This is a genomic window from Ruegeria sp. AM7, assembly GCF_056535965.1.
The window spans coordinates 732756-789017 of record NZ_JBQFJE010000003.1 but is presented as its reverse complement, the minus strand read 5'-3'; the positions used below and the strand labels follow the sequence as shown (position 1 = coordinate 789017).

General features: G+C 59.4%; 54 protein-coding genes, 1 tRNA gene and 2 riboswitches (2 of these 57 running past the window's edge). Of the genes, 35 read left to right on the top strand and 20 right to left on the bottom strand.

The window, feature by feature from the left end; genetic code table 11:
• From ACR3EG_RS07635 to ACR3EG_RS07610, 6 genes are all read right to left on the bottom strand, one after another.
• Positions 1–302 carry the beginning of a glutamine synthetase family protein gene (locus ACR3EG_RS07635; RefSeq protein WP_480494638.1) on the bottom strand. 1060 nt of this gene lie to the left of the window's left edge, so only the first 302 of its 1362 coding nucleotides appear in the window; the start codon lies at positions 300–302; its stop codon lies beyond the left edge, outside the window.
• A 56-nt stretch (positions 303–358) separates the two neighbouring features.
• On the bottom strand, positions 359–2044 hold the full coding sequence (locus tag ACR3EG_RS07630) for a Na/Pi cotransporter family protein (RefSeq protein ID WP_353390419.1): 1686 nt from the start codon (positions 2042–2044) through the stop codon (positions 359–361).
• 148 nt (positions 2045–2192) lie between these two features.
• Positions 2193–3227, bottom strand: coding sequence for a TRAP transporter substrate-binding protein (locus ACR3EG_RS07625; protein WP_170752398.1), 1035 nt, complete (start codon positions 3225–3227; stop codon positions 2193–2195).
• A gap of 51 nt (positions 3228–3278) precedes the next feature.
• Positions 3279–4598: a TRAP transporter large permease gene (locus ACR3EG_RS07620; RefSeq protein ID WP_480494636.1), complete on the bottom strand. Its 1320-nt coding sequence runs from the start codon at positions 4596–4598 to the stop codon at positions 3279–3281.
• Complete coding sequence (locus tag ACR3EG_RS07615; protein WP_480494634.1) at positions 4595–5179, bottom strand: TRAP transporter small permease subunit; 585 nt, start codon at positions 5177–5179, stop codon at positions 4595–4597. Before ACR3EG_RS07615 ends, ACR3EG_RS07620 begins: the two co-directional genes overlap by 4 nt.
• Entirely contained in the window at positions 5176–5931 is a 756-nt protein-coding gene (locus tag ACR3EG_RS07610; RefSeq protein ID WP_480501702.1) for an N-formylglutamate amidohydrolase, read from the bottom strand. The genes ACR3EG_RS07615 and ACR3EG_RS07610 overlap by 4 nt, the downstream gene beginning before the upstream one ends.
• A 155-nt stretch (positions 5932–6086) precedes the next feature.
• Here ACR3EG_RS07610 and ACR3EG_RS07605 point away from each other — a divergent pair, with 155 nt between their 5' ends.
• Positions 6087–6956: a MurR/RpiR family transcriptional regulator gene (locus ACR3EG_RS07605; protein ID WP_170752392.1), complete on the top strand. Its 870-nt coding sequence runs from the start codon at positions 6087–6089 to the stop codon at positions 6954–6956.
• 839 nt (positions 6957–7795) lie between these two features.
• On the opposite strand, the gene ACR3EG_RS07600 is transcribed toward ACR3EG_RS07605, so the two are convergent.
• The gene (locus tag ACR3EG_RS07600) at positions 7796–8470 is read right to left on the bottom strand and encodes a TIGR04283 family arsenosugar biosynthesis glycosyltransferase (protein WP_480494631.1); all 675 of its coding nucleotides are present in this window, start codon (positions 8468–8470) and stop codon (positions 7796–7798) included.
• Between the two features lie 73 nt (positions 8471–8543).
• Here ACR3EG_RS07600 and ygfZ point away from each other — a divergent pair, with 73 nt between their 5' ends.
• Together ygfZ and ACR3EG_RS07590 are read left to right on the top strand one after the other, a co-directional pair.
• Positions 8544–9281: a CAF17-like 4Fe-4S cluster assembly/insertion protein YgfZ gene (gene ygfZ, locus ACR3EG_RS07595; RefSeq protein WP_480494629.1), complete on the top strand. Its 738-nt coding sequence runs from the start codon at positions 8544–8546 to the stop codon at positions 9279–9281.
• 105 nt (positions 9282–9386) lie between these two features.
• Positions 9387–10331: an ABC transporter transmembrane domain-containing protein gene (locus tag ACR3EG_RS07590; RefSeq protein ID WP_480494627.1), complete on the top strand. Its 945-nt coding sequence runs from the start codon at positions 9387–9389 to the stop codon at positions 10329–10331.
• Between the two features lie 51 nt (positions 10332–10382).
• Here ACR3EG_RS07590 and efp read toward each other — a convergent pair whose 3' ends face one another.
• On the bottom strand, positions 10383–10946 hold the full coding sequence (gene efp / locus ACR3EG_RS07585; RefSeq protein ID WP_170354655.1) for an elongation factor P: 564 nt from the start codon (positions 10944–10946) through the stop codon (positions 10383–10385).
• A gap of 218 nt (positions 10947–11164) precedes the next feature.
• Here efp and ACR3EG_RS07580 point away from each other — a divergent pair, with 218 nt between their 5' ends.
• Positions 11165–11485, top strand: coding sequence for a DUF6280 family protein (locus ACR3EG_RS07580; protein WP_108785849.1), 321 nt, complete (start codon positions 11165–11167; stop codon positions 11483–11485).
• A 74-nt stretch (positions 11486–11559) separates the two neighbouring features.
• On the opposite strand, the gene ACR3EG_RS07575 is transcribed toward ACR3EG_RS07580, so the two are convergent.
• Entirely contained in the window at positions 11560–12129 is a 570-nt protein-coding gene (locus ACR3EG_RS07575) for a cobalamin biosynthesis protein CobQ (RefSeq protein ID WP_480494624.1), read from the bottom strand.
• 61 nt (positions 12130–12190) lie between these two features.
• On the opposite strand from ACR3EG_RS07575, the gene ACR3EG_RS07570 reads away from it, so the two are divergent.
• The gene (locus ACR3EG_RS07570) at positions 12191–13648 is read left to right on the top strand and encodes a cobyric acid synthase (protein ID WP_480494623.1); all 1458 of its coding nucleotides are present in this window, start codon (positions 12191–12193) and stop codon (positions 13646–13648) included.
• A 3-nt stretch (positions 13649–13651) separates the two neighbouring features.
• Here ACR3EG_RS07570 and ACR3EG_RS07565 read toward each other — a convergent pair whose 3' ends face one another.
• The 3 genes from ACR3EG_RS07565 to ACR3EG_RS07555 form a co-directional block, all read right to left on the bottom strand.
• A complete protein-coding gene (locus ACR3EG_RS07565; RefSeq protein ID WP_480494621.1) occupies positions 13652–14362 on the bottom strand; it encodes a hypothetical protein in 711 nt (236 codons plus the stop codon).
• Positions 14363–14436: 74 nt separating this feature from the next.
• Positions 14437–15855: a TolC family outer membrane protein gene (locus ACR3EG_RS07560; protein ID WP_480494619.1), complete on the bottom strand. Its 1419-nt coding sequence runs from the start codon at positions 15853–15855 to the stop codon at positions 14437–14439.
• A 96-nt stretch (positions 15856–15951) separates the two neighbouring features.
• Positions 15952–16605 (bottom strand): protein-L-isoaspartate O-methyltransferase family protein, encoded by a 654-nt coding sequence (locus ACR3EG_RS07555; protein WP_480494617.1) that lies wholly within the window; start codon positions 16603–16605, stop codon positions 15952–15954.
• 227 nt (positions 16606–16832) lie between these two features.
• On the opposite strand from ACR3EG_RS07555, the gene ACR3EG_RS07550 reads away from it, so the two are divergent.
• A tRNA-Cys gene (locus ACR3EG_RS07550) sits at positions 16833–16906 on the top strand.
• A 134-nt stretch (positions 16907–17040) separates the two neighbouring features.
• A complete protein-coding gene (locus ACR3EG_RS07545) occupies positions 17041–18723 on the top strand; it encodes a DUF6538 domain-containing protein (RefSeq protein ID WP_480494616.1) in 1683 nt (560 codons plus the stop codon).
• Positions 18724–18725: 2 nt separating this feature from the next.
• Here the strand turns inward: ACR3EG_RS07545 and ACR3EG_RS07540 are convergent, their stop codons facing one another.
• The 3 genes from ACR3EG_RS07540 to ACR3EG_RS07530 are packed head-to-tail and all read right to left on the bottom strand — an operon-like array spanning position 18726 to position 20372.
• Positions 18726–19241, bottom strand: a complete 516-nt coding sequence (locus ACR3EG_RS07540; protein ID WP_480501700.1) for a GIY-YIG nuclease family protein — start codon at positions 19239–19241, stop codon at positions 18726–18728.
• Complete coding sequence (locus ACR3EG_RS07535) at positions 19210–19932, bottom strand: type IIL restriction-modification enzyme MmeI (protein ID WP_480494612.1); 723 nt, start codon at positions 19930–19932, stop codon at positions 19210–19212. Before ACR3EG_RS07535 ends, ACR3EG_RS07540 begins: the two co-directional genes overlap by 32 nt.
• Positions 19929–20372: a helix-turn-helix domain-containing protein gene (locus ACR3EG_RS07530; RefSeq protein ID WP_480494610.1), complete on the bottom strand. Its 444-nt coding sequence runs from the start codon at positions 20370–20372 to the stop codon at positions 19929–19931. Before ACR3EG_RS07530 ends, ACR3EG_RS07535 begins: the two co-directional genes overlap by 4 nt.
• 1092 nt (positions 20373–21464) lie before the next feature.
• On the opposite strand from ACR3EG_RS07530, the gene ACR3EG_RS07525 reads away from it, so the two are divergent.
• Entirely contained in the window at positions 21465–22262 is a 798-nt protein-coding gene (locus ACR3EG_RS07525; protein WP_480494608.1) for a class I SAM-dependent methyltransferase, read from the top strand.
• A 685-nt stretch (positions 22263–22947) separates the two neighbouring features.
• Here the strand turns inward: ACR3EG_RS07525 and ACR3EG_RS07520 are convergent.
• The gene (locus ACR3EG_RS07520) at positions 22948–23940 is read right to left on the bottom strand and encodes an NAD(P)-dependent oxidoreductase (RefSeq protein WP_480494606.1); all 993 of its coding nucleotides are present in this window, start codon (positions 23938–23940) and stop codon (positions 22948–22950) included.
• Between the two features lie 111 nt (positions 23941–24051).
• Positions 24052–24260, top strand: a riboswitch (cobalamin riboswitch).
• Between the two features lie 85 nt (positions 24261–24345).
• On the opposite strand from ACR3EG_RS07520, the gene ACR3EG_RS07515 reads away from it, so the two are divergent.
• The 7 genes from ACR3EG_RS07515 to cobJ are packed head-to-tail and all read left to right on the top strand — an operon-like array spanning position 24346 to position 32304.
• Complete coding sequence (locus tag ACR3EG_RS07515; protein WP_480494605.1) at positions 24346–24720, top strand: DUF1636 family protein; 375 nt, start codon at positions 24346–24348, stop codon at positions 24718–24720.
• 1 nt (position 24721) lies between these two features.
• Complete coding sequence (gene cobW, locus ACR3EG_RS07510; protein WP_480494603.1) at positions 24722–25777, top strand: cobalamin biosynthesis protein CobW; 1056 nt, start codon at positions 24722–24724, stop codon at positions 25775–25777.
• A 3-nt stretch (positions 25778–25780) separates the two neighbouring features.
• Positions 25781–29074 (top strand): cobaltochelatase subunit CobN, encoded by a 3294-nt coding sequence (cobN, locus tag ACR3EG_RS07505; protein WP_480494601.1) that lies wholly within the window; start codon positions 25781–25783, stop codon positions 29072–29074.
• Positions 29071–30192, top strand: a complete 1122-nt coding sequence (locus ACR3EG_RS07500) for a cobalamin biosynthesis protein CobG (RefSeq protein WP_480494600.1) — start codon at positions 29071–29073, stop codon at positions 30190–30192. The genes cobN and ACR3EG_RS07500 overlap by 4 nt, the downstream gene beginning before the upstream one ends.
• Positions 30192–30821, top strand: a complete 630-nt coding sequence (locus ACR3EG_RS07495) for a precorrin-8X methylmutase (protein WP_480494598.1) — start codon at positions 30192–30194, stop codon at positions 30819–30821. Before ACR3EG_RS07500 ends, ACR3EG_RS07495 begins: the two co-directional genes overlap by 1 nt.
• A complete protein-coding gene (locus ACR3EG_RS07490; RefSeq protein WP_480494596.1) occupies positions 30818–31543 on the top strand; it encodes a precorrin-2 C(20)-methyltransferase in 726 nt (241 codons plus the stop codon). Before ACR3EG_RS07495 ends, ACR3EG_RS07490 begins: the two co-directional genes overlap by 4 nt.
• Positions 31540–32304 carry a precorrin-3B C(17)-methyltransferase gene (gene cobJ / locus ACR3EG_RS07485; protein ID WP_480494594.1) on the top strand — a complete coding sequence of 255 codons (765 nt, stop codon included), beginning with the start codon at positions 31540–31542 and terminating at the stop codon, positions 32302–32304. The genes ACR3EG_RS07490 and cobJ overlap by 4 nt, the downstream gene beginning before the upstream one ends.
• On the opposite strand, the gene ACR3EG_RS07480 is transcribed toward cobJ, so the two are convergent.
• Positions 32295–33026, bottom strand: a complete 732-nt coding sequence (locus tag ACR3EG_RS07480) for a cobalt-precorrin-6A reductase (RefSeq protein ID WP_480494593.1) — start codon at positions 33024–33026, stop codon at positions 32295–32297. The two genes, cobJ and ACR3EG_RS07480, sit on opposite strands and share 10 nt — an antisense overlap.
• Between ACR3EG_RS07480 and cbiE the strand changes: the two genes are divergently transcribed.
• The 9 genes from cbiE to ACR3EG_RS07435 all read left to right on the top strand — a co-directional run bounded on the left by cbiE (position 33025) and on the right by ACR3EG_RS07435 (position 39880).
• A complete protein-coding gene (cbiE, locus tag ACR3EG_RS07475; protein WP_480494592.1) occupies positions 33025–34224 on the top strand; it encodes a precorrin-6y C5,15-methyltransferase (decarboxylating) subunit CbiE in 1200 nt (399 codons plus the stop codon). The two genes, ACR3EG_RS07480 and cbiE, sit on opposite strands and share 2 nt — an antisense overlap.
• Entirely contained in the window at positions 34221–34589 is a 369-nt protein-coding gene (locus tag ACR3EG_RS07470) for a cobalamin biosynthesis protein (RefSeq protein ID WP_480494591.1), read from the top strand. The genes cbiE and ACR3EG_RS07470 overlap by 4 nt, the downstream gene beginning before the upstream one ends.
• On the top strand, positions 34586–35380 hold the full coding sequence (gene cobM, locus ACR3EG_RS07465) for a precorrin-4 C(11)-methyltransferase (RefSeq protein ID WP_480494589.1): 795 nt from the start codon (positions 34586–34588) through the stop codon (positions 35378–35380). The genes ACR3EG_RS07470 and cobM overlap by 4 nt, the downstream gene beginning before the upstream one ends.
• Complete coding sequence (locus ACR3EG_RS07460) at positions 35373–36701, top strand: cobyrinic acid a,c-diamide synthase CobB (protein ID WP_480494587.1); 1329 nt, start codon at positions 35373–35375, stop codon at positions 36699–36701. The genes cobM and ACR3EG_RS07460 overlap by 8 nt, the downstream gene beginning before the upstream one ends.
• Positions 36698–37426, top strand: coding sequence for a uroporphyrinogen-III C-methyltransferase (cobA, locus tag ACR3EG_RS07455; protein ID WP_480494585.1), 729 nt, complete (start codon positions 36698–36700; stop codon positions 37424–37426). The genes ACR3EG_RS07460 and cobA overlap by 4 nt, the downstream gene beginning before the upstream one ends.
• Positions 37419–38162 (top strand): precorrin-6A synthase (deacetylating), encoded by a 744-nt coding sequence (gene cobF / locus ACR3EG_RS07450; RefSeq protein ID WP_480494583.1) that lies wholly within the window; start codon positions 37419–37421, stop codon positions 38160–38162. Before cobA ends, cobF begins: the two co-directional genes overlap by 8 nt.
• 43 nt (positions 38163–38205) lie before the next feature.
• Positions 38206–38410: riboswitch (cobalamin riboswitch) on the top strand.
• 36 nt (positions 38411–38446) lie between these two features.
• Positions 38447–38617, top strand: a complete 171-nt coding sequence (locus ACR3EG_RS07445; RefSeq protein ID WP_480494581.1) for a CbtB domain-containing protein — start codon at positions 38447–38449, stop codon at positions 38615–38617.
• 4 nt (positions 38618–38621) lie between these two features.
• A complete protein-coding gene (locus ACR3EG_RS07440) occupies positions 38622–39320 on the top strand; it encodes a CbtA family protein (protein WP_353390461.1) in 699 nt (232 codons plus the stop codon).
• 65 nt (positions 39321–39385) lie between these two features.
• On the top strand, positions 39386–39880 hold the full coding sequence (locus ACR3EG_RS07435) for a hypothetical protein (protein WP_480494579.1): 495 nt from the start codon (positions 39386–39388) through the stop codon (positions 39878–39880).
• Here ACR3EG_RS07435 and ACR3EG_RS07430 read toward each other — a convergent pair.
• The gene (locus ACR3EG_RS07430) at positions 39877–40233 is read right to left on the bottom strand and encodes a DUF1636 family protein (protein ID WP_480494577.1); all 357 of its coding nucleotides are present in this window, start codon (positions 40231–40233) and stop codon (positions 39877–39879) included. The two genes, ACR3EG_RS07435 and ACR3EG_RS07430, sit on opposite strands and share 4 nt — an antisense overlap.
• A gap of 127 nt (positions 40234–40360) precedes the next feature.
• Between ACR3EG_RS07430 and ACR3EG_RS07425 the strand changes: the two genes are divergently transcribed.
• The 7 genes from ACR3EG_RS07425 (at position 40361) to mdoH (ending at position 49853) form a co-directional block, all read left to right on the top strand.
• The gene (locus ACR3EG_RS07425) at positions 40361–40819 is read left to right on the top strand and encodes a DUF302 domain-containing protein (RefSeq protein ID WP_480494576.1); all 459 of its coding nucleotides are present in this window, start codon (positions 40361–40363) and stop codon (positions 40817–40819) included.
• A 78-nt stretch (positions 40820–40897) separates the two neighbouring features.
• Positions 40898–42517 (top strand): thiamine pyrophosphate-binding protein, encoded by a 1620-nt coding sequence (locus tag ACR3EG_RS07420; RefSeq protein ID WP_480494574.1) that lies wholly within the window; start codon positions 40898–40900, stop codon positions 42515–42517.
• Positions 42504–43688 carry a CaiB/BaiF CoA transferase family protein gene (locus ACR3EG_RS07415; protein ID WP_480494572.1) on the top strand — a complete coding sequence of 395 codons (1185 nt, stop codon included), beginning with the start codon at positions 42504–42506 and terminating at the stop codon, positions 43686–43688. The genes ACR3EG_RS07420 and ACR3EG_RS07415 overlap by 14 nt, the downstream gene beginning before the upstream one ends.
• A 180-nt stretch (positions 43689–43868) precedes the next feature.
• Positions 43869–45239, top strand: a complete 1371-nt coding sequence (locus tag ACR3EG_RS07410; RefSeq protein ID WP_480494570.1) for a tetratricopeptide repeat protein — start codon at positions 43869–43871, stop codon at positions 45237–45239.
• A gap of 35 nt (positions 45240–45274) precedes the next feature.
• Entirely contained in the window at positions 45275–46492 is a 1218-nt protein-coding gene (locus tag ACR3EG_RS07405) for an OpgC family protein (protein ID WP_480494568.1), read from the top strand.
• Positions 46489–47988: an OpgD/OpgG family glucan biosynthesis protein gene (locus ACR3EG_RS07400; RefSeq protein ID WP_480494566.1), complete on the top strand. Its 1500-nt coding sequence runs from the start codon at positions 46489–46491 to the stop codon at positions 47986–47988. Before ACR3EG_RS07405 ends, ACR3EG_RS07400 begins: the two co-directional genes overlap by 4 nt.
• Positions 47985–49853, top strand: a complete 1869-nt coding sequence (mdoH, locus tag ACR3EG_RS07395; protein ID WP_480494564.1) for a glucans biosynthesis glucosyltransferase MdoH — start codon at positions 47985–47987, stop codon at positions 49851–49853. Before ACR3EG_RS07400 ends, mdoH begins: the two co-directional genes overlap by 4 nt.
• Here the strand turns inward: mdoH and ACR3EG_RS07390 are convergent, their stop codons facing one another.
• Positions 49854–50678 (bottom strand): CE1 family esterase, encoded by an 825-nt coding sequence (locus ACR3EG_RS07390; protein WP_480494562.1) that lies wholly within the window; start codon positions 50676–50678, stop codon positions 49854–49856.
• Complete coding sequence (locus tag ACR3EG_RS07385; RefSeq protein ID WP_209194188.1) at positions 50675–51148, bottom strand: rhodanese-like domain-containing protein; 474 nt, start codon at positions 51146–51148, stop codon at positions 50675–50677. Before ACR3EG_RS07385 ends, ACR3EG_RS07390 begins: the two co-directional genes overlap by 4 nt.
• Before the next feature lie 221 nt (positions 51149–51369).
• Between ACR3EG_RS07385 and ACR3EG_RS07380 the strand changes: the two genes are divergently transcribed.
• The 4 genes in view from ACR3EG_RS07380 to ACR3EG_RS07365 are tightly spaced (each overlapping or abutting the next) and all read left to right on the top strand, a layout consistent with a single transcriptional unit that may run on beyond the window.
• Positions 51370–54240, top strand: coding sequence for a monovalent cation/H+ antiporter subunit A (locus ACR3EG_RS07380; protein WP_480494559.1), 2871 nt, complete (start codon positions 51370–51372; stop codon positions 54238–54240).
• Positions 54240–54599, top strand: a complete 360-nt coding sequence (locus ACR3EG_RS07375) for a Na+/H+ antiporter subunit C (RefSeq protein WP_170354688.1) — start codon at positions 54240–54242, stop codon at positions 54597–54599. Before ACR3EG_RS07380 ends, ACR3EG_RS07375 begins: the two co-directional genes overlap by 1 nt.
• Positions 54596–56131: a monovalent cation/H+ antiporter subunit D gene (locus ACR3EG_RS07370; RefSeq protein WP_480494557.1), complete on the top strand. Its 1536-nt coding sequence runs from the start codon at positions 54596–54598 to the stop codon at positions 56129–56131. Before ACR3EG_RS07375 ends, ACR3EG_RS07370 begins: the two co-directional genes overlap by 4 nt.
• Positions 56128–56262: the beginning of a Na+/H+ antiporter subunit E gene (locus tag ACR3EG_RS07365; RefSeq protein WP_480494555.1), read on the top strand. It continues 366 nt past the right edge of the window; the window shows 135 of its 501 coding nt (coding positions 1–135); the start codon lies at positions 56128–56130; the stop codon falls past the right edge of the window. Before ACR3EG_RS07370 ends, ACR3EG_RS07365 begins: the two co-directional genes overlap by 4 nt.

The window sequence follows — 56262 nt, the reverse complement described above, 5'->3', positions numbered from 1 at the left end:
GCCGTTCCTTCAAGCCACGGAACCGGGCGCAGAGTGCTCAGGTCGGGCTTCATCACATAATCGCCGTAGCCGCGCTCCCAACTGGTTGCGGCATAGCCATCGGGCGTCGCCATCTCAAGATCGGTTGCCAGCAGGTAGTTGCAGCAATGGGTTTCTTCCCACGCACCGGCCACGAAATGCCCCGCGTGGAACCGCTTGCCCATCAGACGCCCCTGCATGTCGACCATGCAGACCAGCACGGTATCGACCTCACCGGCTTCGACCTTGGTTTTCAGGTCGTTCAAACGTGCTTCATTGCCCATCCCGTTCATCCTTTGTCACTTTCCGGGACTGTTGTCCCAAGCTCTTGCCCTCGGCCTTAGTCCTCGACCGTTTCGTTATCCATTTCCATCACCAGACGTGTCTCCAGCACCTGCCCGCTTTGGTAGAGGATCGGATAGGCGATGGCGGCGATATGCCCGTGCAGGTCGCGCATGGCGCGCAACGTCTCAAGATGCAGATCGCTTGAGGCAAAGCTTTCGGTCTGCCCCCTCTCAAGCCGCTTCAAATGCGCCTTTCGGCTGTTCCGCGACAGGCGCTTAACCTCGGCCTTGTCCAGCACCAGACGGCGGGCGCAATCCATGTCATCCACCAGCAGCACATGACGAGCCAGTGAGAAACTGGCCAGCACCGCCGCGTGCAAATCCTTGAGTTCCTTCCAGCCCTGTGCCGAAAAATCGGTGCGTTCGGTGTGTTTGATCTGCGCGGTTCGGGTCATGCGGTTCGACACCACGTCTCCCGCCGCCTCAAGCCGGATCGCGTATTCGACCAGGCCGCGCGCGGCCTTGATCTGCGCTTTGTTCATGTTCTGGCGCGGCAGTCGGGCAACAAAGCGTCGGATTTCGGTCAGCTGCGCGTTCACCCTCTCATCCTGCTGCCACAGGGCCGAGATCGCATCGCTGTCATCCTGCTCATAGATATCCAGAACCGGGCGGAACATGCGCTCAACCTGTGTGACCATCTGCAACAGCTCATGCCGGACCGAGGACATCGCAACATTCGCCCCCGAAACGCTGGGATCGTTCAGTGGGCTAAGCGCGTCCGAGAAGTGGTCCATCGCGTGCGCCTTAACCTCGGGCTCGGGCAGCAGCAGCGCCATCGGTCGCTCCATCCAGTTCACGAACCCTGTGGCCAGCACAAAAACGGCGAGGTTGAATCCGATATGAGCCAGGATCAACGACTGCCCTGCCCCCGCGACCATCAACGTCTGATGCGTGCCGGTCACGTTGACCACGATCAGCATCACCAGCGCCGCGCTGCCGCGTAGCAGAAGGTTGGCCAGTGGAATACGACGCGCGGAAACGGTCAGGTCACGGGTCAGCCAGATCGGAATAAAGGCCGAGCCCAGATTGGCCCCAAGAACCAGCGACAGCCCGGCAGCAAAAGGGATGGCTCCGATCTGAACCAGTGTCACGCACATCAGGATCGTCGCAACCGAACTGTGCATGACAAAGGCCAGTACCGCGCCCACGATAAAGGCGCTGAAATAGTCGCTTTCCAGATAGCCCGCGATGGCGGGCAAAAAGGCGCTCTCGCGGATCGGGTCAACCGCATCGCGCAAGAACTGCAATGAAACCAGAATGAACGCGATGCCCAGAACAATGCGCCCGATCAGCCGCACATTGGCGCGGTCGGACTTGAGGTACAGCCACCCGCCCAGCGCCAGCAGCACGGGCTGCAGCCAGCCCAGATCATAAGACAAAACCTGAATGACAAGCGCTGCGCCCAGATCCGCGCCCAGCACCCCTGCCAATGCAAGGCCAAAGCTGACCATGCCTGCCGCGGCAAAACCGGTCAGCAAAACTGTAACCGCAGCCGAGCTTTGCAGGATCGTTGCCAGAACCATTCCGGCCCCACCGGCAACAAAAGTGTTCGAGTGACGCGTCAGCAGCGACTGGAACAATGCGCCAAAACGTCTTTCGATGCCCGTACGGACCAGCCGCACCGCAAATAGCAGCAACATGGTCGCCGCAAAAATCTCGATCAGGAACCCAGCTATCGCCATTGGCCTATACCCTCCTCGCCCGGTTCACGCCAAAGCGCGACCAGCGTGTTCTTGTCTGTATCAGAGGCAAGCCTAGCATCGGAGGTCGGGGGTCCAGAGGTCCAATACCGGCACGCGACCGAGGCCGCGCGCCGAAATTGTATGGAATTTAGCCGTAGCGATAAGGCCGTCCGGCCTTGAGCATGTCGGCGTTATACTGCTTGAATATCTCGACAACCTTGGCCTTGGTTTCGGATTCAGCCGCGATCTCATCCCAGAAGGCAACGGCGGCCTCTTCGACCTGCGCCCATTCTTCATCGGGGATCGTGGTCAGCTGCATCTTGTCGCCATTGACACGCAGGCTGGCCTCGCCGCCCCAATACCACCACTGACGATAGTAGTGCGACTGATCACAGCAAACGCGGAACAAGGTCTGCAGGTCTTCGGGCAGTTCGTTCCAGCGGTCCATATTGGCAAAGAACGACCCGGCCCATGCGCCCGAGATATTGTTAGTCAGGAAATAGTTGGTCACATCGGCCCAACCCACGGTGTAGTCCTCGGTGATGCCCGACCACGCGATGCCGTCCAACTCGCCGGTTTGCACCGCGACCTCGATATCTTCCCACGGCAGAGTAACTGGCACAACACCGAACTGCGACAGGAAGCGGCCCGCTGTCGGGAAGGTGAAGACGCGCTTGCCCTGCAGGTCGGCCAGGCTGTTGATCGGATCTTTGGTGGCAAAGTGGCACGGATCCCAAGCACCCGCGCTGATGTGCTTGACGCCGACCTTTGAGTATTCCTCATCCCAGATCTCGTTCAGACCGTACTGGTTGAACAGCACTGGAACGTCCAGCGAGTAGCGCGAGGCAAATGGGAAATAGCCGCCGAACACGGTCACATCGGTGGGTGATGCCATCGAGTCGTCATCCGACTGAACCGCATCAATCGTGCCCTTCTGCATGGCGCGGAACAGTTCTCCGGTGGGAACCAGCTGATCAGCATAGAACAGCTCGATCTGCATCCGGTCACCAGCGATCTTGTTGAACATCTCGATCGCGGGGTCGATCACGTGAGCAGCCAGCGCAGGACCGGCATAGGTCTGCATCCGCCATGTGATCGTGCTTTGCGCCAATGCCGGCGCGGCCAGAGGTGCAGCGGCAACGCCGACCCCGGCTGTTTTCAGAAACTTACGTCTTGTTGTCATGTCATTTCCTCTCTGTTGCAGGTTTGCGTGCCTCTTGAGCGGGCATTCTTGTTAATTTCCGTAGACATATCCGGGCAGCCACAGGGCCAGTTCCGGGAAGATCATGATGATTGTCAGCGCCAGCACCATCACCGCCACGAACGGGAAGATCGAGCGATAGATGTCGCGCAGCGTGATCTCGGGCGGGGCCATCGCGCGCATCAGGAACAGGTTATAGCCGAAGGGCGGCGTCATATAGGCGATCTGGGTGGTGATCGTATAAAGCACCCCGTACCAGATCAGGTCAAATCCGAGCACGCCCACCAAAGGCACATAAAGCGGCGCCACGATGACCAGCATTGCTGTGTCGTCCAGAAACGTACCCATCACGATAAAGCTGAGCTGCATCAGGATCAGGATCACCCAGGGCGACAAGCCCAGTTGATCGGTGAACAGGTTGTCGATGGCTTTCACCGCACCCAGCCCGTCGAACACCGCGCCAAAGCCAAGAGCCGCAAGGATGATCCACATAAACATGCACGAAATCGCCAGCGTCTGCTTGGTGCAATCCTCGAAAATCTTCCACGTCATGCGCCGTTTCAGCACCGACACGACCAGCGCCGTCAGCGCCCCGATGGCCGAGCTTTCCACCAGCGAGGTCCAGCCATTCACGAAGGGCACCATCATGGCCGCAAAGATAATCAGTGGCAGCGCACCCGCGCCCAGCAGCCGAAGCTTTTCCGCGCGCGGCACCTCATGGGCGTCTTTCATCGCGGGGCCAAGCTCGGGCTGAATGCGGCAACGAATCCAGATATAGAGGATGAACATACCCGCCATAAGCAGGCCCGGCACGATCCCCGCCAGCCAAAGCTGCCCCACCGGCTGTCGTGCGATCATCGCATAGAGCACCAGCACGACCGAGGGCGGCACTAGAATGCCCAGACTGGACCCGGCCTGAATGACCCCCGTGACCATCGTCTTGTCATAACCCCGCCGCAGCAGTTCGGGCAGCGCAATGGTCGCGCCAATGGCCATGCCCGCGACGCTCAGCCCGTTCATGGCCGATACCAGCACCATCAGGCCAATCGTGCCAATGGCAAGCCCGCCATTCACAGGCCCCATCCAGACATGGAACATCCGGTACAGGTCATCGGCCAGACGGCTTTCCGACAACACATACCCCATGAAAATAAACATTGGCAGCGTCAGCAGCGGATACCATTTCATCAACTTCATCGCGGCCGAAAAGGTGATGTCCTGCCCGCCTGTGCCCCACAGGGTCAGCGCCGCGATCGTGGCGACCGCTCCGATCGCGCCAAACACGCGCTGACCTGTGAACAGCATCAGCATCATCGACGCGAACATGAAAATGGCGATATATTCCTGGCTCATGCCCGAGCGACCCCGATTTCCTGCCCGTTGATCCGGGCTATGTCTTTGAAGAATTCCGAAATTGCCTGCAGCAGCATCAGGAAGAAGCCCAGCACCATGATCGCCTTGATCGGCCAGATGTAAGGCCGCCATGCGGTGGACGAGCGTTCCAGCCGCCCGATCTCTTCACTGCCGGTCAACAGACCAGTGAAGTACGAGATCGGAGAATCCCCCCAATATCCAAGGCTGTAAGCAGTGGACCCCAGCCCGCCGTAAAACAGCACGCCCAGATACAGGATCAAGAGCAGAACGGTGAAAGCGTCGAACCACGCTTTTTTCGTGTGACTCCAGTTGTGATAGAACAGGTCCATCCGCACATTCGAGCCCAGCTGGATCGAATACGGCCCACCCATGATGTAATAGGTCACCATGGCAAACTGCGCCATTTCCAAGGTCCATAGCGATGGCAGGAAGAAGGTTTTCGAGATCGACGACCACAGCAGGATGCCCATCATAACGAACAGACCCCACATCATCACCCGTCCGACCCTGTAATTGATCGCGTCAACAACACGGACATATACGCGCATGGCCCGGATCATTCTGCCGCCCTTTCTTCAAACCCCGAAAGGGTTCGCGATATCCAAGGAACAAGGCAGCCCGCCATCGCATTTTGTTGCTCGGGCGTGCGGATCAGATCGTTTCGAACCTCGATCATCACGTTCAGCAAACCATTCGGCAAAGCCTGCGCATCCAGAGTGTGTGCAACACCATCGGCGGCCGAGTATGGCTCGTTCAACATGGTAACATAGGGGTTTTCAACCGCTTTATGCGCCATCATCGCTGCTGCAAACCGGTCATCGGCGCCGTGCAGGATGCCCAGTTCGACCTGTCGGCGCTTGCCCAAATAGACCGGAGTGAAACTGTGGACCGTCACCATCAGCTCAAGCGTTCCCCGGTGCTGCAGGATCAGCTTGGAGAGGGCTTGGCGAAACGGTTCGTAGACGCCCTCAATCCGCGCCTGCCGTTGATCCTGCGTCATCCGAGTATTTGCGGGTATGTCGATATCTTCACTGCGCGACGGCATAGCGCCTTTTGCCTCGGGCGGCCGGTTGCAGTCATAAACCAACCGCGACACACCACCATGTACCAGCGGTGCCGCCATTTGCACCGACATCCGCTTGGCCACCGCCAAAGCTCCGGGATCCCATGCGATGTGGCTTTCACGTGCCTCAGCACTTAGCCCCATATCCCCCAGAAACGCCGGGATCCGGTTCGACGCGTGCTCGCAGACAAGAACGACCTTTGGCGCACCGTCTGCCATATCCGTGTGAACGACTGTTCCGAAATCCAACCTACTGCCCTGCGATTCCCAAAATCCTCATTGCGGAAAAATTTCCACACAGTCCGATCACCTGTCAATAATTTTCCTGTATAATTTTCTCCACACTTGATCTTGATGAAAAATTATTCACATTATGCCTTTGTCGCATACAGGAGGATCGTTCAGTGCGGGTGACGGACAGGCTGCTGGCCCATCGGGACAAGATGACGCCTTCGGAACGGCAACTGGTCAGTGTTCTGCTGGATGACTATCCAATGGCCGGGCTGGGCAGCATCACCGAATTGGCCAGCACCGCCTCGGTTTCGACCACCACAGTTGCGCGGATGTTGCAAAAGACCGGGTTTGACGGCTATCCGCAATTTCAGGCCGCCCTGCGGGGCGAAGTGAAAGAGATGATCTCGGGCCCCATAGCAAAGCGCGACGTCTGGCAAAACGACTTGCCCGAGGAACACATCCTAAACCGCTACTCCCAGCAATCCCTCGCCAATCAAAAGCGCACGATTGATGAGGTTGACCCGGAAGAATTCGACAGTTTTTGCAACCTGTTATCTGATCCCGATCGGCGCATTTTCATCACTGGGGGGCGCATCACGGGTACAATGGCGCAGTACCTTTACCTGCATTTGCAAATGATCCGCCCCGACGTCCGAATGCTACCGGTGGCTGCGTCGTGGACCCATGATCTGCTGGATGTACGCAAAGATGATGTCCTGATCGCGCTGGACGTGCGACGGTACGAAAACTCGACCATGCTTATCGGGCAGCTCTGTCAGGAACGCGGGGCCGAGATTGTGCTGTTCACAGACCAGTGGCGTTCTCCCATTCACCGGCTGGCCAAACATACCTTTGCCGCACGGATCGCGGTGCCGTCCGCTTGGGATTCGATGGCGTCGATCCTGACACTGATGGAATGCGCCATCGCCGAGGTTCAGGAACGCCTTTGGGACTCAGTCAAGAACCGCACCGACGAGCTTGAGGCCGCCTTTGACCGCACCAAGCTGTTCCGTAAATTCGGCCAAAGCTCGGGTTCTTAACATCTGAAATTGCTATAATTTACAACTGCCCGTGATCAGTGTTGCCACTTCGGGGCCGCGCGTTCACTTTATGGGCATGAGCTTTGTCGCCGATAACCAACTGCCGCTGCTGATCCTGTTCTTTCTGGTCGGACTCGTGGGCACCGGGTTTCTGTTCCGCAAACCTGCGGGGCATCGGGCGTGGAAACTGGCCGATCTGGTCTGGGTCGTGTTGGGCGGTATCGGTGCATTGGTTGCCGTTTTGGCCGGTCTTTACACCGCCGACAGTTCTCGGCTGGACCGGCAGATCGACGTAGCCTATGCCGCTACACTGGCCTTTGACCGGGACGCTGCCCGCTTTCGCCTGCGGTTTTGCGACCCGGCCTATGATGATGACATTGGCGTTCTGTGCGAAAAGGTGGAGTTCCTATCGGCCTCAACCGCCAGCAACGCTGACCTGCCCCTGTTTATCGCCGTGACCAACGAAGTCGCGCCGCTGCAAGGGTTGCACTTCCTATTCGGAGGTCAGGCAAAAGACGATATGGACGACGCACGCGCGATGGCCGCAAAGGCCAACGCTTTCGACATTGACCAGTTTCTTGTCTTTACGACCGTTGACGACAAGACCCAGATTGCCATCGACAATATGCGCCGCAAGGTGCCTGCGATTGCCGGTGACTATCTGATCCTTGCCCGAAGCTATGAGGATCTGATTGCGCAAGTCGGGAAGTTGAAAGACGAATGGGAATACCTGCAGGCCAACGCACATATCCTGGTGCTGCAGATTATCGCTTTGTGCCTTGTCAGCTTCGCCGCCCCGTTCCGATTGGGCAAGTCGATCGTAGAATTGCGCACTGCCTTCAGCGCCGATACGCCCGCGCCAGTTTTGCAGGATCTGCCCCAAGAAAATACCGCAACAGAGTCCACAGATTCCGCGCACCTCGGCGCATCCACCCCGCCTTCTGGTATCGATCCGCGCTCGTAAACGCACGAGAAGGCAACAACGCGACGCCCCGCACCTTGCGCATGAGTGCAACGTCTTCCATGAGGGGTTGATCCGGGAACCCTCCGGCCTGTTCATAAGTCCGTCGCGGGATCAGCAACCCCTGATCCCCATAGGGTAACCCCAACACCCGGCTACGCAGATTGGCCCACCCAGCAACCCAACCGGGCGCAAATCCAGCAGCGCGAAACGCCAGTCGGAAAACCGCTGGCTTGCCTGATCGAAAGTGGTCGCCGACAGCTTTGGTCCAACCATCCTCGAGAACCGTGTCGGCATGCAAAACCAACAGCCACTCGCCTCTCGCCTGTTTGCACCCGCGACGCAACTGCCCGCCACGCGACGGGGCGCCGGTGACGATCTCGGCCCCGGCCTCATCTGCAATCTCCAGAGTTTGGTCGGTGGATCCGCCGTCCGTAACGATCAATTCGCGGATCAGCCCGGTGTGCAGTCCTTCCATCAATGCCTGAAGGGTCGCAGGCAAGGTCTCGGCCGCGTTCAAAGTCGGAATGACAATCGAGATCGGTGCTGGCACGTGGATTACCCTCTGGTCTTGTCGGCGCGAACTCCTATATCACGGGACCGAGGGAAAGCACGAGGATACCCCCATGCCCAATCGCCGCATCCTGCGCCTAAGCGGCGCAGACACTGACAGTTTTCTGCAAGGGCTGGTGACAAATGACATCGGCGGGCTTCAGGATGGTCTGGTCTATGCTGCGCTTTTGACTCCGCAAGGCAAGTATCTTGCCGATTTCTTCCTCAAACGCGAGGACGATGCTGTTCTGCTGGATGTGGCCGAGATTTTGGCCGAAGGGCTGGTCAAACGTTTTGGGATGTACAAGCTGCGTGCAGACGTCACCATCGAGGAAAGTGGGCTGAACCTGCAGCGAGGCACCGGCCTGGCACCACAAGGTGCCTTACCTGACCCGCGTCACGTTGACATGGGCTGGCGGGACTACACCGCAGCTCCCGAAAGTGATGACGGCTCCGATTGGGATAACATCCGCGTTCGCCATTGCATCCCGGAAACAGGCATCGAACTGACCCCAGAAAGCTATATTCTTGAATCCGGGTTCGAACCGCTGAACGGTGTCGATTTCAAGAAAGGCTGCTATGTCGGGCAAGAGGTTACAGCTCGGATGAAGCACAAAACCGAGCTGCGCAAAGGACTGCGCCGCGTGACGGTAGATGGAAGCGCCCCGGTCGGGACTGAGATCTTTGCAAACGGCAAGCCAGTGGGAACCTTGTTCACCCAATCTAGCGGCGCGGGTATTGCCTATCTGCGACTGGATCGCGCCACAGGGGATATGCAGGCCGATCTGGCCAACGTTCGTCTAAGCGATTGAATTGTTGCGCAAGCGGCACGGCTGAACTGCGGCACAGCGCGTATAGATTGCACCCCCTACCCTGGCCCTGTCACAATACAACCGGGTCAAAAGACGGGTGCGGGCATGTTCAAACTATATAGGGCAATCTGGCGTGCCAGTGCCGGGCGGCAGATCATCCTTATCATTCTTTCGATCGCCGTGGCCGCTTTGGCGGCTGCGCCGCTTGAATTTCAGCGCGACATTATCAATCACCTTACAACCGACGATGTGAAGGCCGACCGCCTGTTGTGGCTAGGGGCCGGTATGATGGCGGTCATTCTTCTAAGCCTCGGCCTGAAATGGGTTCTGGGTTATCGCGCCGGAACACTGGGCGAAGACATGATCCGCCTGATCCGCCAACGGCTGTTGTTGCGTTCGGCCGATCTGAATGAAACCGGCGAAGATGTGCGCAAGGGCACCATGACCACCGCCATTTCCGCCGAGGCCGAAGAGCTTGGCAAATTCGCAGGTGGTGCCTTTTCTGACCCCGTCGTGCAGATCGGGACGTTGATCAGCGTGATCGGCTATATCTCATCGACTCAACCGGGACTGGGGCTGATCGCGTTCTCGATGATCGTTCCGCAGATCGTCATCGTGCTGGTTTCACAGCGCAAAGTGAACGTCTTTGTCGCCGAACGCGTCCGCATCCTGCGCAATGCAACCGACCGACTGACCACTGAGCAGATCGAGGAAACCTCGCGCGAGATCGAGACTGAATTCGATTCAATCTATGAAACTCGGCGCAAAATGTTCATCTGGAAACTATCCGCCAAATTCCTGCTGAGCGTCATCAATGGCGCAGGTACTGTTGGCATATTGATGCTGGGTGGCTGGCTGGTCCTAGAAGGCCGCACAGATGTTGGCACTGTGGTCGCTGCGACAAGCGGGTTGGCCCGGATACAGGGACCGACCGCGTTTCTGATCGCCTTCTACCGACAGGTCAGCGCCAACCGCATCAAGTATGAGCTGATGTTGGAACTGTTCGGCCCCAACCCCGAGCAATACCGCCGCATCAAGCGCCGCACATAAAAAAGGCCGCGTATCGCTTCTGACGCGGCCTCTTGGTGATTTCAACGCGGATCAGGCGCGTTCGGAATATTCCATGGTCTCAGTGTTCACCACGATCATCTCATCCTGACCAACAAATGGGGGAACCATGACCTTGATGCCATTGTCCAGAATGGCCGGCTTGAACGAGTTCGCCGCGGTCTGACCTTTTACGACCGGTTCGGTTTCAACGATCTTGCAGGTCACCTTTTGGGGCAACGAGGCGTTCAGCGCCTCGGATTCGTAGAACTCGACAACAATTGTCATGCCGTCCTGCAGAAAAGGGCGACGCTCACCCAACAGGTCCGATGGCAGTTCGATCTGCTCATAGGTCTCGGAGTCCATGAACACCAGCATCCCGTCGGATTCGTAGAGAAACTGCTGATCCTTCTGTTCCAGCCGCACCCGTTCCACCTTGTCCGCCGAGCGGAACCGTTCGTTCAGTTTCGACCCGTTGCGCAGGTTGCGCAGTTCGACCTGAGCAAAAGCGCCGCCTTTTCCGGGCTTTACGTGATCAACTTTGACAGCGGCCCAAAGACCGTCATTATGCTCAAGCACATTGCCGGGGCGAATTTCGTTCCCATTTATCTTGGGCATGACATAAATCCTTCACAAACGGTTGATGCGTCAGTTGCGCTCCCTATATCTGGCGGGACAACACGTGGCAAGACAACGAAACCTTGTGTTGCAGGGGCAGCGAGCTATGCAGATGACGCAACGCAACTATGCATTTTAGCTGTATCCGAATCACACTTTATCGGTCATAAGGACCGTCACGCCGAAAATGCAAGAGCAAGAACAACAAGGAAGACGAGATGAGAGATTTCGTTGACGGCACCGCCTTTAACAACGAACAAGGCAACCGTGCGCGCAAACTTTTTGCAGCCGTTGTGTTGGCTGCGCTGGATGATGCTATTGCCGATGACAAGAAATATGGCAATGGCCCCGAACAAATTGCCCGCTGGGCACGTTCGCGCGACGGTCGCGAAGTGCTGTCCTGCGCCGGTATCGACCCGAACGAACGGGTTGTGAGCGGACTGATGGATTTCGTTGGTCGCGGTGTGCGTACTTCGGTTGCACTGTCGCGTGAAGAAAGCGAACGCCGTAACGCTGCTCAGCAGGCCGAAGCCGCCTGACCTAAGCCGCTGTTTCCAAGAAAAAGCGCGCTCGTGCATTGCAGAGCGCGCTTTTCTTTTGGACAGTGGCTATCTCAGAAAAACATCAGCCATTGCCGCGCGACCCATATTTCCGCCCCAAGCAGCACCCCAAAGAACATCTTGGTCGAAGCGTCTAACCCGCGCCGCCAGAGTATCACGTAGGAAGCCGCACACGCCGTGATCGAGACGGGAACAACCCATTGCGCATGATGGGCACTGTCCCAATAGCTGACCGGGCTGTGAAAGACCCAGTTGCTTATCGGCCAAAACTGCGGCCGCCCATCCCCGGCATGCAATACGAAGTCGGTTATCAAATGCAGTAACCCGGCCGAGGCCCCAAGGACCACAGGCCGCGCGCCCACCCACAGCGCCACGACTAGAGCCAAACCCCAAACCAGAAACGAATTGTCGATGGCGAACACTGTTTGCCATGCATCGGAATAGTACAGTTGCCCGAAGACCACCTGCTCGGGGATACCCAAAATGAACAGCGACACACCAGCCATCAGGTAAAGGGACAGATCCGGCAAAACTGATCCGATCAACACTGCGCGCAGAATGCGCCCTTGCGGCGGGCGGGCAAAGACTGCGGCTCCGATCAAAAGATGGGCGGGTGTGTTCATCCGGTCTTTTCCTCTGCCGTCAAATCGGGTCATGTGCCCGACAGGTTATAGGAGATCAATCATGGTTCGCGCCATCATGATTCAAGGCACTGGCAGCAATGTGGGCAAATCGGTTCTCGTGGCCGGCCTGGCACGCGCTTATTCACGGCGTGGACTTAGGGTGGCTCCGTTCAAGCCGCAGAACATGTCGAACAACGCAGCCGTAACCGAAAACGGAGGTGAGATCGGGCGTGCGCAGGCGCTGCAGGCGTGGGCTGCGAACAGGCCAACTCACACCGACATGAACCCGATCCTGCTGAAGCCCGAGACCGATACAGGTGCTCAAATCATCGTTCAGGGTCAAAGGGCGGGCACGATGAAGGCGGGTGACTACCGCAAGGACAAATCCAAGCTGTTGAGCGCCGCGCTGGAAAGCTTTGACCGTCTGTGCGGTGATGCCGATCTGGTTCTTGTCGAAGGCGCAGGCAGTCCGGCCGAAACCAACCTGCGCAAGGGTGATATTGCCAATATGGGATTTGCTTGCGCCGCAGGCGTACCTGTAGTGCTGGTCGGCGACATTCACCGCGGCGGCGTGATCGCGCAGATTGTGGGTACACAGGCTGTGCTGGATGCCGGTGACCTTACGATGATCAAGGGCTTTGCAGTGAACCGATTCAAGGGCGATGTGTCCCTGTTCGACGAGGGGCGCGATGACATCGCCGCACGCACCGGTTGGCCATGCCTGGGCGTCGTGCCGTGGTTCCAAGACGCTTGGAAGCTGCCCGCCGAAGACATGATGGACATCCGCTCTCACACCGGTGGGGCATGCAAAGTTGTCGTCCCGCAACTAGAACGCATGGCAAACTTCGACGATCTGGACCCGCTGTCTGCCGAGCCCGGCGTCACGGTAGAGGTCATTCCATCCGGACGCCCCCTACCCGGTGACGCAAACCTCGTGCTTTTGCCCGGCAGCAAATCCACCATCGGTGATCTAACCTATTTCCGCGCACAGGGTTGGGACGTTGACCTTTATGCCCATGTACGGCGCGGAGGGCATGTGCTGGGTCTGTGCGGCGGCTACCAGATGCTTGGCAAGACCATCTCTGACCCCGAGGGCGTGGATGGGCGGCCCGGTACTGTCGAAGGTTTGGGTCTTTTGAATGTTGAGACCGTCATGGTCGGCCAGAAAAAAGTGACACTCCGAACGGCGCGCGCCCTACCGGGACACGAGCCGGTAACTGGATACGAAATCCACATGGGTCGCACGGATGGCCCCGATTGCGCGCGCGCCTGGCTCGAGGTTGCAGGCCGCGCCGAAGGTGCCACTGATACAACCGGGCGCATCCGCGGTAGCTACTTGCACGGCATATTCTCATCGGATGCGTTCCGCGCGCGGTATTTGTCGGAACTAGGCGTAACTTCTGATCTGTCCTATGAGGACGGAGTCGACAAGACATTGGACGCAATGGCCAATCATTTGGAACAGAACATGGACCTGGACCGACTGCTTTCGCTGGCCGAAACACCACGCAGGGCGTAAGCGTTAGTCGGGCTTGTGTTCCGCCAGCGCGCGGTAGATTTCGCGCCGCACCAGTTTGCGAACGTTGCGCGTGATCCGCTCACCCAATACGCCCTGCAGTTCTTCGCGAACCACCTGTGCGATCAAGTCCCGTAATGCGTCTTCATCCAGCGGTGTACGCTCCGATTTAACGTCTTGTGCCGGGTCAGCCTGCGCCGTCACCTTCGGATCGCGGATGAAAGTGGCTTTGGTTTCCGAGACGAGCGGTGCGTCTGCTTCGTCTTCGTCAGCCTCGGCCTGCCAACTCAACGACTGGGTCAAGGTCCCAGCATAGGCATCTTGACCTTCACCGTCGGGTTCCCACTGATCCTCTGTCTTGGCGATCGCCGCCTCCAGCGCTTCGATCTTCGAGCTCAGGCTTTCAACAGGATCGTTTACGCGTTCTATTGGCTCTTCAATGCGTGGCTCGTTTTCTTTCACTGCGTCGGACGCCCGCAGAACCATGGGCTTCACAGAGACCTCTGCCGCATAGCCTGATACGTTCGCATCAGACGGAGTTTCCTTATCGCCTTGGGATTCGCTTACGCGTAAGGAATCGGTCAGAACCAACCGGCCAGGCTTACGCGCACGAGTGGATTGCATGATATCCGGGATTTTGCGGCCTTCTTCGCTTACCAACCGCTTAATAGAGGACAGGACGTCCTCTACATTCCCGTTTGCGACATTGTCCGACATTCTTGAATACCACTCTTTCCTCAGGATTGAGTGTAGCCAAACACTTTCAACCTCACAACAGATAGTCGCGGCGTTTAATCACGCCGCAATGCTTTGAGGACGCGATCCAGATCCTTGCTCTGCCTGCTAACCTGAGCTGGGGCTTTCTTCACCAGATTGTAGTAAAGCGTCGGATCATAAATCTGCACCGCAAGACCCAGGCGTTCAGCGGTAAGCAAGCCTTGCGCTTGCAGCAGCTGGTATGCCGCCCGCGACCGTTCAGTGCGCGAAGCAACTTCGTTCAACTGCGCATCCAGCAGATCCTGCTGCGCATTGAGCACGTCCAGCGTGGTCCGTGCACCCAATGTTGCTTCTTCGCGGATGCCATCAAAGGCAACTTGCGAGGCCCGAACCTGTTCTGTCGAGGCCCGGAGACTAGCCGCTGCGGCCTGAAAGTTGGCATAAGATGCCGAAACACCCTGAGTGATGTCCTTTTGGACGTTTAGCAAGTTGGCGCGGGATGCATCACGTGTCGCCATAGCGCGACGAACCTGAGCGGCCAACGCACCGCCGGCGTAAATAGGTTGGTTGAAGTTCAACGCGATCGTTGCATCTTCGAGGTCATCATCATTGTCAAAGCTCTCGGTAATACCTGCATCGGCGTTCAGCGACACGTTCGGACCCAAATTGGCCCTTTGCTGCTGAACCAGCAGATCAAAAGCGCGCACTTCGTGCTGCGATGACAGGATCGCCGGGTGGTTGCGTTGCGCAAAAGCAATGGCCTCAGATTCTGAATTGGGAAGGCTCGGCAAACTGGGCTGACCCGCCGTAGCGCCGGGGGCTTTACCAACAGCGTTTACATATTCGGCCTGCGCGGTGCTGAGGTTACCGCGCGCGACCGCCAGTTCTGCTTGTGCACTGGCAAGCTGTGCTTCGGACAGCGCCACGTCAGTACGAGTTACTTCACCAACGTCAAATCGGTCCTGCGACGCACGCAGCTCTTCGGCCGAGACTTCGACATCGTTTAACTGAATTTGAACGGTCTCTTCTTGAAGAACCACATCCAGATAAGCGTTCACAGCCCGGAACAAAACGGCTTGTTCGATATCAATCAGGTTTTGACGCGTGGACAGAACGATTTCCTGCGCAGACTGTTTGCCCAGCACCGAAAACCCACCATCATAGATCAATTGGCTCAACGTCAGGCCGGTAAAGAAGTTAGTCGGTTCCTGACGGTTCACAACGTCATCAACAGTCGAGCGAGTGTAGTCTTGACTGATTTGCACGGTCCAGTTGATGATCGGCCGCAAAGCTGCCAGCGCAATCGCAACGTCTTCGTCAGCAGCACGCAGTAAAGCCCGGTTCTGCTCGAGCAAGCCGCTCGTATTATATGCCCCGATGAATGCATCCGTCAGATTATCCGCCCAAGCGAACCGCCCGGGGAAAACACTAAGCGCAATTCCGGCCGTCAGCGCCATCGCCTTGACCAGTTTACCTCCCGCCTTGGAACTCATCACGAAATCCTCTCAAATCAAAAATTACGCTGCCCTGTCGACAGTTTGCGCGTTTGTATTCAACTAATCAAGGCGACAGAAAAAACTATCACGGATTTATAGCGAAAATACACTTTCTGTGGAAAATGCTGCCAAAACCGGTGCATTGGCGTTGAACGCATGACGCCAGGTCACACGGCCATTCGACTTATGGCCGATCCGAACGGTGCCCAGTGCACCTTCCATGAACACGCACGCAATTCGACCGTGGTCTTTCAACTGATCAATCAGCCTGTCCGGAATCTGCTCGACCCCTCCTTGCACCATGATCACGTCGTATGGCCCATGCTCGGTCGCGCCTTGCTCGAGCGGCCCGACATGGACGATGGCATTGTCGGCGTCTGCATCCATAAGAATGGTCTGAGCCTCTGCTGCCAGATCTTCGTCGTCTTCCACGGCCACGACCAATTCGGCCATCCGCGCTGCAATTGCTGTCGAATACCCCATGGCCGGAGCAATATCCAACACGGCTTCATCATTAGAAATATTCAACACGTCCAGAATCTTAGCCAGAGTTCTGGGTTCAAGCATACAGCGACCGTTCCCCAGGTCGATCAGCTCCTCGACATACGCCGCCTCGCGCTGCGAATCCGGGACAAAATTCTCGCGCCGGACGGTAAGCATCGCGTCGATGATAGGAAATTTCGTGACATCAGAGGGTCGGATTTGCGTGTCAACCATTGTACGGCGACGGGCTGCGAAATCTGTCATTGGATCGCTCGTTCTGTTCCCTAGTGTGCGTGGCTTGTGCCATATCCAGAAGAAACCGGCAACGCCTCAGTGCCTTCAAACTTACGATATCAGACAATAATTCAGAACAAGAGCACTGCTGTGACAAATAAGCAGACTGAAATTTGCGTCCACCCCTCTGGACGCCCCAGACGAAAGCTGCTAAAACGCCTGTCACACCACGACAAGTATTTGATTTTACTTGAAAAGGCGAGTTGGCGGAGTGGTGACGCAGCGGATTGCAAATCCGTGTACACCGGTTCGATTCCGGTACTCGCCTCCATTATTTTTTCTTGACCCAAAATCCCCAATGATTTCAATTAACACCATGTTTTACAGGGTGTTGCGTTTTGGGATGTGCGAAGGTTTGTGCGAAACCGTGTGCGAAATTGTGTGCGAAGGCGGTCAGGACAGGACATGAAATATCTCAAGCCTAGAGGCGGCTGGTACCACTTTGAAAGAGTGGTACCTCCTGATGTTCGACCTCTTATCGACCAAAAAGAGTGGCGGCACACCCTTGATACAGACAGCAGGGTCGAGGCTGAGGCACGTTGTAGACGCAGAACGGTCGAAACAGACGAACAGCTAAAGCAAGCCAGAAGCGGCACCTACCGCCGTGTTAGCCAAATGGAGGTCGAAGACCTTGCCACCCAATGGGGCATCGATTTTCAACTGATCAATCGTGAGAACATTGCACGTGAAGCCTACCCAGATGTCTGGGGCGAACTGGAACCCATTGGAGATGAGGCACCCCGCCCCATCATTCGGAAGAAAGCCGATCTGACACAGTACGTGACGAGTTGGATGAACAGGACTGATAGTCTTGCCATTGAAGCAGGAACGCCCGATTTCGAAGCTCTGCTTGACGCTTGTTTGGACGAGTACCTCGTGTCGAACCCTGAGATATCCAACCAGTGGAAGGATGTGATAGCTGAACTTGGTGGCCCTACCCCCTCGACCTTCGGAACACTGAAGAGAGTCAAGAAAGTTGATCCAAACCGCAGACTATCTAAGGTCTTCAAACGTTATCTACAAATCAACACCAAAATTGGGGATAGCGCCCGTTCAGACTTTGGCACATCGGTACGTCGCTTCATTGAGTTCCATGGTGACATGGATGTCTCGGAGATCGACCGCAGCCATGTAGAGCAGTTCAGGGACGCCCTGATCCAACTCCCTGTTCGTCCTCCAAACGCCATCCGCTCACAGTCCGTAAAGCAACAGATTTCATGGGCAGGCAAAACTGGTGCAAAGACCATCAAGCAGGGTGCAATCAACAAGAACTTAATGGGTGTTAAACGCACACTGGACTTTGCGTTTAAAGAGACCAGCCTGTTTCAGGATCGCAACTGGAGAAACCCGTTCGATGGCTTCTCAAAGCCTGTTGGACAACCAGAGAACCCAGTGGAACCGTTCACGACCGAACAGTTGCAATTGGTTTTTTCCGATCAGATTTTTGTCACGAAAACTGCGGAACGTTTTTGGATACCGCTCCTGCTCTTTTACACGGGGGCGCGACTGGATGAAATCAGTCAGCTACACGTCACTGATGTAGTCATCGAACCTGTTCCACACATCCTTGCAGAGAACCTCGAAGATGAGGACCCCGCGCTAGCTAAGAAGCTAAAGACCCTCTCATCTCATCGCACGATCCCGATACATAATGGACTGATAGAGCTTGGCTTCCTTCAATATGTTGATGCCGTTAGGGATCGCGGTCATCGTCATCTCTTCCCAAACCTGCCACACGCAAAAGGAAAGGACCGTGGGGGCTATACATCGCGGACTTTCATGAATGCGTTCCGAAAACATGGTGAGCAAAATCCGACCAGTGGTCTGAATACTCTTTCCTTGCGAACACACAGCCTACGTCACAGCTACCGCCTTGCGGGCTGCGAGGTTCCAGACCAAGAGTTTGTTCAGATTGTGATGGGTCACTACGTTGGCGGCGACTCAGTGCAGACATATGGGCCACAAATATATCGAATGCCTCATATCCTGCATCAACGAGTAACTTCTATAATCCCTCTGGCGAAGCTAGATATGGAGTATCTCAAGGCTGAAGCGATGAGGCATTTGAGCAAAATACAACCCGCGTAGAACTATCGCAGGGTTGCCGTCTCAGGGTCGTACGCCATTCCCTTGATAGACCCATCCCTGATCCGTTCTACGGCCTCATCAATTGCGAAGAGCGGCACTAGGAACCATTCTCGTGGGGTAACGGGATGTCCAAAGCGATCTTTGATCCCCACATCTAGCCGAGCAGCTTCAAAGATGCGGTGCAGCAGGTTTTCCAGCTTCACACGGTTAATGTTGAACAATTCGTAGGTGGTCACGACTTCCACGTCGGCCATCAGGAATGTGGGATCAAGTCTGGCATTGGCAATCCGCTTCTCAACGGTACCACCAGTGACACCAATCTTGTGCAGTAGGTCACGGTTCTGCGTCACGACAGGTAAATCAGACTTTGAACGCAAGACGTAGATCAGCCCGCTGGCCTCGTCACCATCGACGGTAGCATCGGCAAATAGAGGGCCAGCACTTGGGTCACTGATCGTTCTGCTCGTCGGGTCTTTGTCAGGACTCTTAGCCCGATGCAGCGAACGCATCAGTCCCATCGCGATCAGGGTAGTCCGTGTTCATGGCACGGAAGAGTTCGCTGATCACCTCATGGGTGTTGGACCCGTCCGCATTGGCCATGCGTTCGATGGTGTCGGTGAATAGCTCTTCGCCGTTCAGGATGTCGGTGTCTTCGGCAAAGAAGAGAAAGATCAGCCGTGCCATGAAGTGGTTCATGTCGTGGCTGCGGCCTTCCCAGTCAGGGTTGTCGGCCCTGAGGGTGGTGTAGAGCTTATTCAGGCGCAGGGTGGCCCGAACATCAAACTCGGATTCACTGAGTTGTTTGGTCTTGCTAAGGCCAGCAAGGGGCCAGAAGAACACGAAGTGGTTCGGGAAGTCGTCATAGGTGCAGGAGACGGTATCCCCTGTCAGCAGGTCTTCTGCTTCGAAGGTCTGACCGTCGGTGGCCAGCAAGAACCGCACCTTGTTGCGTTTGGTTTGGGTGGCCTTGCTATCTTTGAGGTCCGTCAGCGTTTGCGGCACGTGGCCCACATCACAGGTCTTCAGGTGGATATGGCCCGATTGCAGGACCCCATCGATGTCGGACTTGTTTGAGGCCCCGCTGCGGAGCTTCTTAATCGCGGTGGCCTTGTTGCCAAAGGCTTCTAGGAAGGCGAAGGGGAACTCGGCCCCGTCAAAGGTGAGTTCTGCAAGTTCCGTGATGGCCTGTTCGATCTCAACTGCGTTCATGACGGCTTGCCCAGAATGCCTTCCACGAGGCCGTTGTACCGCGATGGGTCAAACTCGCTGTCGGTGGTCTCAAAAACACGTGTGGTTTCCAGCCGCAGCACCTCAACGACAGCCGTACGTACCGCTTTGGGTTCAGGGCGGTTGCCCAACTGTTGAATGATCCGTTCAATATGTTCGACAACGATGCCGAGGCGTTCGAAGTCTGTGTGCGTTGGTGCTGTCACGGTTTCACCCTCAAAAAGGGCCGAGACAGACAGGCTGTACGCAGCGGCAATGTCCACCAACCTGTGGGCGTGGACTTTGGTCTCACCGCTCTCCCAACGCCACAGCGTGGTCTTAGGGACGCCGAGCAGTTCGGCCCCCTGATCAAGGGATAGGCCCTTCGATGAACGGGCCTTCTGTAGGATTTTGCCAAACGACGCTGTGGATGCATTCTTCATACCCCCTCTATTCCACGTTGCGGAACGTGAGGAAAGTTTAACGAACTAAAGGGTTCAAAAAGACTTGCGAATCGTTCCGTATAACGGAATACGGAACATATGAAGCTTGCTCAATACCTCACTGAGAATGGTTTGACCCTGAATGAGTTCGCAAAGACCTGCGGCACACCTACAATGATGCAGTCATCCTACCTAAGCCTTTCTAGACACGGTGTTTATTACTTCCGGTGGCCTATCCCTCCGTCTTCTGAGCAAAAGAGAACATCTGTAAGAATATCGCTGCGCACTCGCTGCCCGCATATGGACGCAACCTTGGACGCTGGTGCAACGAGAGTTTCTTGAAAAAACTGCTCATATAAGAGACCGGCTTGGTTTTCCACAGCTTCCGACACACTGTCGTGACGCGACTGGCCGTGGTGGATGGACGCGACGTTCCCGACTGCTGTTATTCTTGCAGTAGATAAAGAAAATGCAATTTGGGGTGCAGATACTGGGGAACTAGTCTTTGTAGCTCCAGAAGGGGGAAACATCGCAGACGTAGCTAAAGCGGCACTAATAATCCCAGTGTGGCACTGAACGGGATTTGGGACGAAGCGGAACTGCCCGGCTGGAACGTAAAATCAATGCGCCCCACTCTGCTCGACAAAGGTGTGAAAAGCGAAAACAGAGGCAGTTTCACGGATATGGAGTACAGGAAAAGTCATTTAGTGCTACACACGTGGCACAAAAAGACGAACGCAAAAACCAGCCGTCACGAAATATTTCTTCGTTCAATCGCAGACGTGCGCTCGTTTAGAGATTTTTGGCTGTGATGTAGTTCTTGCTGGCGCGCGGGATGTCGAATCCAGCATAGGTGGCATCAATCGTCGTACCCAATTTCAGACGATTGGAACTACGGTGCTTGGCGGGAAGAATAGACTATATCCTCAACTTGAAAAAATCTGTGTGAGCTACCTTCCGGGCGACATGGTAGCGAGTTCAAATCCTCGGAGGTGCCCAATTTTTTTAACGTCAGCTTGGATCGCTTCGGCAGTTTTTGGCTTTTACTTCGGGCAGTAGGAAGAGCGTCGAAATTACTTCTTGGCAACAGGGATGGCACCTTTTAAGCAAGATTGCGAAGACCCCAATTCAAGGATTATTATAGTGTTTTTTCGCCGCAAACGAGACAAGCAAAAGCAGAATGATCAAGCGCCTCAAGTACAAGAGGCAAACGAAGTACAAGAAGAAAACGAAGTCCACGAGGCACAGAAACAAGACCCGTTTCCGCATGTCGATGAGTTTCCCCATGAACAAATCGCAGAACAAAGGCATTGGATATTGCGGTACGCGAAAAAAGGCGGAGTTGGCGCCGAATTTGGCGTATTTCGCGGTCATTTCTCGACAGTTATCTGCCGTTATCTTCAACCCGAGAAACTGTATCTGGTCGATCCATGGGAGAAGCTCGGCGAGCGGTTTGACTGGGGCATTGGACCCTACACGAACGACAACAAACTGACAACTCAGCAGGCCAAGGAGGACATGCTGCGCCGGACCGAAGGTTATGATATGGTCGAGGTTGTCGAGGATTTTGAAGACAACTTCATCGCTGGGCTGACCGAAAAGCTTGACTTCGTTTATCTGGACAGTGGTCACCATTACGATGAAGTGATGAAGACACTGCGGCTTATTGACTCGATTCTTGCTCCCGGCGGAGTGATCATCGGTGACGACTGGTATTCGAATCCCAAGCATTATTCGGGTGTGTGCCGTGCCGTCAACGAGTTCGCTAAAGAGGCTGACTATGAGATCATCGCCGCGGGATACGACGCACAGTTCTGTATCCGCCGGGTTCGGGATGTAGAGTACACCCACCAATTCGGCAGTGAAGCCCTAATCCATGAGAACTACTGAGCACAGGCCGGCCAATGGCCCCGATGCACGTCATCGGGGATTCTCCTGTTCTGAGGGGATCGTGCAAAACTGAACCAAGACCGGGTAACCCATTGACCGAATGTTACTGGGTTGCCCCAGGCGACGCCCTCCGGGATGGGCTAAAAACCATAAGTGACAGTCTGGATAGCCGAGTGCGCCGTTCAACTCAGGGCAACGCTGCGCGGCGTTGGCGTGCGCCGATTGATGTTAGGCTTACCGCTTTCAAGCTAAAGTCACAAATACGGTCCTTGATCTGACAAAGGACGCTGATGTTCACCAAGACACAGGCGTTTTTGGATTTGCGACTGGAAAAAAGCAACTTGGCATACATGCTTGCACGACCTTGTCGTCGCGAAGTAAGCAGGCGAAATCCTACTTAACGCACAGGCATGAACGAAACGGGCAGTACCGGGTTTACGGAAAATGGGCGGCCCCCGGGAATGCAAGCTCGTAACTTGCGACACGATTGGCACTTGGTATTTGAAGTCTTCGAACAGGTTTTTCTGGCGTTTGTCTATTGACGATACTTAGGTTTATCCGCGCACAAATTGACTCTTGCCCCGGTGGTTCGGGTAGTTCAGTGGTCTAAAAAAGTGGCAGCGAGCCCAAAACTCGCCGCCACTTTTCCAAGCCGGTCAAAGCGTTTTCGCGCAGTGTAATTGCGTCATTCGGCCCGACGTCCCTGAGGAATAACCTCGTATCCGGACGCTTCCGGCTCGTAGTCTTCCATTTCGGACGGGAAGCCGGGGGCCGTGATATCCAGCCCGGTGGCCTCTTCCAACCGCTTGATAATATTAGGGGATAACTCTCGGTCGCCATAACGGGCGATGCCGTCGTCAAAGATACGCATCATCACCGGGTTGATCTCGAGCGGCACCCCCGCCCGGTCCGCCACATCCTGAAACAGGCCAATGTCCTTTTTCACCAAATCCATCGTGAACGAAATGTCCCGCGAGCCGTTCAGAATGACTTGGCTTTCGGTTTCATGCACGAAGGATGTCCCGGATGAGATCTTGATTGCCTCGTATGTGGTGTTCAGATCCATCCCGGCGGCTTTGGCGGTCACAAGTGCTTCTGCGCAGGTGATCAGGTTGGCGGTGGCGAGGTAATTGGTCAGCACTTTCAACACCGAAGCGGTCCCTAGGTCACCGGTATGCAGAACCCGTCGGCCCATGGTGGTCAGAAAGGGCAGTATGCGCTCGAATGTGGCCCGGTCGCAGCCCGCGAAGATCGAGATATTGCCCGTCGCGGCGCGATGACAGCCACCCGATACAGGACAGTCTACCGCTGCGCCGCCGCGCTCGATCACCTGGGCGCCAAGTCGCTTGACTTCGGCTTCATCAGTAGTGGACATCTCCATCCAGATTTTGCCGGGGCTGACCTCAGGCAGCATCTCCTGCATCACCGCGTCCGAAGCGGCAGGCGATGGCAGGCAGGTAATAACCGCGTCGCAATCGCGCATCAGCTGGGCCGGGCTTTCGGCGGCCTTGGCCCCCTGTGCCACGAAGCCGTCGACGAGGTCAGAGTTCAAATCATGTACCGTCAGTTCGATCCCGTTGCGCAGCAAAGACCCTGACAGTTTGCCGCCCACATTGCCCAAGCCGATAAAGCCCACCTTCATGCGATACACCTCCTTTTTTGGCGTCGTTTTGTTCATGGCACCATGCCGCCCCACCCAAAGTCATGCCGCCCAGCGACGCTGTCAGGTCGCTTTTAACCCGAGGTGCGAAAGATGTTTGCGACTCGCTTGACAAGGGCCTGCCCGGTGCCGCATGTCCGATCCGTTGGTGTCCATCTGCAGATGGATGAAAAGGGAATGCGTCAGCGGGTCATCCGTCAAACGCAGCCGCCCCCGCGACCGTGACCGGAGAGGGTGCCCAAGCCACTGGCCAGCAAGGCCGGGAAGGCGGGTCATCCGACAGGGCAACCGCCCTGAAATCCGCAAGCCGGGAGACCTGCCAGCACCCGCGATTGAAACCGGACGGGGTGTTCCGGTGCCGGGTCACGCACGACCCGCATGAAACCCCGTCCCCCACGATGAGGATTTAGGGGGATGAGAGACATGACCGAAACCGCTCCGGTCGAGCTGCTGGTTTGCACCACCTGCCGCCGCGGCCTGCCTGTTGAAGATGACGCCCAGCGCCCCGGCACGTTGCTGCACAAGGCGTTGGAACAGGCCGAACTGCCCGAGGGCGTGGCGCTGAAGGCCGTCGAATGCCTGTCGAATTGCGATCAGGGCTGCTCCATCGTGCTGCGCGGCGGGCCCGAGCGCTGGACCTTTGTTTATGAGAACCTGAACGAGGTCGATCATGTCGACGTCATCGTCGACGGCGCGACCAAATATCTGGCCACCGAAGACGGTCTGGTCAAATGGCGCGAGCGCCCCGAACATTTCCGCAAAAACTGCGCCTCGCGCATTCCCCCGATTGGAGCCTGACATGTCCACTTTGGAAAAACTTCCCGTTACTGTGATTACCGGCTTTCTTGGTTCGGGCAAGACCACGCTGGTGCGACACCTGATGCAGAACCCGCAGGGCAAGCGTCTGGCCGTGGTGGTCAACGAGTTCGGCGATGTCGGCGTGGACGGCGATATCCTGAAATCCTGTGCCATCCCCGATTGTCCGGCGGAGAACATCATGGAACTGGCCAATGGCTGTATCTGCTGCACCGTGGCCGATGATTTCATCCCCACGATCGAGGCGCTGATGGCGCTGGAGCCGCGCCCCGAGCATATCCTGATCGAAACATCCGGTTTGGCCCTGCCCAAACCGCTGCTCAAGGCGTTCGACTGGCCCGATATCCGGTCGAAAATCACCGTGGACGGCGTGATCGCGCTGGCCGATGCCGAGGCCGTGGCCGCCGGTCGCTTTGCCCCTAATGTCGAAGCGGTGGATGCCCAGCGCATGGCCGACGATTCCATCGACCACGAGACTCCACTGTCCGAGGTGTTCGAGGATCAGATATCCTGCGCCGACATCATCCTGCTGACCAAGCCCGATCTGGCCGGCCCCGAAGGTGTCGCCAAAGCCAAAGAGATCATCGCCGCCGAGGCCCCGCGCCCTCTGCCCGTGGTTGAAGTGGCCGAAGGTGTGGTCGACGTGCGCGTCGTGCTGGGCCTTGAGGCCGCCGCCGAGGATGACATGGATGCCCGTCCCAGCCATCATGACGGCCACCACGATCACGAGCATGACGATTTCGAAAGCATCATCGTTGAGTTGCCCGAACAATCGGACCCGGCCGATCTGGTCGCAAACATCGAACGTCTGGCCAAGGAACTGAACATCCTGCGCGTCAAAGGCTATGCCGCCGTTCAAGGCAAACCGATGCGCCTGCTGGTGCAGGCCGTCGGCGCGCGCGTGCGTCATCAGTATGACCGCCCGTGGGAACCCGGCGAAGAGCGCCGCTCGCGTCTGGTGGTGATTGCCGAGCATGACGACATCAAAGAGGCTGAAATCCGCGAAATCCTCGCGGGCGCCACCGAAGCTGCCGAGTAAACCATGCACGTCGTCTTCCGCGAAAGCCACGGGCTCGAGGAAACCGAGACCCCGACCGATCTGGGCCAGAGCCCGGCGGATCTGGTGGTGCTGTCCTTCTCGGACAGCGACCTTGGTGCTTTCGCGGCAGGCTGGCACCGCGGTGGCGGGCCCGAAGGTCGGATGCCGACCCTACGGTTGGCCAATCTGACGGCGCTGAAACACCCTCTGTCCGTTGACACCTATGTGGAACAGACGCTGGAGGGCGCAAAGGGCATCCTGATCCGTCTGATCGGCGGGGTGCCCTATTGGGCTTATGGGTTGCAGCAGGTTCTGGCGCTGGCACAGACCAAAGGCATTGCTTTGGCCGTCCTGCCCGCCGACGGGCGCGAGGATACGCGGCTGGATGAGTATTCCACCCTGCCCGTCTCGACCCTGCGCCGCTTGGCGCATCTCTGTGACACCGGTGGCGAGGTTGCCGCGCAGGCCGCTTTGGCGCAGATGGCATTGGCAGCCGGTCTTTACGCGGGTCCGGTGATGGGAGCCAAAACGATCCCCGACTGCGGCGCATGGTGCCCGGATCGCGGTGTGATCGCGGCAGAGCATGCGTTCTCCGGCGATGCAAAACGCGTCGTGGTCAGTTTCTACCGCGCCTATCTGACATCCGCCGACACGGCCCCTGTGGCCGCCCTGATCCGCAACCTGCGTGCGCGCGGGTTTCAGGCCGTGGGCCTGTTCGCCCCGTCGCTGAAAGCCCCCGCAGCCGCCGACTGGCTGCGCGACACCATCGTATCGCTGGCCCCGTCCGCGATCATCAACGCCACCTCCTTCTCGGGTAAAGGCGCGTCGGGCACCTCGCCCCTGGACGCCGCCGATGTACCCGTCTTCCAAGTCGCACTGGCCACCTCGCGCCGCAAGGCGTGGGCCGAGGCGGAACGCGGTCTCTCGCCCGCCGACCTCGCCATGCATGTGGTGCTGCCCGAGGTGGACGGGCGGATTTCAGCAGGCATCGCGTCGTTCAAGGAACCCGGCAAGCGCGACCCGCATCTGGAATATTCCCGCTTTGCCCACCGGGTCGAGGAGGAACGGATCGAGGCGATCCTTGACCGTGTGACCGGCTGGCTGAACTTGCAAGACAAACCCAAGGTCGATCAGGTGCCCGCGCTGGTGCTGTCCACCTATCCCGGCAAGGACTGGCAGATGGCCCATGCGGTCGGTCTGGACGCGCTGGCTTCGGCTGAGGCGATGCTGTCCGATCTTCAAACCGAGGGCTATGACACCGCCCCCGCCGAACCGATTTCTGAAACTCTGTTGGACGCGCGGATCGCATGGCCTCTTGCCGACTATCAGGCCGCGCTGGCCGACCTGCCCGAACAGCTGCGCGCCGACCTGAACGCGGTCTGGGGCGCACCCGAGGACGACCCGACTTACACCGACGATGCCATTCACTTCACCGCCCTGCGCCGGGGCAAGGCTCTGGTCGCGCTGCAACCTGAACGCGGCACGCCCGAGCTGCGCGATGACGATTACCACGACCTGTCGCGCACCCCACGCCACAGCTATGTCGCCTTTTACCTGTGGCTGCGCAAAGGATTGGGCGCGGATGCGCTGATCCATATCGGCGCCCATGGCACGCTCGAATGGCTGCCCGGCAAATCCGTTGCCCTGTCCGACACTTGCTGGCCCGAAGCGCTGATCCGCGACCTGCCGGTGATCTACCCGTTCATCGTCAATGACCCCGGCGAGGCCGCGCAGGCCAAACGCCGGATCGGAGCCGTCACACTGGGCCACATACCGCCCGCGCTGAAGGAAAGCGGCACACCCGATCGGATGGTGCGGCTGGAATCGCTGCTGGATGAGTTCTCGAACGCCGATGGTCTGGACCCCAAGCGCCGCGACCGCCTGCAGGAAGACATTCGGGATGAGGCCCAGGCCATCGGGCTGGAAAACGACCTCGGGTTGGATCAGGCCACCTGCACCGCCGAAGCGATCACCCGCATCGACCGCTTTGTCTGTGACATCAAGGAAAGCCAGTTCGGAGACGGTCTGCACATCTTTGGCCGGGTGCCCGACGTGACCGGCAATTTCGACCCCGCGCCCTCGGCCCAGTCTGAGCGCCGCGCGCTGATGGACGCGCTGGCCGGAAAGCGGATTGAGGCCGGACCGTCCGGGTCCCCCTATCGTGGCCGTTCGGACGTGCTGCCGACGGGGCGGAACCTTTATACCACCGATCCACGTTCGGTTCCGACCCGCGCGGCCTATACCCAGGGCGTGAAACTGGCCGAGGAACTGGTGCGGCGGCATCTGCAAGAGGAAGGCGATTATCCCAAAGGGCTAATCGTCGACCTCTGGGGCTCGGCCACCATGCGCACGGCGGGTGAGGAATTTGCCATGGCGCTGCACCTGCTGGGCGTCAAACCTGTCTGGGACAAAGGGTCCGAGCGGGTTTCGGGCATTGAGGTTCTGCCGATCACCGACCTCAGCCGCCCGCGTCTGGACGTGACGCTGCGGGTCTCGGGCCTGTTCCGCGACGTGTTCCCGACGCTTTCGGCGCTGTACGGTCAGGCGATCCGGGCGCTGTCGGCGCGCGATGAGGCCGCCGATTGGAACCCCTATGCCGGTCAGGAACCCGCCGCCCGCGTCTATGGCCCCGCCCCCGGCAGCTATGGCGTGAACATGACGCAACTGTCCGAAATCTATACCGACGACGCACGCGCGCAGGCGGGTGAGGCATGGCTGGACGCCAGCTCCTACGCTCTGGAAGGCGAGCACATCGCACAGGACAAGGACGGCATCACCCAGCGCGTCGCCAATGCCGACAGTTTTGTCCACCTGCAGGATTTGACTGAAACTGACCTGTTGCTGGCCAATGATTACGCCACGCATGAGGCCGGGTTCGCCGCCGCCAAAAAGATCACAGGCGGCACGGCGCAGCTTTATCATCTGGACAATACCAACCCCGACACCCCGCGCGCGCGGACTCTGCCCGAAGAAATCAGCCGCGTGGTCCACGCCCGCGCCGCCAATCCGGGTTGGATCGCCGGGATGCAACGCCACGGGTTCCGGGGCGCAGCCGAGATTGCCGCAACGCTGGATCACATGGCATCCTTCGCGCATCTGTCGGGCACAGTCGCGCCACATCTGTTCGACCTCTACCACGATGCCACGCTGGGCAACGAAGACGTCGACGCCTTTCTGGCCGAGGCCAACCCCAAGGCGCATCAGGCCATGCAGGACCGGTTCCGCGCCTTGCTGGAGGCGGGACTGTGGAACACACGCCGCAACTCGATCCGTGCGGATCTGGAAGGGCTGCGATGAGCGTCCCCATCGTCCAGGGCTGGTGCCCCGGCGCGCACCGACCAATGATGTCGGGTGATGGGCTAGTGGTTCGGGTGCGCCCCCGGCTGGCGCGCTTGGATGCCATGCAAGCCATGGGTCTGTGTGATCTGGCCGAGCGCTTCGGCAATGGCACCATCGACCTGACCAATCGCGCCAACCTGCAGCTGCGGGGCGTGGCCGAGCCGGATCATCAATCCCTGCTGGCCGAGCTTGCCGCGCTGAACCTGCTGGATGCCGAACCGGGGATCGAGGTGCGCCGCAACATACTGGTTTCGCCCCTCTACCAAGCCGGAGACCTGACCGCCCGGCTGGCAAAAGAACTGATCGATCGGTTGGACGAACTGCCCGCCCTGCCCGCCAAGTTTGGCTTTGCCATCGACACCGGGCCTGAGCGCCTGCTGGCGGGTGATTCAGCTGACATTCGGCTGGAAACCGCCCCGGACGGCCTGATCCTGCGCGCCGATGGGGCCGAGACCGGGCGTCTGGTCCAAGAAGCCGAGGCCATCGACCAACTGATCGCCCTGGCCGCTTGGTTCGCCGAAACCTACACGCCCGAGAGCCGTCGCATGGCCCGCGTGGTCTCGGCTTTGCCTCCGGAGTGGCAGGGCACAGCTCCGGGACCGTTGGGCGCGCCGCTGCAACCTGGCCCTTGCGATCACGGAACGCTCTATGGTGCGGCCTTCGGACAATTGCCTGCACGCGCTCTGAAAGACCTGATCGCGCAATGCGGTGCCGAGGCGCTGCGGGTCACCCCGTGGCGGCTGATCCTGTTGGAAGGCGGGGCGGCGATACCCGCCCCAGCCTTTGTCACAGATGGCACCGACCCGCTGATGATCACCGACGCCTGCCCCGGCGCGCCATATTGCCCGCAGGCACAGGTGGAAACCCGCGACATCGCGCGCGCTTTGGCGGCACGCGTACCGGGAAGCCTGCATGTCTCGGGCTGCGCCAAAGGATGCGCGCGCATGGGCCTGGCCGAAGTGACCCTGATCGGCAATGCCGGACGATTTGATCTTGTCAAACAAGGCCGCGCGGGGGATGAGCCCAGCCAGACCGGCCTGACCGAAGAAACACTGATGAATATGGACTTCACCTGATGCCCTATACTTATGAAACCGATGGCGCTGAGATCTATAAAGAGAGCTTTGCTACCATCCGGTCCGAGGCTGATCTGGCCCGGTTCGACGCCGACGAGGAACAGGTCGCTGTCCGCATGATCCACGCCGCTGGTATGGTGGGGCTGGAGGAGTTCGTTCATTTCTCGCCCGGATTTGTGACCGCGGCCCGTACAGCGATGGAAAGTGGCGCACCGATCCTGTGCGATGCGCGCATGGTCAGCGAGGGCGTGACCCGGTTCCGTCTGCCCGCCGACAACGAAGTGATCTGCACTCTACATGACGAACGCGTACGCCCGCTGGCCGCCGAGATGAGCAACACACGCTCGGCGGCCGCGCTGGAGCTTTGGCGCCCGCATCTGGACGGTGCAGTTATCGCCATCGGCAACGCACCCACCGCGCTGTTCCATCTGCTGAACATGCTGGAAGACCACGACTGCCCACGCCCCGCCGCAATCATCGGCTGCCCCGTGGGCTTTGTCGGCGCGGTCGAATCCAAAGACGCCCTGTGGGAGGCACAGCCAGTGCCATCCTGCATCGTCAAGGGCCGTCTGGGCGGCAGCGCCATCACCGTCGCCGCCGTCAACGCCATCGCGAGCCGCGCGGAATGAGCGGCACCATCTATGGCGTGGGCCTTGGCCCCGGTGATCCCGACCTGATGAGTGTGCGGGCCGACCGCCTGCTGCGTAATGCCCGCCACGTGGCGTTTTTCCGCAAGCCCGGCCGCAGCGGACAGGCGCGCAAAATCGTCAATGGGATGATCCCCGAAAATGCCGTTGAATTCCCGATGGAGTACCCGGTCACGACCGAAATCCCTTTGACCGATCCGCGCTACAACGAACTGCTTGCAGCGTTCTACGAAGTCTGTGCCGCGCATCTAAAGGCGCTGTCTGATAAAGGCGAGGATGTGGTGGTTCTGTGCGAGGGAGATCCGTTCTTCTACGGTTCTTTCATGCATCTTTACAACCGCTTGCGCGACGTCTGTGATGTAGAAGTTATACCCGCCATCACTGGCATGTCCGGCGCGTGGACAGCGACAGGCGACCCGATCACATGGGGCGATGACATCCTGACTGTTCTGGCAGGCACGCTGTCCGAAGACGTTCTGGCCCAGCAGATGGCGCAGACCGACGCGCTGGTCGTGATGAAGATCGGACGCAATATCGACAAGGTAAAGCGCGCGCTGAAAACGGCTGGCCTATTTGACCGGGCGTGGATCGTGGAATATGCCCAGATGCCCAATCAGCGCGTCTGCAAGCTGTCTGAAAACTGCGACGGCATCACTCCCTATTTCTCGATCATCATCGTGCATGGACAGGGGCGCAGACCATGAACGGCTGGGTCAAGATCGCCGGTCTTGGACCGGGGGATGAGGCGCTGGTGACGCCCGAGGTGACCGCTGCTTTGGCCGAGGCCACGGACGTGGTCGGCTATATTCCGTACGTGGCACGCGTGGCCGAACGCGAAGGGCTGACGCTGCACGCCAGTGATAACCGGGTTGAGATCGACCGCTCGCAGCACGCGCTGCAGATGGCGGCTGAGGGCAAGCGCGTGGTCGTTGTGTCCTCGGGCGATCCCGGTGTGTTTGCAATGGCGTCGGCAGTGTTTGAGGCGCTGGAGAATGGCCCGTCCGAGTGGCGTAATATCCAGATTGACGTGCTGCCGGGGATTACGGCGATGCTGGCGGCCTCGGCCCGTGCGGGCGCGCCGATGGGGCATGATTTCTGCGCCATCAACCTGAGTGACAACCTCAAGCCGTGGTCCTTGATCGAAAAGCGGCTGCGGCTGGCCGCGCAGGCAGATTTCTCGATGGCGTTTTACAATCCGCGCTCGAAATCCCGCCCTGAAGGCTTTGTAAAGACACTGGAAATCCTGCGTGAGGAATGCGAGCCCGAACGGCTGATCCTGTTCGCCCGCGCCGTATCGCGCGCGGATGAGGCCATTCGAATTTCGACACTGGCCGACGCCACACCCGAGATGGCGGATATGCAGACAGTGGTCATTGTCGGCTCGTCCCGCACCCGCGTGATCGAGCGTGACGGAGCGCCGATCGTCTACACCCCAAGGTTCACTCCGGCCAAGGATCAGGTATGAGCCAGCCAGTCCAGAACCTGAGCGACGCCCGACATCTCGACCCGCTGCGGCAGGGCCGGACGGTCGATCATCAGCACCGGCAGGCCCAGCGCCCGCGCCGCGTCCAGCTTGGCGCGCGCGCCAAGGCCGCCCGCGTTCTTGGACACCACCAACTGGATCTCATGGCGCTGCATCAGCGCCTGATCATCGGCCAAGGTGAACGGCCCGCGCGAGACAACAACCTCGCAGTGCGGCAACGGCAGAGTACCCGGTTCATCGACCAGTCGCAGCAGGTAGCGGTGCTGGGGCTGGGCAGCAAAGTCGTCAAGATGCATCCGGCCCACGGCCAGAAACACCCGCTGCGTCGCACCGGACAGAGCGGCCACCGCGCCGTCGATATCCGGAACATGGTGCCAGCGGTCTCCGTCCTGTTCCGTCCATGCCGGACGGGTCAGCGCAGCCAGAGGCACCCCGGCTTCAAGGCACGCGGCCACCGCATTGGCGCTCATCTGCGCGGCGAAGGGGTGCGTGGCGTCGATCACATGGGTTACACTATGGTCGCGGAGATAGGTGGTCAGGCCATCCACGCCTCCGAACCCGCCCACGCGCACCGGCAGGGGTTGCGGACGCGGGGTGTCGACTCGACCGGCATAGGAATAGATCGTTGGGATGCCCAGCTCGGCCACGGTTTTGGCCAGGGCGTTGGCCTCGGTGGTGCCGCCAAGGATCAGGAGATGTGTCATGCATGAAGCTCCGTGGCTGACCGTTCTGGGCCTGGGTGAGGATGGGCTTGATGGCCTGTCGCCTGCAAGCCGTCAAGTGCTGGAGCGCGCCGAAATCATCATGGGCCCGCCGCGCCATCTGTCGCTGATCCCCGAGAGCCCCGCCCAGCGGGTCGAATGGCCGGTGCCCTTTGCCGATGGCTTACCTCTGCTGACCGGGTTCCGGGGGCGGCAAACCGTGGTGCTGGCTTCGGGCGATCCGTTCTGGTTCGGTGCGGGGTCTGTCATCGCGCGCAATTTCGAGGCCGGGGAATGGACCGCCCTGCCCGGACAGTCGACCTTTTCGCTGGCCGCCGCGCGGCTGGGCTGGCCGCTGGAGGCGACGCTGACTTTCGGCTTGCACGCAGCCCCCCTGACCCGGCTGCGACCGCATCTGTCGCCGGGCCTGCGCGCCATTCTGTTGCTGCGCAACGGGGCTGCGGTGACGGAACTGGCTACCTACCTGGCCGAAACCGGCTTTGCCGACACCCGCCTGCACGTGATGGAGGCGCTCGGCGGCCCCCGTGAACGTTCCCGCAGTGTGTCACTGACCGAAGCACTGCTGGGTGGGTTCGATCACCCGGTCTGTGTTGCGCTAGAGGTCGCGGGTGATGGGCGCGCACTGCCGAAATCCTCTGGCAAGCCGGATGAGATTTTCGAGACCGACGGGCAGATCACCAAACGCCCTATCCGCGCCCTGACCCTGTCTGCGCTGGCTCCGCAACGTGGCGAGCATCTGTGGGATATCGGCGGCGGCACTGGCTCGATCAGTATAGAATGGCTGATGTGTGATCCGACGCTGACGGCCACCACAATTGAACCCCGCGCAGATCGCGCTGAACGTATCCGCCGCAATGCGGACGCACTGGGGCAGGATCGGTTGAGCGTTGTCCACGGCACTGCGCCCGATGCGCTGGACGGATTGGCCCTGCCGGATGTGGTGTTCATAGGCGGTGGCCTAAGCGCCGCGCTGTTGGACTGGCTGCACGCGACCCTGCCCGCAGGCACTCGGCTGGTGGCCAACGCGGTGACGCTGGAAAGCGAAGCGCTGCTGGCGCAGTGGCATGAGAAACGCGGCGGCGATCTGCTGCGGATCGAACTGGCTCAGGCTGCGCCATTGGGACCACGCCGGGGTTGGAAATCCGCATATCCGGTGGTGCAGTGGAGCGTCACGCTATGATCGTCGCGGGCCTTGGCTTTTCGTCCGCCGCGACCGTGGACAGCCTGCGCGCGGCGTATGACGCCGCAGTGGGAGGCCATGAGGTCGACGCATTGGCCACTGTCGCCGAAAAGCGTGGCCACGCTGCCCTGACCGCATTCGCCGCAACCACGGCCCTGCCTCTGCATTTCATCGCGCCCGCTGATCTGGCCGGGCAGCGCACGCTCACCTGCTCGCCCCGCAGCCGCGCCAGTTACGGCACCGGCAGCGTGGCCGAAGCATCCGCCCTTGCCGCCGCCGGTTCTGGCGCGCGGCTGCTTTCACCCCGACAAATATCAGACGACCGGCTGGCCACCTGCGCCATCGCCATCGGAGGACAGACATGACCGTTCATTTCATCGGCGCCGGACCGGGCGCTGCCGACCTGCTGACCCTGCGCGGGCGCGATATCATCGCGTCCTGCCCCGTTTGTTTGTACGCGGGTTCACTGGTGCCCGAGGAAATCCTAGGCCATTGCCCCGAGGGGGCCAGGATCATCAACACCGCGCCGATGGATCTGGATCAGATCATGGCCGAGATTGAGGCCGCGCATAAGGCCGGTCAGGATGTGGCCCGCCTGCATTCGGGCGATCTGTCGGTCTGGTCCGCCATGGGCGAGCAAATCCGCCGCCTAAAAGAGATGGGTATCCCGGTCAGCGTGACCCCCGGCGTGCCGTCCTTTGCCGCGGCAGCCGCGGCCTTGGGCACAGAACTCACACTACCCGGCCTCGCGCAATCGGTGGTACTGACCCGCACGCCGGGCCGCGCATCGTCGATGCCCGAGGGTGAGACGCTTGAGAACTTCGCCCGCACCGGCGCTACACTGGCCATTCACCTGTCGATCGGCAATCTGGACAAGGTTATTGCCGACCTGACCCCGACATATGGTGCCGATTGCCCGGTGGCGGTGGTCTATCGCGCCAGTTGGCCCGATGAGCGCATCATTCGCGCCACATTGGAGACCCTGAAAGACGCGTTGGACGACAGCATCGCCCGCACCGCTCTGATCATGGTCGGCCCCGCGCTGGCGGGCGAAGGGTTCGACGAAAGCTGTCTGTATTCCAAGGATTACGACCGCCGCTATCGCCCGCAAAGCGCCGACAGCCCTTGGTCCAGCTGGAGCCCCGAGGATGAATGAAACGATGACGACCCCTCCGGGCCTTTTGATTTCTGCACCGTCCTCGGGGACGGGCAAAACCACCGTCATGCTGGGCCTGTTGCGGGCGCTGGCAGAGGATGGCCTGACCGTTCAGCCGTTCAAGAGCGGACCGGACTATATCGACCCGGCTTTTCACCGGGCAGCTGCAGGGCGGGCCTCATTCAATTTGGACAGCTGGGCTATGGGTGAGCCGTTGCTGAGCGCCATTTCGGCACAGGCCAAAGGCGCGGATATCGTGGTCGCCGAGGGCTCGATGGGGTTGTTCGACGGCGTCGCCAAACCCGGTGAGCTGGGACATGGCTCCAGCGCCGAGACTGCGCTGCGCATGGGCTGGCCGGTGGTGTTGGTTCTGGATGTGGGCGGTCAGGCGCAATCGGCGGCGGCGACGGCTTTGGGGTTCAGGATGTATAACCCCGACCTACCTTTTGCCGGCGTGATCCTGAACCGCTGCGCCAGCCCTCGGCATGAGCGGTTGACCCTGCTGGGCATGGAGCGCGCGGGCCTACCGGTTCTGGGCGTATTGCCCCGGCGCGGCGACCTGACCCTGCCCGAGCGGCATCTGGGCCTGATCCAGGCCGTCGAGCATCCCGATCTAGAAAGCGCGATTGTAGGCTATGCCGCGTTCCTGCGCGAGCATGTCGATCTTGAGGCGATCAAGCGGGCGGCGTCCTCAGGCCCGAATGGGCCATCGTCCGCCGCGCTGCCGCGGCCCCCGGCGCAACGGATCGCGCTGGCCCGCGATGCCGCGTTTTCGTTTACCTATCCGCATTTGCTGGAAGGCTGGCGCGCGGCAGGGGCCGAGGTGTTACCGTTCTCGCCATTGGCGAATGAAGCCCCTGCGGCGGATGCAGATCTGGTCTGGTTGCCGGGCGGATATCCAGAGCTGCATGCGGGAACTCTGGCCGCTGCATCCGTCTTTCAAGAAGGCCTGCGGAAACATGCGCAGACCAAACCCGTGCATGGGGAATGCGGGGGCTATATGGCGCTGGGACAGGCTCTGATCGACAAAGAGGGTGTCTCGCATCAGATGGCCGGGTTGTTGGGACTGGTGACGTCCTATGAAAAGCGCAAGTTCAATCTGGGCTATCGCCGCGCCGAGTTGTTGGCCCCGATGCCCGGTTTTGCCGTAGGCACGGGCCTGCGGGGGCATGAGTTCCACTATTCTTCGATCATTGAACAACCCGACGCGCCCTTGGCCCGCGTGTTTGACGCCGAAGGGGCCGAAGGGCCGCAGACCGGCTCGGTACGCGGCAACGTCACGGGCACGTTCTTTCACCTGATCGCAGAGGCCTCAGTATGAGTGGGTTTGTCTCGTTCATCGGATCGGGTCCGGGCGATCCGGAATTGCTGACGCTGAAGGCCGTGGACCGGATGCAAAAGGCGGATGCGGTGCTGTTTGATGACCTCAGCAGCGGGCCGATCCTGACCCATGCGCGCGACGATGCCGATCTGGTAGGCGTGGGCAAACGGGCGGGCCGCCCCTCGCCCAAGCAGGACCATGTCAGCCGGTTGCTGGTGGATTACGCCCTGACCGGGCAGCGGGTCGTGCGGTTGAAATCCGGCGATGGCGGTATGTTCGGGCGTCTGGAAGAAGAACTAGTGGCCCTGCGCGCGGCCGGGATCGCGTATGAGATCATCCCCGGCATCCCCTCGGCCGTGGCGGCAGCGGCGGCGGCGGGCATCCCGCTGACCCGCAGGCTGACCGCGCGGCGGGTCCAGTTTGTCACTGGTCATGATGTCAGCGGCAAACTGCCCGAGGACCTGAACCTGCCCGCTTTGGCCGACCCGGATGCGACCACCGTCGTCTTCATGGGCAAGCGGACTTTTCCTCTGCTGGTCGAAACGCTGAACGCCCACGGTCTGCCGCTGGAGACACCAGCACTAATGGCCGAATCCGTCTCGACCCCCGAACAAAAGCTGCATCGCAGTACTGTAGGCGCGCTGTCCGAAAAACTGGCGGACGAGATAGGCACCGCCCCGGCGCTGATCCTTTATGGCCCGCTGGCAGAGTTTGACGATGTTTGACCTGACCTTGATCGGCATCGGCACCGGAAACCCTGACCACGTGACTTTTCAGGGCGCGCAGGCGATCCGCGCGGCGGATCTGATCCTGATCCCCCGCAAGGGCGAGAATAAGGCCGATCTGGCCGGGCTGCGCGAAAAGATCATTGCGCAGGTGACCGACACGCCGCCGCAGATCGCCTATTTCGACATCCCCAAGCGCCGCTCGGAAGACGGGTATCTGCGCGGGGTGGACGAATGGCACGACACAATTGCGCTGCGCTGGCGCGAGGCGATTGCCGCCCATCCCGGTGCACAGCACGTGGCGCTGCTGATCTGGGGCGATCCGTCGCTATACGACAGCTCACTGCGAATCGCGGCGCGGTTGGACCCTCAACCGACGACGCGGGTGATCCCTGGCATCACAGCGCTGCAGGCGTTGACAGCGGCCCACGCGATTCCGATCAACGAACTGGGTGCACCCTACATCGTGACCACGGGGCGGCGGATTCGCGACGAAGGGTGGCCGGACGGTGCATCAAACGTGGCGGTCATGTTGGATGGTGAGTGCTCGTTCCAACATCTTCAGATGGCAGATTATGACATCTGGTGGGGGGCTTACGTGGGCATGACTGAAGAAATCCTGATCAACGGCCCTCTGACCGGTGTTGCACAGTCGATTCTGGACACCCGCGCCGCTGCGCGCGCTGATCATGGGTGGATCATGGATATTTATCTTCTCAAAAAGCGCGTGATCTGACCTAAAACGTCGCAAATGACGATTGCGCTGCAGCAGATGTAACGGCTAAATGAACCTGTCTGGTCCTGTCGGCAATACCGGCAAGCTAAGAGGGAATGTGGTGAGACCGCGCGCGATCGAATCCACAGCCGCCCCCGCGACTGTAAGCGGTGAGCCCTGTTCAACCAGCCACTCCTGAGTTTCAGGGGGAAGGCGAACAGAGGCATCGACCCGCGAGCCAGGAGACCTGCCAGGCACGAATGAAAACACCAACCGTCGGGTGCGACGGTAAAGGAGAACTAAAAATGGCAACTCAAGCAACGACCGCATCGACCTCACGCGTTGGTATCCTTCCGGTTATGTTCGCTGTGGTTCTGGGCCTTGGCGTCGTCACGCTGACCGGCCACGTTCAGGCCGCGGCCCTGCATGACGCAGCCCACGATGTGCGCCACGCGACCGGCTTCCCCTGCCACTAAACCCATGTTTAGCCGTATCCTGACCAGCGCGTTGTTCGCTGGTGCTGCAGCGGGGCTGATTGCCGCCTTGCTGCAGTTGGTCTTTGTGCAACCTGTGTTGCTGCACGCGGAACTGTATGAATCAGGCGAATTGGTCCATTTCGGCGGTGACGTCGTAAGTGCTCACCCCGAGCTGCCGGGAATGTTCTCGGACCTGTTCCGCGATGCGCTGAGCGTCATTTTCACGATGCTTATCTATACCGGTTATGCGCTGATGATGATTGCGCTGATGTCCGTGGCTGAGGGCAACGGCCACAAGATTGACGGGCGCACCGGCGTTTTGTGGGGGCTTGCGGGGTTCATTGCCGTGCACCTCGCACCCGGATTCTCGCTCGCGCCAGAAGTGCCCGGCGTGGCAGCAGCCGATGTCGCTGCGCGTCAGATCTGGTGGTTTGCGACCGTCGCCGCAGCAGGCGTTGCCATGTGGCTGATTGCCTTTGGCGGCACCCTGATTAGCTATGTGATCGCAGCCGCCTTGCTGTTGGCCCCACATCTGATCGGCGCGCCCGAGCCGGACGTGTTCACCGGCCCCGTTCCGACCGAGATCGGAGCGCTGTTTGCCGCACGCGCCTTTGGCATCGGACTGGTAGCCTGGGTTCTGGTCGGGGCATTCGCCGGATACTTCTGGCGACATGAAAGTCAGCGTGCCGAAGCTGCGGCCTGACCAGCACGCCTATAAACACGCCGAGACCAGCTCGGCGTGTTTCTACTACCATCAAGGAACATAAAATGGCACGCTCACTTGCCTTATTTGCAATCGGCATAGTTTTTGGCAGTGGTGCAGGATTTGTGGTTGCGGCTGCAAATGGCGTCACTTTCGACGGCCATGACCATGGCGATCCTGCACATCACAGTTCGTCTCACGCCGAGGCAGCCGCACACGATCATTCGACTGCCATCAACCTGCCTGCTGGTGCTGATGCTCCGGGGGTTGAGATCACCCTGACCCCCGACCCCATGGCGGGCTGGAACCTGCATGTTGTGCCGCAGAACTTTCAGTTCTCGCCACAAAATGCCTCAAAGCCAGATGTCGACGGCGAGGGGCATGCACATGTCTACGTGAATGGTCAGAAACTGGCCCGGCTGTACGGTAACTGGATGCATATCGACCAACTGCCGCAGGGCGAGGTCGAAGTCTCGGTCTCGCTGAACGCAAACAGCCACAGCCCTTTGATGGTCGACAATGTGCCGGTCAGCGCTGCAGTCGTGGTACAGGTAGACTAAAGCGCCGGGATACGCGCCCGCAGACACATCCGGAGCCGCCCGCAAGGCCGGGCGTCTTCGATCCAGCCCTTGGGGCTTTCCAGATAGGTCCGGCAGGTCGCCACGATATCATCGGCGTCCGAAGCGACATCGACCCCTGAAAACACATATGACGCCCCGCCATCGGCCTGCAGCGCAATGGCCACGGGTTCAGAGCATCCACTGAAACAGGCGTGCTGATCGACCGAAACCTGCCCCTCAATCCCCGCTTGGGTCAGGGCGGATTCGACAGCTTTGACCTCAGCCCCGTAATCGCGGGCACCGGCACAGGACGAACATATCAACAGGCGCATCTGATCCAATTCGGACCTCATCGGGTGGCATTTGCCTGTTTCTGGGGGTTTCCGGCCAAAGGCGCAATTGGGAAAACGCACAAGATTGTGAGTGCGCCCTGTCCCGCTTTCTGGCATCACAGTCTCAACCCCGTAACAGGAGGCCCTGATGAAAGCCCTTTGGACTGCGATAGCCCTGATAGCGACCCCTGCTTTGGCAGACGAGCCTCTTTCGGGCTGGGCCAGCTATGCAACCGACAAAAGTTATGAAGCGTTGGTTGCCGACACCAAGGATGCCATCAAGGCCAATGGTCTGATCGTGGTCACGCAGGCAGGCCCGACCAAGGCCGCCGCATCGCGCGGGATCACCATCCCCGGCAATCGGGTTATCGGGGCCTTCAACAACGACTATGCGGTGCGCGTGCTGGAAACCTCGGTGAACGCGATGATCGAGGCGCCGATCCGCTTTTATGTCACCGAGAATGAGGACGGCACCGCCACCCTGTCCTACAAGACTCCCAGTTTTGTCTTCGCGCCCTACGTTTCTGAGGGCGGAGCCTCCCTGCGTGAGATCGCCGAGGAACTGGATGGCAAGTTTCAGGCTGTGGCTGAAGCAGCAGTCAAATAGTCACACTGGCGTGATCCGCCTTGCGTCCGGGGCCTTCCTCCGCAATCTGCTGTGAAACAGTTTTTCGGAGCATGACTTATGCAAGACCTCTCGCCCCGCGCAGCGGACCTTCTGGCCCAACGTTTGTACGAGGCCGGATGTCGCCACGCCTTTGGAATGCCCGGTGGTGAGGTTCTGACCCTTGTCGATGCGCTGGAACAGGCCGGGATCACCTTTCATCTGACCAAGCATGAAAACGCCGCCGGTTTCATGGCCGAGGCCGTGCATCACCGCGATGGCGCGCCTGCCATTCTGGTCGCCACCCTTGGCCCCGGTGCGATGAACGGGATCAACGTGGTCGCCAATGCCTTGCAAGACCGGGTGCCGATGATCGTGCTGACCGGCTGCGTCGATGCGGATGAGGCGCTGACCTATACCCATCAGGTGATGGATCACGCGCAGGTCTATCGCTCGATCACCAAAGGGACGTTTACACTGACCGCCAAAGGCGCAGACATTATTGCCGATAAGGCGGTTACGTTGGCCAATCAGCCGCGCCCCGGTCCCGTGCATATCGACGTGCCGATCTCGGTCGCGGATACCCGCGTGTCGGGGGTGAAACCGCGCCGCCGCGCGAAGATCGCCACTGTATCCCCTGCGGGCGACTGCGTCGAGAAAGCCCGCCGATGGGTGTCGCAGGCCGAACGGCCCATCGCAATTGTCGGGCTGGATATTCTCTATGACGACTCGCGCAACGTGGTGCAGGCATTTCTGGAGCATTTCGACATCCCCTTCGTGACGACATACAAGGCCAAGGGCGTCGTGCCTGAGGATCATCCTCTGTGCCTAGGTGGCGCGGGCCTTTCGCCGCTGGCTGACAAACATCTGGTTCCGCTGATCGAACAGGCTGATCTGGTGCTGTGTCTGGGCTATGACCCGATCGAAATGCGCCCCGGCTGGCGTGAGATCTGGGACCCAGCGGAAAAGCGCGTGATCGACGTCTCGGCTGTGCCCAATGACCACTACATGCATCAGGCGGGGCTGAATTTGGTGGCACATACCGGCGAGACGCTGGAGGCCATCGCCAAAGGCACCCCGTCGCGCAAGACATGGCTGGGTGGCGAACCCGCGCAAGTCAAAGCCGCTTTGGCGCAGGCGTTTCCCACGGATGACGACTGGGGACCCGCGGCGGTTATCGCTGAAACCCGCGTTGCCCTGCCCGCCAACACTCTGGCGACGGCCGACAGCGGCGCGCATCGCATCCTGCTGAGCCAGATGTGGGATTGCTCCGAGGAACGCGGGCTGATCCAATCCTCGGCCCTGTGTACCATGGGCTGTGCCGTGCCGATGGCGATTGGCCTGAAACTGGCCGAACCCGACCGCCCGGTGATCAGTTTCTCGGGCGATGCTGGGTTCCTGATGGTCGCCGGAGAGCTGTCGACCGCTGCCGAGATGGGCGGCAACCCAATCTTTCTGGTCTTTGTCGATGCCAGCCTTGCGCTGATCGAGCTGAAACAGCGCCAGCGCCAGATGGGCAACACAGGCGTAGATTTCGACCGCCACGACTTTGCCGCCATGGGCCGCGCGTTCGGCGGTAACGGCCACACGGTGCGCAACCGCGAAGAACTGCGCGCGGCGCTGGATGCGGCGGTCAAGGCCGACGGCTTTACCGTCATCGCCGCCGAGATCGACCGTGGAGGCTATGATGGCCGGATCTGAGGGGCCGCTGAAGGGCATCAAGGTTCTGGACCTGTCCCGCATTCTGGCAGGACCGACCTGCACGCAATTGCTGGGCGATCTGGGCGCAAACGTGATCAAGATCGAAAACCCAGCAACCGGCGGCGATGATACGCGCCAGTGGGGTCCTCCGTATGTGACTGACGCTGATGGCAATGCATCTGATCTGAGCGCCTACTTCATGTCGGCCAACCGCAACAAGAAATCAGTGGCCATCGACATCACAACAGCCGAGGGTCAGGCGGACATCCGACGTCTCGCCTCGCACGCGGACATTCTGATCGAGAACTTCAAACCCGGCGGGCTGGCGAAATACGGCTTGGATTACAAAACCTTGTCGCAGGAATTTCCCAGCCTCGTTTATTGCTCGATCTCAGGCTACGGACAGGACGGACCAAACGCGTCGAAGCCCGGATATGACCTGATGGCACAGGGTTACGGCGGGATCATGTCTCTGACCGGTGATTCCGAGGGCGCGCCCATGAAAGTGGGCGTTGGCATCGCTGACGTGATGTGCGGCATGTACGCGACCGTCGGCATTCTGGCGGCGCTACGCCACCGGGATCAAACGGGCGAGGGCCAGCAGATCGACCTTGCGCTGGTTGACGCGCAAATTGCATGGCTGATCAATGAGGGCGTAAATTATCTGACTTCGGGCAATGTCCCTCAACGGCGCGGAAACGGGCACCCGAATATCGTGCCCTATGACGTCTATCAGACGGCAGACGGGCACGTGATCCTGGCCGTTGGCAACGACAGCCAGTTCAGACGGTTCTGTGACTTCATCGGACAGCCTGACCTGGCGGACGATCCCCGTTTTGCGACCAACCCATCACGTCTGGAACATCGTGATGCGCTGAATGGAATTCTGCGCCCAGCCGTGCAAAACTATGGCACTGAAACCGTCATAGCCCAGCTTGAGGCGCGCAAGGTCCCCGTTGGCCCGGTGCAGACGTTGGATCAGGTTTTTGCCACCGATCAGGTCGCCGCAAGGCAGATGCAGATCGCCATGCAAGCCGACCCGGCACAGGTGAATCTGATCGGAAATCCACTGAAACTGTCCAAAACGCCTGTAACATATCGCAGTGCCCCACCGACCTTTGGCGCGGACACTCAGGCCGTTCTGAACGCTGAAAACCCGTTCAAAGACTGAAACACATTGCCTAATTCGGCGGCATGTTGCTGAAACATGCCGTTGAATCGGCGGTTTTTTTCACGTTTTGCACACACAGCATTTCACCAATTCGAGAGGTCGGTCGATACTGATACGACCCCGCTAGAGTCTCTGATAAGTCGAATAATGTACTAATTCTCAACGGATCGGACCACGAGCATGAAACAAGACGTTTTCGGACAGATGAACACCCTGAGCCATTCGGCAAGCGCCGAGGCATGGGATGGCGTGCTGCTCGGGTTCATGGCGCATGCGGCGGTGACGCCTCAGCTTCTGGGAAAAGTTTTGGAGCTTGAGCCTGATTTTGCCCTGGGCCATGCGATCAAGGGTCTGTTCATGGTTCTGCTGGGCCGCCGCGAGATGATGCCAGTCGCCGTCGAAGCTCTGGCCGCTGCCAACGCAGCGATGGAGCGTCAGCCGGTAACCGCACGCGAACGCCTTTATGTGCAAGCTTTGGAGCTGTATCTGTCCGATCTGCCCTCGCAAGCCGTTCAGAAGTTCGAGGAAATCCTGCGCGCCCATCCGCAAGACTCGCTGGCGATGAAGCTCAGCCATGCCACTCGCTTTGTTCTGGGTGACGCCGAAGGCATGCGTCGCTCGATCGAACGTGTGATGCCGGCTTATGAGCCTGATCACGCGGGCCGTGGATATCTGTTGGGGTGTCATTCCTTCGCGTTGGAGGAAACCGGTGCCTATGAGAAGGCCGAGATTGCAGGCCGTCAGGCGCTGTGGATGGTGTCAGATGACGCATGGGGCCTGCATGCTGTGGCCCACGTGCATGAGATGACCGGCAACGCACAGCTGGGTCTGGACTGGCTGGCCGGGCGCGAGGACGCTTGGGCGCATTGTAACAACTTCCGCTATCACGTCTGGTGGCACAAGGCGCTGATGCATCTGGATCTGGGTCAGGTCGATCAGGTGATGGAGTTGTATGACAACTACATCCGTCAGGACAAAACCGACGATTACCGCGATATCTCGAACGCGACGTCGCTGCTGTCTCGGCTGGAACTTGAGGGCGTAAACGTCGGCAATCGCTGGGAAGAACTGGCTGACCTGAGCGCCAATCGCACCGAAGACGGCTGCCTGATCTTTGCCGATCTCCACTATTTGCTGGCTCTGACCGGCGATAGCCGGGACGAAGCAACCGGCAAGATGCTGAAACGCATCCAGAAAGACGCCCAGCGCAATCAGGGCGACACCCCGATCCGTATGTCCGATCCGGGCATCGCGGCGGCCAAAGGGCTTGAGGCCTTTGGTGACGGCCTTTACGGCCAAGCCTTTGATTTCCTGACCACTGCACGTGACGGAATGCAGATGGCAGGTGGCAGTCACGCGCAACGTGATGTATTCGAGCGCATCACAATTGATTCCGGCCTGCGCGCCGGGCGTCTGGATGCGGTCGAGCGCATCCTGGATGACCGCCGCGCAAAACGGGCCGGTGGCGAGGACAATTACGCCCTTGCGCGCCGCGCATTGATCGACGCGGCACGCGATGACCGGGATGCACAAAGCGTTCCGGCTGAATAACAAAAATAAAAAGACCAAAGAAGGACAGAACACGTATGGCGACAGCATCGCCCGCTTCTGATTTTGCGCCTGTGGCGGCTCAAGCAGCCGCCCCTGCCCGCGTGCGCGACCCGCGGCTGGATTTCTATCGCGGCATCGCGATGTTCATCATCTTGATCGCACATATCCCGAACGACCCTTGGGCCAGATGGATTCCGGCGCGGTTCGGTTATTCAGATGCAACCGAGATTTTCGTGTTCTGCTCGGGCATGGCCTCGGCCATTGCGTTCGGTGGGGCTTTTGCCCGCAAGGGTTGGTGGATGGGGACGGCTCGCGTGGCGTTCCGCATCTGGCAGGTTTACTGGGCGCATATCTGCCTGTTTTTCTTTGTGGCCATGTCGATGGCGGCGCTGGACCAGACGGGTTTCTTCGAGAAAACATACATTTCCTCGCTGAACCTCCAGCATTTCTTCAACGATCCTGCGCCACAGATGGTCGGCCTGTTCACGCTGACATACGTGCCGAACTACTTTGACATCCTGCCAATGTATCTGGTGGTTTTGGCGCTGATGCCAGTTTACATGGGCCTCTATCGCATCGGGTTCTGGGCCGTGGCCGCCACGTCGATTGCGATTTGGCTGGTGGCACAAACCGGTGCGCTGGCCCTGCCGGCCGAGCCTTGGTCAGACCGTCAGTGGTTCTTCAACCCCTTCGGCTGGCAGTTGCTGTTCTTTACCGGCTTTGCCTTCATGCGCGGGTGGATCCCTGCCCCACCCGTATCGAAAACCCTGATCTGGGCCGCTGTGCTGTTCCTGATCCTTTCGGCTCCGTTTGGATCGTGGAAGGTCTTTACCTGGATCAACAATGCCGCGCCGGAATTGGGTGCCGTGCTGCGCAAGGGCTGGCCCTTGACCTCGGACCTGCGGGGCAAGACCGAGTTTGGCCTGCTGCGCTATGTCCACTTCCTCTCACTGGCCTATCTGGGCTGGGTCGTCGCGGGTGAGCATGGCCATCGCCTGATCGCAACCGGCCAGGGTGCCGCCGCGAAAGTGTGGGAATTCCTGCTGACCGTCATCACCAAGGTCGGGCAGCAGTCGCTGGCGGTTTTCGTCTTTTCCATGGCAGCAGCGCGCCTGATCGGCGTTGGGCTGGACCTGAGTGGGCGGGATGTTGCCAGCGTTTTCATCGCCAACATGATTGGCTTTGCCATGATCATCGGCGTGGCCTATCTGGCCGGTTGGTTCAAGTCACACCCCTGGAAGTTTAAAAAATGAATTTCACACGTCGCGCATTTCTGGCCTCAACTTCGGCGCTTGCTTTCGCTCCGGCCACCTTTGCTGCCGGTGGCGAGGTCCCCTTTGACCGCAATGACGTGATCGCGCTGGCCCGTGAACTGGCCAACCAACCCTATGCCGAGCGCGAGATGGTGCCGCAGGAATGGCAGGACCTGACGTATCAACAGTATCGCTCGATCCGGTTCAGGCTGGACCGTGCGCTGTGGTATGAAACCCAGACGCCGTTCAACGTCGATTTCTTTACGCCAGGCCTGTACTTCCCCCGCACTGTTAAGGTTTCAACGGTCGAGGACGGGATGACCACCCCGGTGACGTTCGATCTGTCGATGTTCGACAAATCCGAAGACGTGCCGACCCTGCCCATCGACGACACGCTGGGGTTCTCGGGTTTGCGCCTGCGCACCGAAATGCACCGCCCCGGCAAGACTGATGAGTTCTGCGTCTGGCAAGGCGCCAGCTATTTCCGCGCTATTGGTCTGCACGAGGTTTACGGGCTGTCCGCGCGGGGTCTGGCCCTGAAAACCGGCGACCCGGATGGGGAGGAATTCCCCGAATTCATCCGCTTCTGGCTGGAACGCCCCAAACCCGGCCAGCGCAACATGGTCGTCCACGCGCTGATGGACAGCCCCAGCGTGACCGGGGCCTATCGGTTCAACGTCACCGCCGGGGCCGACTGCATCATGGATGTCGAAGCAACGCTCTTCCCCCGCGAAGAGCTGCCCCATGTGGGCATCGCGCCCGGCACCTCGATGTTCCTGTTCGACCAGACCAACCACAGCCGGTTTGACGACTTCCGCCCCGCCGTTCATGACAGCGACGGCTTGATGGTTCGCAATGGCGCGGGTGAGGTGCTGTGGCGGCCTTTGGCCAATCCCACCCGCCTGCAGATTTCGTCGTTCGTGGATACGAACCCACGCGGCTTTGGCCTGATGCAGCGGAAACGCAAGTTCTCGGACTATGCGGATCTTGAGGCGAATTACCACAAGCGCCCCGGCCTGTGGGTCGAACCCAAGGGCGATTGGGGTAAAGGCACTGTGACGCTGGTCGAGATTCCGGCGGATCAGGAGATCTATGACAACATCGTCGCCTATTGGCGCCCGGCCGAGCCCTATGCCGCCGGCAGCCAGATCGACATGTCCTACCGTCTGATCTGGGGCGAAGAACCCCAGCGCACGCCCATGCCGCGCGTGATCAGCACCGCGATGGGCGACAATACCTTCGGCGAAGGACGTCTGGCAGTGATCGATTTTGAGGCCTCGGACCTGTTCGATGACCCCGATGCGATGACCATCTTTGTTGACTCGCCCCATGCCGATACCTCGGACGGCGTCCTGCAACGCAACCCCGATACCGGCGGCTTGCGGCTGGCCTTCTCGTTCCAGCCGGGCGAGCGGAACCACGTAGAGCTGCGCGCGCAGCTTCTGAAGGACAAACAGCCCGCCTCTGAGGTTTGGCTCTACCGTTGGACCACATGAGCCGCGATCTGCATATCATGCCGCCCGAGGCCCCTCTGGCGATGCCCGCGCAGGATTTCAGCGCAGGGTTTCGGGATGCGCAGGTGCCGAATGGCAAGCGCGCCTCGGCCGGGTTCTGGCGTGCGCTGGCCTTTTCCCCTGCGATGGCGGCCACTCTGGGGCTGCTTTGGGTGATGTCCGACTGGTTCGGGGCCGAGGGGATCAACCTGATCGAAGGCATCCTGCTGACGCTGATCTCGTTTAACTTCTTCTGGATTTCTTTCACGGTCTGCACCGTGCTGCTGGGCATGGTGTCCCTGTCTCGGCAGGAACAGCCCAAATGCGAAGGCCGCCCTCAGCCCCTGCGCGTGGCGCTGTTGACGCCCGTCTACAACGAGGTGCCGTGGAACGTGCTGGGCAATGCCCGCACCATGCTGGAGGATCTGCGCAAGCGCGGTGGACAACATCACTATGCCATGTTCATCCTGTCCGACACGCGCGACCCCGAGATCGCCGCGCAGGAGCAGGCCAGTGTCGAGGCGCTGCGCACCACGCTCGCCCCTGGCCTTGAGCTGTATTACCGCCGTCGTCCTGAAAACACTGACCGCAAGGTGGGCAATATCGCCGATTGGGTCAGCCGCTGGGGGGCTGATTGGGATGCGATGCTGGTGTTGGACGCCGACAGTCTGATGACCGGCCGTGCCATCACCCGCCTGACCGACGCCTTGGCACGCGACCCCGGAGCCGGTCTGATCCAGAGCTATCCGCAGCTGATCGGCGCGCAATCGGTCTTTGCCCGGATGCAGCAATTTGCCAACGGCGTCTACGGCATCGCCTTTGCCGAAGGTCTGGCCCGTTGGTGCGGGCAAGAGGGCAATTACTGGGGCCACAACGCCATCATCCGCACCCGCGCCTTTGCTTCCAGCGCGGGTCTGCCCAAGCTGCGCGCTTTCAATGGTCAGGAAAAGCTGATCATGAGCCACGATTTCGTCGAGGCCGGACTCCTGCGCCGCGCCGGGTGGGCCGTGCGCTTCCTGCCGCGTATTCGCGGATCCTATGAGGAGACGCCCCCTACGCTGATCGACCACGCGCTGAGGGATCGGCGCTGGTGTCAGGGCAACTTGCAGCACCTGAAATTGCTGGGCTCGACCGGGTTCCGCGCGGTGTCCCGCTTCCACATGTTCCACGGTGCAGTCGGATATTTGATGTCGCCCCTGTGGTTTGCCCTGCTGGTTATGTGGGCGCTGATCGGTCAGGGTGAGGACGCGTCGGTCCTGTATTATTTCAGCCCAGACAACCCTCTGTTCCCGCAATGGCCCGAGATGTCGGAAACCCGCCATGTGCTGATCATCCTAGTCATGTACGCCATGCTGCTGGCGCCCAAGGTACTGGGCGTTCTTGCCCTGCCGTTAAGCGGTGTGCGCTATGCCGAGTTCGGCGGTGGCTTGAAATTCGTCACCTCGTTTCTTGCCGAAGTGGTGCTGTCAATTCTCTATGCACCCATCCTGATGGTACAGCAGATGATTGCCGTCTTCCGCACCGCCTTCGGTGTTCAAAAGGGGTGGTCTCCGCAAACGCGCGATGGCGGCAGCTATGGCTTGCGCACGTTGGTCCTGTGTCACGCACTGGAAACGGTAAGTGGCATTGCGTTGAGCGTGGGCATTCTGTCGGGCCTGGTGTCCATCTGGCTGGCCCCGATCGCGATCAGCCTGGCCTTTGCGATCCCATTGTCCGCGCTCAGCGGCGTATCTTCTGCATCTGCGCGCCGCATGGTCGGGATGAGAGAAGACGTCAAGGAACCCGCGATCACCCGGTCTGCCCGCCGTCACAGAGACGAGTTGAAGCGCGTGATCGAGGGCGAAGGCGTGATGACCCCGGCAGAATGATCACCCGCCGGGCAAGCCCTCATACCAATCAACCATCATATCGGACCAGCCTTTAGGTACGGTATGTCCGCCTGGGAACAACGCAAATTCCAGCGCGCTGCCATCTGCGCAACCGCCCCAATAGCGGCGCATAAAGGGGCCCGTGGTCGAAAAACCGCTGGGTTTGGTATCAACGCAGCCATTGGCCAAGCGCCAGATTTCCAGCCCGGCAAAGATATCGCCCTGATGGAACCGGCCCCCACCCAGCAGCCGCCCTTCCAGCGGCACCACATTGTCAATCCAGCCATGAGTATGAAACAGGCGCACCGGACCTTCGCAGGTTTCGGGATGCGGTCGCCAGAAACCGCCTGACACGGGCACGTAGGCCGAAAACGTCTCGGGTGCATCGCAAGCCAGATAATTGACCATGAACCCGCCAGCCGAGAACCCGCCCAAAATTACCCGGTCCCTGTCGATACCAAATCGTTCTGCAGCGTCATCTACCACTTCGGTCAGAAAGGCGGTCTCGTCCCGATCACCGAAACCGGGATAGAAATTCCAGCTTTTGATTCCGGGGCGGCTTGGTCGTTCCAACCCTTCGGGCGCCATCACAGCATATCCCCGTGCAAGCAGGGGCTTGACCATGCTGCGGTTCTTCATGGTGCCAGTACCGCTGCCCCCGTACCCGTGCAGAAACACGACCAGAGGTGCGTTGTCTGCTTTGGGCAGTTCGATGTGATACGCTCCCGAGTCGGTCTGACACGCCTCATCCTGATCCGCGCAAGCGGCATAACTGGCCTGCCCCGCAAATACAGCGGCCACCGCAATCGCGACAGCGCGGATCATTGGCCTGCCTCGTCATATGCGCCGACGGGCAGCCCCGCACGCACCCAACCCGGCCCCGCTGCGGAGCCCAACATACCTTCCGGCACGTCGATAATATTGGTGAACCCCGCCTCGCTGAGCTTGTTGCTGAGCCGCGCAGACCGCACTCCGCGCGCGCAAATCAGCGCAACCGGCGCATTCTTGTTCCCATCGGTCAATTCATCCAGCGCTGCGACGAAATCGTCGCGACGCATATCCAGCGGATAGGCCCCTTCGCCCACGCCCGTCGCCTGCCATTCCCGAGGCGTTCGGATATCCAGCAGTAAAATGTCGCCAGACAGGGCTTGCTGGTGCGCGGCTTCGACACTGAGATGTCCGCCAGCATAGCTGGGCGGGATCAAGCGGTATTCCCGGATTGCGAAACCGGTGGCGACAAGCGCCCCACCGCCAACCAATACCCACCTGCGGTTTTTGACTGTTTTGTCTGTCACGTCCGACCCTCCTGAACGGTCTTCGACGTTCTATCACACAGAGACAGTCAATTCCGCGCAGAATTTGCGAGTAGGGATCAAGTTCTTGTCAGAGATTTTTTCAAAAAATGCATTTGATTGCGCCTCTAGAACGAAGTGAAAAACTTGCAATAGCTGGACAGTCGAAAAATTTCCCTTACAAAAACAGTAATACATTGACCGCCAAGACCGGAGTATCGCACTTGTCCCTATTCCTCATCGCGGCCCTTCCCTTTCTCGGCGCTGTGTTTCCAGCCCTGCTGATCAGGGCAGGACGAAATGCAGCAGCCTCGGCCGCGGGTTTGACCACGTTTCTGGCCCTTGCTGGTCTGCTGATCCACATTCCGTCTGTTATGCGCGGGGATGTCGTAACCGCTCGGTTCGACTGGATACCCCTTCTGGGCCTGAACGCGAATTTCATGCTGGATGGACTTGGTTTCCTGTTTGCTCTGCTGATTCTTGGCATTGGTCTGCTGATCATTCTCTATGCGCGGTTCTATCTGTCGCGTGAGGACCCAATGGGTCAGTTCTACACCTATCTGCTGCTGTTTCAGGGCGCGATGGTCGGAATCGTCCTCTCCGACAACATTCTTCTTTTGCTTATCTTCTGGGAGCTTACATCTTTAAGCTCATTCCTTTTGATCGGTTATTGGAAACATCTGCCCGAAGGCCGTCAGGGTGCACGAATGGCATTGGCTGTCACCGGTTCGGGCGGTCTGGCGATGATCGCCGGGATGCTGATTTTGGGCAATATCGTCGGGTCGTATGACCTGAGCGTGATCCTTCAGAACAAAGAACTGATCCAAGCCTCACCCTATTACCTGCCGGCGTTGATTCTGATCCTTCTGGGGTGTTTCACCAAATCGGCGCAGTTCCCGTTCCATTTCTGGCTGCCCCACGCGATGGCCGCGCCGACGCCTGTTTCGGCCTATCTGCACTCGGCCACGATGGTTAAGGCGGGGCTGTTCCTGATGGCGCGGATGTGGCCGGTTCTGGCCGGGACCGATGCGTGGTTCTATATCGTGGCCACCACCGGGCTGGTGACGATGCTGATGGGCGCGGTGATTGCGCTGTTCAAGGATGACCTAAAGGCATTGCTGGCCTTTTCGACCGTGTCGCATCTGGGTCTGATCACCATGCTACTGGGCTTTGGCACCAAATTTGCTGCCGTGGCTGCCGTATTCCACATCATCAACCACGCAACGTTCAAAGCCGCGCTGTTCATGACCGCCGGGATCGTCGATCATGAAACGGGCACGCGCGACGTAAAGCGGCTGGGCGGGTTGCGTCACCTGATGCCAATCACTTTCACGATTGGCACCATAGCGGCCCTGTCTATGGCCGGTCTGCCACCGTTGAACGGTTTCCTGTCGAAAGAAATGATGCTGGAAGAAACCGTCCACACCACCTGGCTGCATTCGCACTACCTGGTGCCTGGGCTGGCCCTTCTGGCGGCACTGTTTTCAGCCGCCTATTCCTTCCGCTTTGTCAGCCATGTGTTCCTTGGTCCAAAACGCGACGACTATCCTGCGCATCCGCATGATCCACCTGTGGGTCTTTGGCTGGCCCCTGTGTTTTTGATTGTTTTGGTCGTTCTGATCGGCCTGTATTCCGCAGCGATTGTTGGCCCTCTGGTCGCCGTGGTTTCCAGCGCGGTGATTGGCGGCGAAAAACTGCCCTACTATTCGCTCAAGCTGTGGCACGGATTCACGCCTGCACTTTACATGTCAGTCGTCGCAACGCTGGGCGGCTTGTTCCTGCTGTCGCAGCATCGCCGGGCGGAAAGCCTTTGGAACGCCCTGCCCCGCCCCGAGGCTAAGGTGATCTTTGAAGCTGTGATCGCAGCGATGACTGCGCTTAGCCGCCGGATCACGGATTCGCTGCATAATGGTGTGATCAGTCGCTATGCCATGATCCTGATCGTGTTCACCGTGGGATTGGGATATTATGCCTATGCCACGGGCACGATCGGTCCGGTCACCCGCGAACCGCTTAAGCTTGAGATCATTCCGGTCGTCGGCTGGATCTGTCTGGTCGCCGCAACACTGGCTATCATGTGGTTCCACCGCAACCGCCTGTTGTCGCTGGTTCTGATCGGCGTCGTTGGCCTGATTGTTTCGATGGCGTTCAACTATCTATCGGCACCTGACCTTGCGCTGACTCAGATCTCGGTCGAAGTGGTGACAATGATCCTGCTTTTGTTGTCGCTGAACTTCCTGCCCACGGACACACCATGGGACAGCAGCGCGGCGCGGCGGTGGCGGGATGCAGCAATCTCGGTCGGGGCCGGAATCGGTACAGGTGCTCTGGTCTATGCACTGATGCTGAGGGACTTTGCCTTTCCCACGATCTCAGAGTTCCATCTGGCCAATTCCTACAAAGGTGGCGGGGGAACCAACGTGGTCAACGTGATCCTCGTGGACTTCCGAGGGTTTGATACGTTCGGAGAGATCATCGTGCTGGGCATTGCCGCTTTGATCATCTTTGCGCTGACGGAATCCGTTTTGGCGACCAACGTTCGGGCCTATCTGCTGAACCGCAAGCCGCACTGGCCTCAATCCGGGGATTCACATCCTTTGATGATGGTAGTGGTGACGCGTATGATGATGCCTATTGCTCTGATGGTGGGTGCCTACATCTTTTTCCGCGGCCACAACCAGCCTGGCGGAGGGTTCATCGCCGGCCTGATCGTGGCAATCGCCTTCCTGATGCAGTACATGGCCAGCGGCTATACTTGGGCGATCGAGCGCCAGCGGTTCTACTACCACGGCACAATCGGTTGGGGTGTTCTGATCGCTGCGGCAACGGGCATCGGCGCCTGGTTCAATGAACGGCCGTTCCTGACCAGTGACTTCGGGTATATTCACTGGCCCCCGCTCGAAGAGTTCGAATGGGCTACAGCAATCCTTTTCGATACCGGCGTTTTCCTGGCCGTTCTGGGTGCCGTGATGCTGGCGCTGGACAGCCTGTCGCGATTCGCATGGCAGCCGGGCATGGCGCAGGAATTCCCCATGGATATCAACCCGCTGCGTGACGATCCGACAGAAGAAGAACAAGAGAAGGAGCAGGTCTGATGGAAGCGCTGGTTGCCTCTGCCGTAGGCGTCATGACCACTGCCGGGATTTTCCTGATCCTGCGCCGTCGTACATTCCCGGTTATTCTGGGCCTGTCGCTGATCACCTACGCAGTGAACGTGTTTCTGTTTGCCACTGGTCGGTTGGCGCTGGACGCGCCTGCGGTGCTGAACAAATACGAGGATGTCCCTTACACCGATCCACTGCCGCAAGCGCTGGTGTTGACGGCAATCGTCATTTCTTTTGGCATGACAGCGGTGATCGTCATGATCTCGTTATCGGCCTATCTGTCGGCGCGAAATGACCACATCGACATGACCGCGCAAGACAATACCGACCCGGCAGGAGATGACGCATGAACCACTGGATCGTAGCGCCGATCGTCCTGCCCGCGATCCTGGCCCCATTCATCATCATGGTCCTGCGCTACCACCTTGACCTGCAGCGCATCTTCTCGGTCGCTGGAGTGGTGGGCCTGCTGGGGATCGCTCTGACCATCACGGCGCAAGCTGCAGGCGGTGATATCCAGGTTTATGAACTGGGCAACTGGCCCGCACCCTTCGGTATCGTTCTTGTGCTGGATAGGCTGTCAGCCATGATGGTCCTGCTGACCGCGCTGCTGGCCCTGCCCATCGTGCTATATGCCATCGCCTCAGGTTGGGACGACAGGGGTAAGCATTTTCACGCGTTGTTTCACTTTCAGCTCATGGGCGTGTGTGGTGCCTTCCTGACGGGTGATGCTTTCAACCTGTTCGTGTTCTTCGAGGTCCTTCTGATCGCGTCCTATGGCCTGATGACCCATGGCGGCGGCGCGGTTCGCCTAAAGGCAGGTGTGCAATACGTCGCCTATAACCTGCTGGGTTCGACCCTGTTCCTGTTCGCGCTGGGCACGCTTTATGCGGTGACAGGCACGCTGAACATGGCGGATATGGCGGTGCGCGTTGCGGAATTGCCTGCCGAGGATACTGCTCTGTTGCGTGTGGGCGCGGTGCTGCTGTTGCTGGTCTTCTGTATCAAAGCCGCTGTTCTGCCCCTGCATTTCTGGCTGCCCGCCAGCTATGCCAACGCGCCACTGCCGGTCGCGGCCTTGTTTGCGATCATGACCAAAGTCGGGGCCTATTCGATCCTGCGGATGTATACGCTTGGCTTTGGCCCCGAGGTCGAAGCCACGCAGGGCCTGGTCGGGACATGGTTGCAACCCGCCGCACTGGTGACGCTGGCCGTCGGAGCGATTGGTATCCTTGGCGCGCAGCACATCGCCCGGATGGTGGCCTTCTGCGCCATTGCCTCGATGGGGACGCTGTTGGTCGCTATCTCGTTGTTCACCGAAGCGGCCACTGGCGCGGCTCTCTATTACGTCTATCACTCGACACTGGCGACCGCCCTGATGTTCCTTGTGGCCGATCTGGTCGTCGAACGTCGCGGCGGAGCGATCGCCCCGACTGCGCCAATGCCGCAAAGCGGGCTGGTCTCGGCCCTGTTCTTCGTCGGTGCGATTGCGTTGGCGGGCATGCCGCCCTTGTCCGGGTTTATCGGCAAGCTGCTGGTACTGGACGCAGCACGGGACGCACCGGACGCAAACGCCATCTGGGCCGTCGTGCTGATCGGGTCCTTCGTGACAATTGTCGGACTGGCCCGTGCCGGCACACTGATCTTCTGGAAAAGCCACGACGCGCAGCATATCGACGATGGCGGCCAAGGTGACGTGGCCGAGCAGCCAGCCCCCGAACCCAATCCTGCTCTTGCTCTGACCTCGGTTTTCGGGCTGGTTCTGGGTTTGGTTCTGCTAACTCTTTTTGCCGGCCCTGCCCTGACCTATGCCACGAAAACGGCCGAGCAGCTTTACACGCCTGACGCCTACATCTCAGCCGTATTGGGAGGAGAAGAATGATCAGACTTCTGCGCCGGATTTTCCCCCACCCGCACCTGACATTTCTGCTGACGGTCGTCTGGGTATTGCTTGCCAACACGGGTTCGTTGAACTCGGTCGTGTTTGGCCTGCTGCTGGGAATTATTATCCCC

Excerpts from the sequence above, each read along its gene's own strand:
- ACR3EG_RS07630 (WP_353390419.1), bottom strand. The coding sequence starts at position 2,044 with ATGGCGATAGCTGGGTTCCTGATCGAGATTTTTGCGGCGACCATGTTG.
- ACR3EG_RS07625 (WP_170752398.1), bottom strand. The coding sequence starts at position 3,227 with ATGACAACAAGACGTAAGTTTCTGAAAACAGCCGGGGTCGGCGTTGCC.
- ACR3EG_RS07620 (WP_480494636.1), bottom strand. The coding sequence starts at position 4,598 with ATGAGCCAGGAATATATCGCCATTTTCATGTTCGCGTCGATGATGCTG.
- ACR3EG_RS07615 (WP_480494634.1), bottom strand. The coding sequence starts at position 5,179 with ATGATCCGGGCCATGCGCGTATATGTCCGTGTTGTTGACGCGATCAAT.
- ygfZ (WP_480494629.1), top strand. The coding sequence starts at position 8,544 with ATGCCCAATCGCCGCATCCTGCGCCTAAGCGGCGCAGACACTGACAGT.
- ACR3EG_RS07590 (WP_480494627.1), top strand. The coding sequence starts at position 9,387 with ATGTTCAAACTATATAGGGCAATCTGGCGTGCCAGTGCCGGGCGGCAG.
- efp (WP_170354655.1), bottom strand. The coding sequence starts at position 10,946 with ATGCCCAAGATAAATGGGAACGAAATTCGCCCCGGCAATGTGCTTGAG.
- ACR3EG_RS07580 (WP_108785849.1), top strand. The coding sequence starts at position 11,165 with ATGAGAGATTTCGTTGACGGCACCGCCTTTAACAACGAACAAGGCAAC.
- ACR3EG_RS07575 (WP_480494624.1), bottom strand. The coding sequence starts at position 12,129 with ATGAACACACCCGCCCATCTTTTGATCGGAGCCGCAGTCTTTGCCCGC.
- ACR3EG_RS07570 (WP_480494623.1), top strand. The coding sequence starts at position 12,191 with ATGGTTCGCGCCATCATGATTCAAGGCACTGGCAGCAATGTGGGCAAA.
- ACR3EG_RS07565 (WP_480494621.1), bottom strand. The coding sequence starts at position 14,362 with ATGTCGGACAATGTCGCAAACGGGAATGTAGAGGACGTCCTGTCCTCT.
- ACR3EG_RS07560 (WP_480494619.1), bottom strand. The coding sequence starts at position 15,855 with ATGAGTTCCAAGGCGGGAGGTAAACTGGTCAAGGCGATGGCGCTGACG.
- ACR3EG_RS07555 (WP_480494617.1), bottom strand. The coding sequence starts at position 16,605 with ATGACAGATTTCGCAGCCCGTCGCCGTACAATGGTTGACACGCAAATC.
- ACR3EG_RS07545 (WP_480494616.1), top strand. The coding sequence starts at position 17,041 with ATGAAATATCTCAAGCCTAGAGGCGGCTGGTACCACTTTGAAAGAGTG.
- ACR3EG_RS07540 (WP_480501700.1), bottom strand. The coding sequence starts at position 19,241 with ATGGGACTGATGCGTTCGCTGCATCGGGCTAAGAGTCCTGACAAAGAC.
- ACR3EG_RS07535 (WP_480494612.1), bottom strand. The coding sequence starts at position 19,932 with ATGAACGCAGTTGAGATCGAACAGGCCATCACGGAACTTGCAGAACTC.
- ACR3EG_RS07530 (WP_480494610.1), bottom strand. The coding sequence starts at position 20,372 with ATGAAGAATGCATCCACAGCGTCGTTTGGCAAAATCCTACAGAAGGCC.
- ACR3EG_RS07525 (WP_480494608.1), top strand. The coding sequence starts at position 21,465 with ATGGCACCTTTTAAGCAAGATTGCGAAGACCCCAATTCAAGGATTATT.
- ACR3EG_RS07520 (WP_480494606.1), bottom strand. The coding sequence starts at position 23,940 with ATGAACAAAACGACGCCAAAAAAGGAGGTGTATCGCATGAAGGTGGGC.
- ACR3EG_RS07515 (WP_480494605.1), top strand. The coding sequence starts at position 24,346 with ATGACCGAAACCGCTCCGGTCGAGCTGCTGGTTTGCACCACCTGCCGC.
- cobW (WP_480494603.1), top strand. The coding sequence starts at position 24,722 with ATGTCCACTTTGGAAAAACTTCCCGTTACTGTGATTACCGGCTTTCTT.
- cobN (WP_480494601.1), top strand. The coding sequence starts at position 25,781 with ATGCACGTCGTCTTCCGCGAAAGCCACGGGCTCGAGGAAACCGAGACC.
- ACR3EG_RS07500 (WP_480494600.1), top strand. The coding sequence starts at position 29,071 with ATGAGCGTCCCCATCGTCCAGGGCTGGTGCCCCGGCGCGCACCGACCA.
- ACR3EG_RS07495 (WP_480494598.1), top strand. The coding sequence starts at position 30,192 with ATGCCCTATACTTATGAAACCGATGGCGCTGAGATCTATAAAGAGAGC.
- ACR3EG_RS07490 (WP_480494596.1), top strand. The coding sequence starts at position 30,818 with ATGAGCGGCACCATCTATGGCGTGGGCCTTGGCCCCGGTGATCCCGAC.
- cobJ (WP_480494594.1), top strand. The coding sequence starts at position 31,540 with ATGAACGGCTGGGTCAAGATCGCCGGTCTTGGACCGGGGGATGAGGCG.
- cbiE (WP_480494592.1), top strand. The coding sequence starts at position 33,025 with ATGCATGAAGCTCCGTGGCTGACCGTTCTGGGCCTGGGTGAGGATGGG.
- ACR3EG_RS07480 (WP_480494593.1), bottom strand. The coding sequence starts at position 33,026 with ATGACACATCTCCTGATCCTTGGCGGCACCACCGAGGCCAACGCCCTG.
- ACR3EG_RS07470 (WP_480494591.1), top strand. The coding sequence starts at position 34,221 with ATGATCGTCGCGGGCCTTGGCTTTTCGTCCGCCGCGACCGTGGACAGC.
- cobM (WP_480494589.1), top strand. The coding sequence starts at position 34,586 with ATGACCGTTCATTTCATCGGCGCCGGACCGGGCGCTGCCGACCTGCTG.
- ACR3EG_RS07460 (WP_480494587.1), top strand. The coding sequence starts at position 35,373 with ATGAATGAAACGATGACGACCCCTCCGGGCCTTTTGATTTCTGCACCG.
- cobA (WP_480494585.1), top strand. The coding sequence starts at position 36,698 with ATGAGTGGGTTTGTCTCGTTCATCGGATCGGGTCCGGGCGATCCGGAA.
- cobF (WP_480494583.1), top strand. The coding sequence starts at position 37,419 with ATGTTTGACCTGACCTTGATCGGCATCGGCACCGGAAACCCTGACCAC.
- ACR3EG_RS07445 (WP_480494581.1), top strand. The coding sequence starts at position 38,447 with ATGGCAACTCAAGCAACGACCGCATCGACCTCACGCGTTGGTATCCTT.
- ACR3EG_RS07440 (WP_353390461.1), top strand. The coding sequence starts at position 38,622 with ATGTTTAGCCGTATCCTGACCAGCGCGTTGTTCGCTGGTGCTGCAGCG.
- ACR3EG_RS07435 (WP_480494579.1), top strand. The coding sequence starts at position 39,386 with ATGGCACGCTCACTTGCCTTATTTGCAATCGGCATAGTTTTTGGCAGT.
- ACR3EG_RS07430 (WP_480494577.1), bottom strand. The coding sequence starts at position 40,233 with ATGAGGTCCGAATTGGATCAGATGCGCCTGTTGATATGTTCGTCCTGT.
- ACR3EG_RS07425 (WP_480494576.1), top strand. The coding sequence starts at position 40,361 with ATGAAAGCCCTTTGGACTGCGATAGCCCTGATAGCGACCCCTGCTTTG.
- ACR3EG_RS07420 (WP_480494574.1), top strand. The coding sequence starts at position 40,898 with ATGCAAGACCTCTCGCCCCGCGCAGCGGACCTTCTGGCCCAACGTTTG.
- ACR3EG_RS07415 (WP_480494572.1), top strand. The coding sequence starts at position 42,504 with ATGGCCGGATCTGAGGGGCCGCTGAAGGGCATCAAGGTTCTGGACCTG.
- ACR3EG_RS07410 (WP_480494570.1), top strand. The coding sequence starts at position 43,869 with ATGAAACAAGACGTTTTCGGACAGATGAACACCCTGAGCCATTCGGCA.
- ACR3EG_RS07405 (WP_480494568.1), top strand. The coding sequence starts at position 45,275 with ATGGCGACAGCATCGCCCGCTTCTGATTTTGCGCCTGTGGCGGCTCAA.
- ACR3EG_RS07400 (WP_480494566.1), top strand. The coding sequence starts at position 46,489 with ATGAATTTCACACGTCGCGCATTTCTGGCCTCAACTTCGGCGCTTGCT.
- mdoH (WP_480494564.1), top strand. The coding sequence starts at position 47,985 with ATGAGCCGCGATCTGCATATCATGCCGCCCGAGGCCCCTCTGGCGATG.
- ACR3EG_RS07390 (WP_480494562.1), bottom strand. The coding sequence starts at position 50,678 with ATGATCCGCGCTGTCGCGATTGCGGTGGCCGCTGTATTTGCGGGGCAG.
- ACR3EG_RS07375 (WP_170354688.1), top strand. The coding sequence starts at position 54,240 with ATGGAAGCGCTGGTTGCCTCTGCCGTAGGCGTCATGACCACTGCCGGG.
- ACR3EG_RS07370 (WP_480494557.1), top strand. The coding sequence starts at position 54,596 with ATGAACCACTGGATCGTAGCGCCGATCGTCCTGCCCGCGATCCTGGCC.